This is a genomic window from Pseudomonas sp. 9Ag (assembly GCF_902506445.1).
In the GTDB taxonomy this organism is placed as follows: Bacteria; Pseudomonadota; Gammaproteobacteria; order Pseudomonadales; family Pseudomonadaceae; genus Stutzerimonas; species Stutzerimonas stutzeri_AB.
In genome coordinates, this window is the sequence record NZ_LR733836.1 from 2,733,975 (window position 1) to 2,791,645 (window position 57,671).

Consider the following 57,671-nt stretch of genomic DNA (forward strand, 5'->3'; position numbering starts at 1 on the left):
CGGCGCTACTGTTGTACTCGGCGCCCGCCGCGTGGAGCGGCTCGAACAGCTTGCCGCCAGCATCACCAGAGCCGGTGGCAGCGCAGCCTTTCGTGCATTGGATGTCACCAGCCGCGAAGACACCCAGGCCTTCGTCGATTTTGCCGAGCAGCGCTTTGGCCGGGTCGACGTGATCATCAACAATGCCGGGGTAATGCCGCTGTCACGCCTCGATGCCATGAAAGTCGATGAGTGGGACCGGATGATCGACGTGAACATCCGCGGCGTGCTGCACGGCATCGCCGCCGCACTACCGCTGATGCAGCGTCAGCGCTCAGGCCAGTTCATCAACATCGCCTCGATAGGTGCCTACGCCGTCAGCCCCACTGCAGCGGTCTACTGCGCGACCAAGTACGCGGTTCGCGCCATCACCGAAGGGCTGCGTCAGGAGGTCGGCGGCGACATTCGCGTCACCCTGGTTTCACCCGGTGTCACCGAATCGGAACTGGCCGAGAGCATCTCCGATGAGGGTGCACGGGCGGCCATGAACGATTTCCGTCGCATTGCCATACCAGCCGAAGCCATCGCGCGCGCCATCGCCTATGCCGTCGAGCAGCCAGCCGGTGTGGATGTGAGCGAACTGGTGGTCCGCCCGACTGCTAGCCCCTACTAGCGACACCATCATGGCTCTACTTACCGGCAGCCCGCATTGGGCTGCTCGGCTCGCGGTCCTCGATGTTGCCCGATGCGAGCCGGTCTGAGCCTGGATCATCAAAAGCGCCTTCTTCGCCCGCCCCACCCCGGTGCACCCAGGGGCGGCAATGCCCTTCCTGGCACCAATTCGAAGCACTGATAAGGCTCGCTGTTATCCTGTGCCGACAGCCAGCCACCCTGTTGTTGGCCCCGCTGCGGAATCCTGACTGCCTGGCCAGCTTTTTGCTATTCACTCGGTCATGACTTCCAGCGGACGTTCCCATGCCCGATACATCCCAACCCCGCCTGCAGCTGAACGGCATCACCAAGCAATATCCAGGCTGTCTGGCCAATGACCGCATCGATCTCATCATTCATGCTGGCGAAATACACGCGCTGCTCGGCGAGAACGGTGCTGGCAAAAGCACGCTGATGAAGATCATCTACGGCGTCACGCAACCCGACGCCGGGGAGATCCGCTGGGAAGGCCAACCGGTCGTCATGCGCGACCCCGCGCAGGCGCGTGAGCGCGGCATCGGCATGGTGTTCCAGCACTTCTCGCTGTTCGAAACCCTGAGCGTCGCCGAGAACGTGGCGCTGGCCCTCGGTGCAGCCGCCGGAACGCCCAAACAGCTGGAATCGAAGATCCGTGAAGTGTCCCAGCGTTATGGCATGCCACTGGAGCCGAATCGCCTGGTTCATAGCCTCTCCATCGGTGAGCGTCAGCGGGTGGAAATCGTTCGCTGCCTGATGCAGGACATCAAACTGCTGATTCTCGACGAACCGACCTCCGTACTCACCCCACAGGAGGCCGACGACCTGTTTGCCGTGTTGCGCCGGCTGGCGGCGGAAGGCTGCAGCGTCCTGTTCATCAGCCACAAACTGAACGAGGTGCGAGCGCTATGCGAGGCCGCAACAGTGCTGCGCGGCGGGCGTGTCTCCGGCGATTGCATACCCGCAGAATGCAGCGATCTGGACCTTGCACGGCTGATGGTCGGCGACGCCGAGGGGCTTGAAGCGGAATATCCGAAAGCCGTAGGCGGCATGCCTTTTTTGCAGGTCGAGTCGCTGTCCTGGCACAACGCCGATCCGTTCGGCGTGTCACTTGAACAGGTGATGCTCGAAGTCCGCGCCGGGGAGATCGTCGGTATCGCCGGTGTCGCCGGCAACGGCCAGGACGAGCTGCTCGCACTGCTCAGCGGTGAACAGCGCCTGGCACGGGACCAAAGCGCACGCATCTGCTTTCTCGACGCTTCCGTGGCGCACCTGGCGCCGGATGCTCGACGTCGCCTGGGGATGACCTTTGTCCCGGCCGAGCGCCTCGGTCATGGCGCGGTGCCGGCGATGAGCCTGGCTGACAATGGTCTGCTGACCGCGTTTCAACAGGAGGGAATGGTCAACCACGGACTGATTCGGCACAGCCGAGTCGAGGCATTCGCCCGGCGCATCATCGAGACCTTCGCGGTAAAGACCCCCGGCACCCATACCCCGGCGCGCAGCCTCTCCGGCGGCAACCTGCAGAAATTCATCCTCGGCCGCGAAATCCTCCAGCAACCGAAACTGCTGATCGCTGCGCACCCGACCTGGGGCGTGGATGTCGGCGCGGCCGCAGCGATTCACCGTGCGCTGATCGAGTTGCGCGACGCCGGCGCCGCCATTCTGGTGATTTCTGAAGACCTCGAAGAGCTGTTCCAGATCAGCGACCGCATCGGCGCGCTGAGCCATGGCCGCTTGTCGCCGCTGCAGCCCACCGCTGCTACCAGCGCCACGGACGTCGGCCGCTGGATGGCGGGACAGTTCGATCACCCCACGACCACAGCCGCCTGAGAATTCCATCATGTTGTTATCCCTTGAACCCCGCGGGTACGAATCGCGCCCGATGCTCTGGCTCTCGCCCGTGCTGGCGGCGCTGTTGACCTTGTCCAGCGGTGCCCTGTTGTTTGCATCACTCGGTCACCCGCCGCTGGAAACCCTGCGTGTGCTGCTGATCGACCCGGTCAGCGACCTCTACGGCGTCTCCGAACTGCTGGTCAAGGCACTGCCGATTCTGCTTTGTGCCCTGGGCCTGGCCGTGGTCTACAACGCGCGGATCTGGAACATCGGCGCGGAAGGCCAGCTGCTGATTGGCGCACTGGCAGGCAGCGCGGTGGCGGTGCATGTCATCGAGTGGGATTCGCGCTGGGCGCTGGTGCTCAGCCTGCTCGTAGGCACGCTCGGCGGTGCCGCCTGGGCGGGACTCTGTGCCTGGCTGCGCACGCAGTTCAACGCCAACGAGATCCTGACCAGCATCATGCTCAATTACATCGCGCTGAACCTGTTGCTCTTCGCCGTGCACGGCCCGCTTAAAGATCCGGAGGGTTTCAATTTTCCCGAATCGGCCATGTTCGGCGACGCCACGCGACTGCCGCAGCTGTTCGAGGACCTGCGCGTGCACGGTGGCTTCTATTTCGCATTGCTGGCGCTGGTGGTGGTGTGGGTGCTGCTGCAGAAGAGCTTTCTCGGGTTTCAGATCAAGGTGCTCGGGCTCGACAAACGCGCTGCCAGCTTTGTCGGCTTCCGCGAGAAGCGGCTGATCTGGATCGCGCTGCTGATCAGTGGCGGTCTGGCCGGCCTGGCGGGTGTATCGGAAGTCGTCGGCCCCATAGGCCAGCTGGTGCCGCAGGTGTCGCCTGGCTACGGCTACGCCGCGATAACCGTGGCCTTTCTCGGTCGACTCAATCCCATCGGGATTGTCTTTGCCAGCCTGCTGATGGCGCTGCTTTATCTCGGCGGCGAGAACGCCCAGATGGCCGCCAACCTGCCGCAATCGATCACTCAGCTGTTTCAGGGCATGGTGCTGTTCTTTCTGCTGGCGTGCGATGTGCTGATTCTCTATCGCCCGCGCCTGAAGGGCTGGAGCCGCAAGGTGCAGCCAGCAGCGCTCGAACCGGAGCCCGCCGCATGATCTGCCTTCCCCACTCTTCCGATGGTTTGCCGCTCGCAGCTCGAGGCTTGATTTGATGGATATCGATCTACTCACCAACATTTTCTACGCCATGATCCGGACTGGCACGCCGCTGCTGCTGGTGGCGCTCGGCGAGCTGGTCTGTGAAAAGTCCGGCGTTCTCAATCTCGGCCAGGAAGGCATGATGCTGTTCGGCGCAGTGGCCGGATTCATCGCCGCTTTCGCCACCGGCAATCTCTGGCTCGGCGTGGTGTTTGCCTGCCTTGGCGGCATGCTGTTGTCGCAGCTGTTCGCACTGGTGGCGCTGGGCTTCAATGCCAACCAGGTAGCCACCGGACTGGCGCTGACCATCTTTGGCGTCGGCCTGTCCTCATTCATTGGCGCGGGCTGGGTCGGTAAACCACTGGCCGGTTTCGAGCCGATCGCGATCCCGCTGCTCAGCGATATCCCGCTGATCGGACGCATGCTGTTCGCTCAGGACTTGCTGGTCTATCTGTCATTCGCGCTGTTCGCACTGGTCGCCTGGGTGCTGCTGAAAAGCCGCGTCGGGCTGATCATCCAGGCGGTTGGCGAGAATCCCGATGCCGCCAGCGCCATGGGCCTGCCGGTGCTGCGGGTGCGTTCGCTGGCCGTGCTGTTCGGCGGTGCCATGGCAGGGCTGGCGGGAGGTTACCTGTCGCTCGCCTACACGCCGATGTGGGCGGAAAACATGACCGCAGGCCGTGGCTGGATCGCCCTGGCGCTGGTGGTCTTCGCCAGCTGGCGGGTGGGTCGCGTGCTGCTCGGCGCCTATCTGTTCGGCCTTGCCAGCATCCTGCATCTGGTCGCGCAGGGTATCGGTTTGTCGATTCCCGGCAACCTGTTGGCAATGCTGCCCTACGTGGCGACCATCATCGTACTGGTGCTGCTGTCGCGTGACGCCATCCGCACCCGCCTCTACGCGCCGGTGTCGCTGGGGCAACCGTGGAAAGCCGGTCATTGACCCGCGTGGAGAGCGGGTCCTACGGGCCCGCTCTCCATCTATTGCTAATACGTGGCACCAGCCCCTGCACCACAGCTCTCCCTATAGGCCGAGGCCCAGACGCCGCAGCAAGGCCTTTTCGATTTCCAGGATGACCAGTACCACCACCCCGGCCAGTACCACCACCATCCCCGTGGACAGCGATAACGCCTCGGAGGCGAACAGCGACTGCATGAACGGCGCATAGGTGAACAGCAGCTGCAAGGCGAATACGCCAAACACCGCGACCAGCACCCGCGGCGTGCCCTTCACGCCCTGCACTGTGAACGAAGGCGCCTTCAGGTAGCGCACGCTGAACAGATAGAACACTTCCATGCAGACCAGCGTGTTGACCGCCACAGTGCGCGCCGCCTCGACCGTCGCGCCCTGCGAGAGCATCCACTGGTACATGCCGAAGATGCCGGCCAGGAACAGCGCGGAAACGAAGAAGATTCGCCAGATGACGAATCGCGACAGCATCGGTTCGTCCGGCCGTCGCGGCGGACGCTGCATCACATCCGCCTCGGTCGGCTCAAAGGCCAGCACCATCGCCAGTGCCACCGAGCTGACCATGTTGACCCACAACACCTGCACAGGCGTGATCGGCAGGGCGATGCCGAGCAGCACAGCCAACAGCAACGAAAGCGACTCGCCGCCATTGATCGGCAGCAGGAAGGTCACGGTCTTGCGCAGATTGTCGTAAACGGTACGGCCTTCTTCCACGGCATGCGCAATCGAAGCGAAGTTGTCGTCCGCCAGTACGATGGCACCGGCCTGCTTGGCCGCCTCGGTGCCCTTCAACCCCATCGCCACACCGACATCGGCTTGCTTCAGCGCCGGCGCATCGTTGACGCCATCGCCGGTCATCGAGACCACTTCGCCGTTGGCCTGCAGTGCACGCACCAGCCGCAGCTTGTGTTCCGGGCTGGCGCGGGCGAACACGCGGGCTTCGGCCACAGCTTGGCGCATGGCCGCTTCGTCCATATGCTCCAATTCAGGTCCGGTAATCGCGTTGATGTCATCACCCATGCCGAGCTGTCTGGCAATGGCGCTGGCCGTCACGCCGTGATCGCCGGTGATCATCACCACCCGGATGCCGGCAGCGCGGCACTGCGCAACTGCGCGTATCGCCTCCTCGCGAGGTGGATCAATGATGGCGACCAGCCCCAGCAGGGTCAGCGCGTTGGCGACATCAGCGTGTTCAAGCATGTCCTTTCCGGCGGGCAGTTGCCGACGAGCGAGCGCCAGAACGCGGCGACCGGCTTGCGCCTGCGCCTCGACCTTCGCATGCCACAGGTCCAGTTCCAGCGGCCGCTCCTCGCCATCGGCCATCATCTGGTTGGCGCACATGGCCAGAATGCGCTCCGGTGCGCCCTTGACCAGCACCTCGCTGCCGCCATCAGTCGCGTGTAGCGTCGCCATGAAGCGGTGCTCGGACTCGAAGGGGATCACATCCAATCGCGGCCGATCGACATGCAGATTGGTCGGCGACAGCCCTGCTTTCATCGCCAGGGTCAGCAAGGCGCCCTCGGTGGGATCACCGGCCAGGGTCCACAGCTGGTCTTTCTCGTGCAGGCTGGCGTCGTTGCACAAAGCAGCTGCTTGCACCAGTGCGCTGACCGCCGGAGAACGCGCCAGCAACGCGGCCGGTTCGACTGCCGCGCCGTCGAGCAGGAGCGCACCTTCAGGCGCGTAACCGGCACCTTCGACTTCTAGTGACTGGCCGGCGCAGATCACCTCCTGCACCGTCATCTCGTTACGAGTGAGGGTGCCGGTCTTGTCGGAGCAGATCACCGTCACCGAACCCAGCGTTTCCACTGCGGGCAGTCGCCGAATCACCGCATTGCGGGTCGCCATCCGCTGCACGCCAATGGCAAGGGTGATGGTCATGATCGCCGGCAGCCCTTCCGGGATTGCCGCCACTGCGAGCCCCACCGCCGCAATGAACATTTCGCCGGCGCCCATGCCGCGTACCAGCGTCCCGAACAGGAACAGCAGCGCGCTGGTCGCAAGAATTACCATCGTCAGGATGCGGCCGAATTCCTCCATCTTGCGCAGCAGCGGCGTGGTGCCCTGCTCGACCGACTCCAGCATGCGACCGATGCGACCGATCTCCGTGGCCGCGCCGGTGGCGACGACCACGGCGCGGGCCTGCCCCTGCGTCACCAGCGTACCGGCGTAACCCATGCAGAGACGATCACCAATGGGCGCGTCATCGGCCACCGCATCGATCTGTTTGTCCACCGGAACGGACTCACCGGTGAGCGCTGCCTCGTCGATGCGCAGGTTGCGCGCCTGCAGCAACCGCACGTCCGCCGGCAGGCTGTCGCCCGAGGCCAGCAGCACTACGTCACCCGGCACCAGCTCGGCGGCATCGACGTCCTGTTGACGACCATCGCGCAGCACCACCGCATGTGGCGCCAGCAGGTGACGGATTGCCTGAAGGGCTTTTTCCGCCTTGCCCTCCTGCACGAAACCGATGGCGACGTTGAGCACCACCACCACCAGGATCACGAAGGTATCGACCCAGTGCCCCATCAGCCCGGTGACCAGCGCGGCGGCAATCAATACATAGAGCAGCACGTTGTTCAGATGGCGCAGCAGCCGTTGCAAGACGCTCGCGGGCTTGGCTTCATCGAGACGGTTCGGCCCGTAGCTGGCGAGCCGTTCCTTCACCTGATCGTGAGTCAGCCCTGCGGGCGACGCTTCAAGCTCACGCAACGCCTCATCAGCCTGACAGGCGTGCCAGCAGTTGGTTCGGGTTTGCTGTTCGGGCATGGGATCCCCCTTTGTCTTGATTCGCTGGTGCCGAATGCAGCAACGCAGGTGCTTCATGAGAGCCGAATAAGGATGACCATAGCTATCGCAGGGACATGCGTTGCAACACAGAGGCAGCGGTCAAATGTCGCAGCAGCGCCCCTCGGCGCAACCGCGCCACGCTATGCTTTCTTGCCCTACCCCCTACTTTAGGAGCTCTCATGCAGAAAACCGTGCTTATCGTTGGCGCATCCCGCGGTCTGGGCCTCGGACTGGCCAAACAATTTTCCAGCGAAGGCTGGCAGGTAATTGCCACGGTTCGCAATTCGCAACAGGCCGACGCGCTCAGCCAGATTCCGCAGGTGCGTGTTGAAACCCTGGAGATGACCGATACGGCCAGCATCGAAGCGTTGGCCGAGCGGTTGGAGGGTGCACGGCTGGATGTGCTGTTCGTCAACGCTGGCGTCGCCGGCCCGCAGAACAAGCCGGCCACCCAGGCGAGCGAAGCGGAAGTCGGTCAGCTGTTTTTCACCAATGCCGTCGCCCCGCTGCGCCTGGCCGAGCATCTGCTGCCACGGGTGGATGACAAACAAGGCGTTGTGGTGTTCATGAGCTCGATCCTCGGCAGCGTCGAGACCGGTCCAGGCATGGGCATGTCGCTCTACGGTGCAAGCAAGGCCGCGCTCAATCACATGACTCGCACGTTCGTGGCGGAGTTGGGCGAGACCGGGTTGACCGTGCTGTCGATGCACCCTGGTTGGGTAAAGACCGACATGGGCGGTGAGCAGGCGCCGCTGGACGTCGAGACCAGTGCGCGCGGCATGGTCGAGCAGGTCACCAAGGCGCTGGGCAGTGGCGGCCATCGGTATCTGGACTATCAGGGAACTCCGCTGCCCTGGTAAGGCCTGCAGACGCGACGCGGCCCTCTGCACCGGCACGCCTGGCAGCGGGCTCGGCGTCGCTTGAGCTCTGCCCTGGGCGCACTGACCTGGGGCACCGCATTCCATTCACGCACCACTTGCGCTCCTGCCTTACCCGCCGTCTGCCGCACTTGATCCCCTAGCGCCCGCTGTTTCGCCGATCTGTCCATCTGGTCAGCTTTTTGCAATTGGAGTGGCAGCCGCTACGGCTCTCGTCAGCACACACAGGAGCGTCATCCCTATGCATAAGAAATCACGGAGCACCCTGCTGCGCGGCCTTGCCGCCGCCATCGGCTTTACCACCGCACTGGCCGCCGGGGCAGCGATCGCGGCCGATCCGCTGAAGGTCGGTTTCGTGTACGTCGGCCCGATCGGCGACCATGGCTGGACCTACCAGCACGAGATGGGCCGCCAGCATCTGGAAAAGGAGCTTGGCGAGCAGGTCGAGACCACCTTCGTGGAAAACGTGGCCGAGGGCGCCGACGCCGAGCGGGTGATCCGCAACATGGCCAAGGGTGGCTATGACCTGATCTTCACCACGTCCTTCGGCTACATGAACCCGACGCTCAAGGTCGCCAAGCAATTCCCCAAGGTGACCTTCGAACACGCCACCGGCTATAAGCAGGCCAAGAACCTCGGTACTTACCTGTCGCGCTCTTATGAAGGCCGTTACGTCGGGGGCTTCCTCGCGGCAAAGATGACCAAGAGCAAGAAGATCGGCTACATCGCCTCGTTCCCGATTCCTGAAGTCATCCGCGACATCAACGCCATCCAACTGGCGCTGGACAAGTACAACCCCGGCACCGAAATCAAGGTGGTGTGGGTGAACTCCTGGTTCGATCCGGGCAAGGAAGCCGATGCCGCCAACGCACTGATCGACCAGGGCGTGGATGTGGTCTTGCAGCACACCGACAGCCCGGCACCGATCCAGGCGGCCGAGCGCCGAGGCGTCTATTCGGTCGGATACGCTTCGGACATGGCGCACTTCGGTCCGAAGGCGGTGCTGACGTCCATCGTCAACGACTGGGGCCCGCACTACAGCAAGTCGGCTAAAGCGGTTATCGACGGTAGCTGGAAGCCGCAGGATTTCTGGGGCGGGTTGGCTGAAGAAACCATCAGCCTGCCGATCAGCGACCTGGTGCCGGCTGAAGTGAAAACCGAGGCGGAACAGATCATCGCCAGTATCCGCAGCGGGGCGTTCCACCCGTTCACCGGCCCGATCAAGGATCAGTCTGGCACCGTGCGCATTGCCGAAGGCGCCACCGCCAGCAACGGTGATCTGGCATCGATGGATTACTACGTAAACGGCATCAGCGCCGAGCTGCCGAAGTAACACGATAGGCCACAGCATCAGCCGCGCCCTCAGAGGCGCGGCACCCGGAAATTGCCGTGCCGTCCCTCCTCCCGGAGAACCGCTGGCAGAGGGCTGAGCCCTACACGGCTGCCGGTACGAGAAGACCGCAGCGATCATTCCCGGAGTCACCCATGAGCACACCACTCCCCATTATCGACATCGCGCCGCTCTATGCCTCGGACGAGGACGGTTGGCACGAGGTCGCCCGACAGATCGACTCGGCCTGCCGTGACTGGGGCTTTTTCTATATCCGCAATCATCCGATCAGCGCTGAGCGTATCGGCCAGCTGAAGGATGCGGCCGAACAGTTCTTTGCGTTGCCGGTCGAGCAAAAGCTGCAGATCGACATCACAAAAAGCAAACACCACCGCGGTTACGGAGCGATCGCGACCGAACAACTCGATCCCGGCAAGCCCAGCGATCTGAAGGAGACCTTCGACATGGGTTTCCACATGCCGGCCGATCATCCGGACGTCCTGGCAGGCAAGCCGCTGCGCGGGCCAAATCGCCATCCCGATCTGGAAGGCTGGGAAGCGCTGTTCGAGCAGCACTATCGAGACATGCATGCGCTGGCTTGCACCCTCCTGCGCGCAGTGGCTAATGCGCTTGGCGTCGAGTCGGGCTTTTTCGATGAGCGCTTTGTCGAGCCGATCAGCGTGTTCCGCATGATCCACTATCCTCCACGCCAGACCGCAACGGCACCCGAGCAACAAGGGGCCGGCGCGCATACCGATTACGGCTGCATCACCCTGCTCTATCAGGACCAGGCTGGCGGCCTGCAAGTGCAGAATGTGCGCGGCGAATGGCTAGATGCGCCGCCGATTGAAGGCACCTTCGTGGTCAATATCGGCGACATGATGGCGCGCTGGAGCAACGACCGGTACAAGTCCACACCGCACCGGGTGATCAGCCCACTGGGCGTCGGCCGCTACTCCATGCCGTTCTTCGCCGAGCCGAATCCCGACACGATCATCAGTTGCCTGCCCGGTTGCCAGAGCGAAGGCCATCCGCCCAAGTACCCGGCCACGACCTGCAGCACCTACATGCTTTCGCGTTTTGCCGAGACCTATGCCTATCGGCGGGAGGCCTCAGCCGCAGCGACGTGAACTGCTCACACGCCCGAGGCGGAAAGCCCCTGTCCGTGTCAGCATCGCTGTACTAGAGGCGCACCAGGGAGAACGGGGGCGAATCGCTCGCCCCCCGCTCAACCCAACCTGACCATACTCAGCCGCGCAGAGGCGCCTTGCGAACCGGCGCGCCATTGGCCACGTAATAGGCGGCCGTGCTGCGCTGCAAAGGTTCACGTCCACGAATCCGGTCGGCGATCTTCTCGGCGATCATGATGGTGGTGGCGTTGAGGTTGCCGGTGATGATCTGCGGCATGATCGACGCATCCACCACGCGCAGGCCTTCCACGCCGTGGACACGCCCCTGACCGTCGACCACTGCCATCTCGTCCGTGCCCATCTTGCAGGAACAGGATGGGTGATAGGCGGTCTCGGCATGCTCGCGGACGAAAGCGTCCAGATCCGCATCACTCTGGGCTTCCACGCCCGGGCTCAATTCCTTGCCACGGAAGGGGTCGAGCGCTGGCTGATTGATGATCTCGCGCGTCAGGCGGATGCCATCGCGGAACTCCTGCCAGTCCTGATCATGTGCCATGTAGTTGAAGAGGATGCTTGGATCGACGTGAGGATCGGTCGAACGGATCTGAATCCGCCCGCGACTCGGTGAGCGCATCGAACCCACATGAGCCTGAAAGCTATGGCCGTCGTGGGCATTACTGCCGTTATAGCTGACCGCCACCGGCAGGAAGTGGAACTGGATGTTCGGCCATTCGAACGCCTCGCGACTACGAATGAAACCCCCGGCTTCGAACTGGTTGCTGGCACCGATACCGGAGCCGAGAAAAAGCCACTCGGCGCCAATGGCCGGCTGGTTCCACCATTTGAGGGCGGGATACAGCGAAACCGGCTGCTTGCACTCGTACTGCAGGTACATTTCCAGGTGATCCTGCAGATTCTGGCCGACGCCAGGCAAGTCGTGAACCACCTCGATACCGAGCCCCTTGAGCAACGACGCCGGACCAACGCCGGATCGCTGCAGCACTTGAGGTGAAGCAATAGCCCCGCCGCACAGCAACACTTCACGACGAGCCTGAGCGACGGTGGCTTGTTCGCCGCCACGCAGGTACTTCACACCTACAGCGCGCTTGTTCTCGAAGAGCACACGGTCGGTGACGGCATGGGTGACGATGGTCAGGTTCGGGCGGTCCTTGGCTTGGTCAAGGTAACCACGCGCCGTACTGGCGCGACGGCCATTAGGCGTGACAGTGCGGTCCATGGGCCCGAAGCCTTCCTGCTGGTAACCGTTGAGGTCCTCGGTCTGCGGATAGCCAGCCTGCACGCCCGCCTCGACCATCGCCTGGAACAGGACGTTGTTGCCGGCCTTGGGCGTCGTGACACTGACCGGGCCGTCTCCGCCGTGGTAGTCGTTGGCGCCAATGTCGCGGGTTTCAGCCTTGCGGAAGTACGGCAGGCAATCGAGATAGGACCAGTCCTCCAGACCCGGCATGGTCGCCCAGTTGTCGTAGTCCAGGGCGTTGCCACGGATGTAGCACATGCCGTTGATCAATGATGATCCGCCCAGGCCCTTGCCGCGTCCGCAATCCATGCGCCGATTGTTCATGTGGGGTTCTGGGTCGGTCTTGTAGGCCCAGTTGTAACGAGTGCCTTGCAGCGGATAAGCGAGTGCTGCCGGCATCTGAGTGCGGAAATCGAGGCGGTAGTCAGGCCCGCCCGCCTCCAGCAGCAGAACGCTGACATCCGCGTCCTCCGTCAGCCGTGCAGCCAGGGTATTACCCGCAGAGCCGGCACCAATGATGATGTAGTCGTATTCCATGAATCCTCCTGCCGCGTTGGCGAGCACCGCCCTACGCTCGCCTCGGCCTGCTCGCTTAGAAAACCGACGCGAAGTCGCCCAGTTCAACCTGTACCGATTTCAATCGCGTGTAATGCGACAAAGAGGAGATACCGTTTTCGCGGCCGATCCCGGACTGCTTGTAACCGCCGACGGGCATCTGTGCGGCTGACTCACCCCAGGTATTGATCCAGCAGATTCCGGCTTCCATCTGATGGATGATCCGATGCGCGCGCACCAGATCCCGCGTGACCACACCGGCGGCCAGACCGTAGTCGCTGTCGTTGGCACGACGCACGGCTTCGTCTTCGCCGTCGTAGGCCAGCAGGCTCAACACCGGGCCGAAGATCTCTTCACGGGCGATGATCATGTCATCGGTGCAGTCGCTGAAGATGGTCGGCTCGATGTAGGCGCCACGGCCGAAATCGCCGCTGGTGGCGCGTTCACCACCACAGAGCAGGCGCGCACCTTGCGACTTGCCCTTGGCGATATAGCCGAGCACGTTCTGCATGTGGGCGAAGCTGACCATGGGGCCGAATGTGGTCTGCTCGTCCTGCGGGTCGCCCATGCGGATGCGCTTGACCCGCTCGAGCAGCTTCGCTTCGAACTCGCTCAACAGCGAGCGCGGCACGAAAACGCGGGTGCCGTTAGTGCAGACCTGACCAGAGCTGAAGAAGTTGGCCATGACGGCGATATCCGCGGCGCGATCCAGATCGGCGTCATCGCAGACAATCAACGGCGACTTGCCGCCCAGCTCCATGGTCACGTCCTTGAGTGAAGAGCTGGCGGCGCTGGCCATGACCTTCTTGCCAGTCGCGACACCGCCGGTAAAGGACACCTTGGCTATGCGCGGATGCTCGGTGAGCAAGGCGCCGATTTCGGCACCGGTGCCGGTCAGCACGTTGAACACACCCGCAGGCAAGCCGGCTTCGGTAAAGATTTCGGCGAGCTTCAACGCGCTCAGCGAAGTGACTTCGCTCGGCTTGAAGATCATCGCATTGCCCGCGGCCAGTGCCGGGGCGGCCTTCCAAAGGGCGATCTGGATCGGGTAGTTCCACGCGCCGATCCCCGCGACCACGCCCAGCGGCTCACGGCGGGTATAGACGAAGCTGGTGTCGCGCAACGGGATCTGCTCGCCTTCGATGGCCGGCGCCAGGCCTGCGTAGTACTCGAGCACATCGGCGCCGGTGACGATATCGACGCTGCGGGTTTCCATCAGTGGCTTGCCGGTGTCGAGGGTTTCCAGCAACGCCAGCTCATCATTGCGCTCGCGAAGAATGTCGACCGCTTTGCGCAGCACCCGCGAGCGCTCCATGCCTGTCAGTGCGGCCCAGACCTTCTGGCCTTTCTCCGCGCTGACAACCGCTCGCTCAAGGTCAGCACGCGATGCCTGGGCCACTTCGGCAAGGACTTCGCCGTTGGCCGGATTGATGCTCTCGAACACCTGTCCACCGCTGGCCTCGACATAGGTGCCATCGATATAGAGTTGTTGCCGTGGATAACGGGCCATGATTTACCTCTTCGAATGTCCGAGTGGCAACGGCCGGATAAGCCGCTGCCACGTTTCAGATGTCCAGGACGAACCTGTAGGTTCGCCGTGATCGCGGTCAGGTGGCGCTTGTGGTACCGGGTTCGGACGAGCCGTCCGCCAGGCTGCCTTTCTCGCGCTGCAGATGCAGGAACTGCATGTGGTGCTCGTAGTGATCGAGGATGTCTTCGATCAGCTGACGCTTCGAGTAGCCCATCAGGTCGTAACCCAGGCTGCCCTGACGCAGGTGTACCTCAAGCCGGTAATAGTGCGCACTGCTGCTGGAGGTGCGCACCGCAAACGACGGCATGGAGCTGCGAACGGGCCAGATCTGGTAGGTGAAGTCCATTTCGCTGCCGAGATTCACGTTGAGGATCAGGTGCTCGTTGCCGGGCTCGCCTTCGACGATCTCCACCGGCACGCCCTTCTCGCCGAGTGCCTTCTGGATTTCTTCCATCGCCGGCCGGCATGTCTCCTTGAGGTAGCGGCGAATTTGCGACTGGCTCGGGAAGCTCATCGCCCGCGAGAGTCGCTGACTCCAGTTCATGTGGGCATGCTCGAGCGTCGCGCGGCCGGACAGCTGGCCGGAGAGGCTCTTCTGGTAACTGTCCGCCATCACGCCTTCAACGTGCAGCGCCTTGAACAGGCCGACCATCATGAACAGAAGCACAATGGAGAACGGCAGGCCCATGATCACCACGGTGCCTTGCAGTGCGCTCAGCCCGCCGGCAATCAGCAGCGCCAGGGTCAGCACGCCGATGATCGCGGCCCAGAGTATGCGCATCCAGACCGGCGCATCGCTGTTCGCGTCCCGGAGAATCGAGGTGAAGTTGGACAGCACCAGCGAACCCGAGTCCCCCGAGGTCACAAAGAACACAATCGCGAGCACGGTGGCGACCGATGTCGTCAGGCCAGCCCAGGGCAAGCTCTGCAGAAACAGGTAGATCGAGGAGCCAGGATTGCTGACAGCCTGCGCGCCAAACTCGACGGCACCGTTCATGACCAGGTCGATGGCGCTGTTACCCATGATCGACATCCACGCCATCATGAAGGCCAGCGGCAGCAGCAACGTGCCAACCACGAATTCACGGATGGTACGGCCTCGCGAGATGCGCGCCAGGAACAGGCCTACGAACGGCCCCCACGCGATCCACCAGGCCCAGAAGAATACCGTCCAGGCATTCAGCCAGTCGGTCGGCTGGTCGTAGGCATAGGTGTCGAACGACAGGCTGATGAAGTTGGAAAAGTAGTCGCCGATGTTCATCACCAGCGCGTTGAGCAGGAAGGTGGTCTTGCCGGCGAACAACACGAACAGCAGCAGCAATACCGCGAGCAGCATGTTGAATTCGGAGAGTCGGCGGATGCCCCGCTCCACCCCGGTCGCCGCCGATATCGCTGAAAACACGACAATCAGCACGACCAGCACTGACTGGGTCAGCGTGCTTTCAGGCACCCCGAAAATGTAGTTCAGGCCGAAATTGAGCTGAATGATGCCAATGCCCAGGCTCGTGGCGATACCAAACACCGTGCCCAACACGGCGGCCGTGTCGACTGTATGCCCGATGGGTCCGTAAATGCCTTTGCCAAAGATGGGGTACAGCGACGAGCGGATCGAAAGAGGAAGCCCTTGGCGGAAGCTGAAGTAGGCCAGCGACATGCCCACAAGGGTATAGACGCCCCAACCAGACAGCCCCCAGTGCAGGAAGGTCAGCTCCATCGCGTGCCGGGCCGCCTGCGCGGTGCCGCCTACGCCTACCGGCGGCTCCAGATATTGGGTGATGGGTTCAGCGATACAGAAGAACAGCAAGTCGATGCCGATACCGGCGGAGAACAACATCGCCGCCCAGGTCACGACATTGAATTCCGGTTTCGAATGGTCAGGCCCGAGCCTGATCTTGCCGTAACGCGAGGTCGCAATGACGATTACGAACAGCAAGTACACCAGCACGGCCAGGAAGTAGAACCAGCCAAAGGTGTTCGAAATCCAGCCTAAAACGGTATTAATGACCGTCAGGGAAGGCTCCGTGAAGAACATCGTCCAGATCGCAAACACTACGATGGCTACCGCCGAACTGTAGAAAACGACCGGGTTGATGCGATCCCGTGTTGAGTCGGTGTGATTGGGTGAGAGCTCAGCCTCGTTCATCAGTTCTATCTCCGGAACTTGTTCTGGCTTTTAGGACATCGCGAAGCGACGAATGCGGCTGCCACGTTTCGCGACTGCCAAAGCGGCTGCACTGCTGCTGCCTTATGCGGGCGACGTCAGGGGCGACGCGCCAAAACCGCCGTATAGCTCTGGCGAGCACGGCGCTGGAAAGGGGTAAAGCGTAGAGCCGTAAAACAAACCTAGCCTATGTTCGAAAAAGGGCGCGCATCCTACACGATTTCTCCAAACGCCGCATGACTCGGCCGCCTCCGCGCGAGGGAAGTTCGACTCTTAAAGGACGCATCTGCGGGGTCTAGCGCTGATTGGATCGATGTTGAATTCCGGGTGCATGACGCGAGCCGTTACCGCAACGAGTAAGATGGCAGGCTCCGCGCCTGGATGGTCAGCATGTCCTACTCCGTTTCCCCAATCGGCTTCGTGCACTCCTGTTTCAAAGAGAAGTTCGCAATTCCGCGCCAGCCGCAGTTGGCACCGGCTGCTCGCGGCGTGCTGGAGCTGGTCGCACCGTTCGACCAGTCCCACGCGCTGGAGGGGCTGGAACAGGTGAGCCATGTCTGGCTACTGTTTCTTTTTCATCAGGCGCTGGAGGCTGAACCCCGGCTACGGGTGCGACCGCCACGTCTGGGCGGCAATCGGATGGTTGGCGTTTTCGCCACGCGCGCGACGCACCGGCCCAACGGCATAGGGCAGTCGGTGGTAAAGCTCGACCGGATCGAGCCAGGACGCCTTCATCTATCAGGGATCGATCTGCTCGATGGGACGCCCGTACTGGACATAAAGCCTTACGTTCCCTACGCCGACGTGGTCAGCGATGCGCGCAACGGTCTGGCCGAGGACGCGCCCCACCTCATCGCCGTGCACTGGACCGAATCCAGCCTGCAGCAAGTACAGAGCGAAGCGGCAAGGCTGGGCGAACCTCTGCAAGCCCTGATCGAGCAATGCCTGGCGCAAGACCCGAGACCGGCCTACCAGACCCCGGCTCCGGACCGCCGTTACGGTACTCGTCTCTGGGACGTTGAAGTTCGCTGGCATTACCCCGACCCGTCGAACATAACTGTATTGGAAGTGACACAAGCGGCCAGCTAGGCTGAGTGAACCCGCGCAGAACCGCTCAGGGACGCCCTGCGTAGCGGCTCGAGCAGCTGCCCCTCCAGCCCGGCGCACACGACAGGTGACCGTCATGCCCACATTCGTCGGTATTTACATTTATCCCGACGTCGAGGTGCTCGACTTTACCGGGCCCTACGAGGTGTTCAGCACCGCGACGCGATTGGCGTTGCGCGACGGTCAGCCACCGCCCTTCTCGACCTCGACCATCGCTGCACGCAAGGGCCTGGTTCGCGCCAGGGCTGGGCTGGTGGTGCAACCCAACTACAACTTTGCCAACCATCCACCCATCGATCTGTTGATCATTCCGGGTGGCGTGGTTACGAGCGAACTGGAAAACCCCGAAGTGGTGCGGTGGATCGAGAAAGCTGCCGCGCAGGCCGGACTCACCGCGTCGGTATGCACCGGCGCCTTCCTGCTGGCGAAAGCCAACGTGCTGTACGCGCACAAGGTGACCACGCACTGGGAAGACATCGGTGAGCTGAAAACGATGTTTCCGTTGCTGAAGGTGGTAGAAGGCTGCCGCTGGGTGGACACCGGCCGCTACGTGACGTCGGCCGGCATCTCTGCCGGTATCGACATGAGCCTGCATCTGGTCGAGCGAATCGCTGGCCGAGAGCTGGCCGAAGCCACCGCCCGGGAGATGGATTTCGATTGGCGTCAAAACAACTGACCCGCAGCGACGCCCCATCGTCCGCGGGTCTTTACACTACTTGGGCGCCGGCGTGAGCAGCAGCCGCTGGGTGCCGTAGACCTTGTCCAGGTTTTCGGATTTGAACGGGAAGCTCATGTAGCCGCCCTTCAACCAGGCATCGATGCCGTCTGCGTAGTGAGGGCTGGCCGGGTTGCCGGACTGACCCGTACTGTTGAGGCCGATCATGGGCTCGTCACGACCGAAGTCGACAATGATCCGCATCGCCGGAATCAGCCAGGTATCGAAATCGTCGCCCCAGCGATAGGCCGACACGTTCAATGTGCTGTGATCACCGCCGGCCGGGACCGGGCCACGATCCAGATAGCCGCTGATCGCGTTGATGCCGGCGCGCTGGCTGGTCGACATGTAGGGCGCCAGCTGCGTAGTGCCGGTCTTCCAGGTGTAGGTATGCAGCTGCCCCCATTGCCATGCATTCCGGTCAGTACCCAGGGCAGCTTCAATACGAACGACCGAAGCGGCAAGCGAGCGCGCCAGAATGGCAGGCTTGTCTTCTTTGCCCGGGGTACCGATGTCGTCCCAGAAAGGGCTGTCGTCGCGGCCGAGCAGATGATCCGCCTGCGCCGAATAGGAGGCGTTTGCGGTTTCGACCAGCGCCTTCCATGCAGCACTGCTGTCCGGCCCTAGCTCGTCGAGAAAGGTCAGGCGCGCCGTTTCCATCAGGAACGTTTCATACAGCGCGGCGTCCGCCGAGCCGGCGGCCAGCTTGCCATCGAAGCGCAAAAGTGTCGAAAGCGCCTCACGTGCTCGGCGCCGATCCGGCTCGCCCAGTGCGTCGATGGAGGCTTTCAGCGGCTCTGCCATTCCCGGTGCCTGCAGCATGGTCTGCAGCTTGGCAGCAAAGGTCGTGGTCTGATCGTATTGCATCGCGATCACGCTGCGAGTGTCCTGCTTGCCTTGCCCAAGCAGCGCGGCCATGCGCTCGGCACGATCCGGGTAGTACCAGGAATTGGAGAGCTGCATGCCGTAGCCCTTGGGCACGGTGCGCTGATTGGCAGTACCCAGCCAGCCCTGCACCGGGTCCTGGTCGTAGGGATGCAACATCGGATCAGCATAACCATCCCAGTCATAACGCCCTTCCCAACCGGGCGACGGGACCAGGCCCAAGCCCTCGCGACGGTTGGGATAGCGCCCGGTGACCTGCCAGCCGGTACTTTGCTGGTCAGCAAACACAATGTTCAGCGCCATGGCACGGATGTCACGAGTCGCCTCGAACGCCTGATCAACGGATTGCGCACGGGTCAGGTCGAAAAATGCGTCCAGCGACTGATCCGCTTCGAACTGGTTGGTTTTCAGGGCCAGCCCGTAGCCACTGCTCAACTGCAGCGGCTGCAACGGGTGCTTGCGCTCGCCTAGAGCGCTGTTGAGCAGCGGGCCGTTGCGTGTCTCATAGATCGTTTCACGGACTGGGCGTGCGCCCTTGATAAAGAAGGTCTCGTTTCGCTCGCGCGCCGGCACCCACTTGCCATCGGCCAGGTAAAGCAAGCGGCCGCCCTCACGCCGCACCTGCTCGAGAAACAGATCCTGGGTATCGCCCATGACCATGGTCATGCCCCAACCCAGCTTGCCGTTGAAGCCTGCGACAACCGCAGGCACGCCGGCGATCGTCACGCCTGCAGCCTGGAATTTCGGCGAGCGAATCTGCACGAAGTTCCAGTACGACGGCATCGACAGCGGCAGGTGAGTGTCGTTGGCCAGGATCGGTTTGCCACTGCGCGTATTGCTGCCGGAAACGGCCCAGTTATTCGAAGCGGCAACGCCCAGCATGTTGAGCGATGCCACTTGAGTGGCAGCGCTATCGAGCGCTGCAAGCCCAGCGATAGCGCCACTGAGCTTCAAGCCTTTGAGCTTGTCGACTTCCTCGAATGGCAACGCCTCATCCGGATAGGTGGGCAGCAGCCAGGCGACCTTATCCGCACCGACTTTCTGCGCCATGACCAGCGATGCGATTTCTTCCTGAAGATTAACCGCCAGGCCGAAGTTCAACAGACAGAACACCAGCGCCGAATCTTCAGCCTTCCAGTATTCGGGGGTATAGCCCGTGGCGGCCAGATCCATCGGCAACTTGTCGCGATGGCGGAACAAGTAGGCGTTAACGCCCCTGGCATACACCTCGAAGAAGCGTTTCATCCGAGGCGAGCTGTCCCGGTACAGCCCCGCTGCGCTCTGCCGAAGATTCACGGCACGCATGAAGCGGTCTACTTCAAGCACGCCGGGGCCGGCCATTTCAGCCAGGCGCCCTTCGGCCATAAGCCGCATGTTGACCATCTGGCTCAGGCGGTCGGTGGCATGCACATAACCCAACCCGAACAGCGCGTCGTGAAAGTTCGCCGTTTCGATCAACGGCATTCCCAACGTATTGCGACGGATGCTCACACTCTTGTCCAGACCGGTAATCGCCTGGACGCCACTAGCAGGCGGCAAGCTGTCGCTATAGCGACTGTCCAGATAGGCCTGGCAGCCGCTGAGGGCTCCACCTACAAGTGCGGCGCCCAAGAACAGGCGAACCAGAGAAAACGGCAGACGCAATGGCATCAACGGCTCCTTGCAGGCAGGGCAGTACGAGTATGAAAAGGATGTGATCAGCCGTCGCGGTCAGGCGGCTTGGTGATTCTTCGGCAGTGCTTCATCGAGCAACCAGCGGGCGGAGCGGCGCGCCTCGGCCTTGTGCTGCAGTTCGAGCGCGCTGAAGCGGGCTTCATGATGACGACGCTCGGAGCGATCCAGCGCTTTCCAGGCGTCATGCGTCGGCACCTGCGCGGTCTCAGCGAAGAGCACCTGGAAAACCTGGCAGCGCGGATCCTGGCCTAGCGTGGAGTCGTAGTTGTCCAGCAGCACCTTGATCCGGATCGCGCCTTCGATTAACGGCACCTGCTCGTCGAGCAAGCTACCCGCCAGTACACGCAGATCCGCCGCAAGCGATGCATGCTGCTGCGCCTGCATTTCCGCCAGCTGCTGCTCCCTACGCCACACCTTGCGCCATAGATGCAGGGCGTATCCCGCCAGGGCCGCAATCAGCAGCAGGCCAGCTATGAGCAACAGTGTGGTGATGGGTGTCATGCGCGGATCAGGCTCCGTGGCACTTCTTGAACTTCTTTTCGCTACCGCAGGGGCAAGGATCGTTCCGACCAACATCCTTCAGCGGATTGCGCACCGGGTCGTGGCTGTGATTGCAATGCGGGCCGTGAACATGACCATGATCGTGGTGTGAGTGGTCGTGGTCGTGGTCGTGGTCGTGATTGCAATCGGGACCGTGCACGTGGGTTTCGTGGTTCATCGGTACTACTACTCCGGGATAAAGTTGCCAGGGATTATCTCGCCATTGGTGGAGATGTGCACGCGCCGCCCGAGCATCAGGCCCGTTTTCAACTCACCATCCAGACGATAGGCAATGGGACGGTCCGGCTTTTCCAGCAAGCGAACAATGTATTTCATGTGCCGCCAGAGATTGGTATGGATCGGCACCTCGTAATACTCGAAGCCATTTCCAGGCACGGTTGTCCAACCACTGGACTCACCGCTCGCCAGCTCGATGTCGTTGAGATGCACTGTATAGACCAGGCCGCGAACAGGAAGGCTTTGGTCGTTGGGATTGTCGATGCGAAAGCGCAGCATGAACTCCTGCTCGAGCAGCCTGGCCTTGATGATTTCAACGTTTTTGAGTTGAACGCGAGGATCCCGGAAATCACTGCTGAACCAAGTTGAACAGCCTGCAAGGCCGGCCAGCAGACTCAACAACATCACCGTTCTGGATATTCTTCTTATGGGTGCGTGGCAAAGCATTCCGGTACTCCAAAGGACGGCCAAGTGTAGCAAGCAGCGGATCGCCCGCAATGGGTGTTGGACGAAATTAGCAGCGATACGCTACGTCTTTACTACCGTTCTTTTTGGGTCCGCCAGCCGATCGCGCCAGTTCAGCCTACGCACCACTCGCTCCCAAGGCAGCACGCCCATCCTTGTACTCAACCCACCAGCGCGCGTGCCAGTACCGTACGTACCTTGACGATCCCTTCAGCCAGCGCGGCCTCGATATCGGTCATGGTGATTATCCCACTGGCCTTTCCAGCAGCAGGATTAACCACCAGTGCCAGACAGGCATATGGAAGCTCCAGCTCACGCGCCAATACTGCTTCCGGCATACCGGTCATCCCGACGATATCGCAACCATCGCGCTCCATCCTGGCGATTTCGGCAACTGTCTCTAATCGCGGCCCCTGAGTGCAGCCATACACGCCATGGCTGCTGAATAGATAACTCTCAGCTGCCAGACCGCCTATCAGGCGCTGACGCAGGCGTTCATCATAGGGATAGCTGAAATCGACATGGGTGACATGCTCGATGTCGCCCTCGAAGAATGTGTGCTCACGGCCATAGGTGTAATCGATGAGCTGGTGAGGCACACAGAGATGGCCGGCACCCATGGCTGGATGAATGCCACCAACAGCGTTCACTGCGATGATCGACTCTGCGCCCGCGCGCTTCAGAGCCCACAGATTGGCGCGATAGTTCACCTGATGTGGCGGAACCCGGTGAGGGTGCCCGTGCCGGGCGAGAAATAGCACTTCATGACCGGCATAGTCGCCACGCAGAATATCGGCCGACGGCGGACCGTACGGCGTCTCGGCGGGAACAGCTTCACGCAGGGTCAGCCCCGGCAGCTCTGTAAGCCCGGTGCCGCCAATAATGGCATGGACAGTCATCTATGTTCCTTGGTCAAGCAATCAGCTCAGCGGTTCTGAGCGCAGCAATGGCGGCCTGCCAGCGTGGGTCCTGTTTATACTCCGACGAGTCGGCCGCGCGGCTGCGCATCTTGCCTAAGGCCGCGGATGGCCGCACTCCAAGCCGCTGCAGCGCCGACAGCGCCAACTCCGCGGCGCCTCGATCGTTGCATACCAGCCCCATGTCGCAACCCGCTGAAAGAGCTGCTTCGATCCGGCTCGCGGCATCACCGGCCACGTGCGCCCCGGCCATCGACAGGTCATCACTGAAGATCACGCCGCGAAAACCCAACTCGCCGCGCAGGACATCCTGTAACCAGCGCCGAGAAAACCCAGCGGGCCTGTCGTCGACCTGCGGATAGATCACATGGGCTGGCATTACAGCGTCAAGCTTGTCCGCCAACCCGTAAAACGGAACAAGATCCTGACCGCGAAGCTCATCCAGTCTGCGTTCGTCGACCGGTATCGCCACATGAGAATCTGCTTCGGCCCAGCCATGACCGGGAAAGTGCTTGCCAGTGGCGGCCATCCCGGCACTGTGCATGCCGTTGATGAAAGCATCTGCAAGCTCACTGGCGCGTAGCGGATCTCCCTCGAAAGCACGCGAGCCCACCACTGCGCTGCGCTGATAATCAAGGTCCAGCACAGGCGCGAAACTGAAATCGAGTCCAACGGCGAGCACCTCGGTCGCCATGATCCAGCCGCAGGCTTCTGCCAATTCAACGGCATTGGCATGCGAGGCAAACTCTCGCATCGCCGGCAGCCGGACGAAATCACGCCGCAGCCGCTGGACACGCCCGCCCTCCTGATCGACTGCGAGTAAGAGGTCAGGCCGCACCGCTCGAATGGCGCGGCAAAGGGCCTCGACCTGACGCGGATTTTCGATGTTGCGGGCAAATAAAATTAGCCCACCGACTTCCGGCTGGCGTAATAACTGGCGATCCTCGGCAGTGAGCCAGGTACCAGCGACGTCCAGCATCAAAGAGCCTTGCATGTTAGTCAGCGAATCCTTAATTGATCGTTGCGCTCGACCATTCCGGACATGCCGCTTCGCCGATGTGCACGGCACAACCAGCGGGCACACGAGGAAACAGATCGAGCAGGTCGGCATTGCGCATTCTGATACAGCCATGCGAACGCGGTATGCCCATTGGCTCAGAGTCAGGCGTGCCATGCAGATAGATATAGCGACGGAAGGTATCCACCGAGCCCATCCGGTTATAGCCAGGCTCGCAGCCGCTTAGCCAGAGAATTCGGGTCAGAATCCAGTCACGGCAAGGAAACTGGTCATGCATGTCGGCATTCCAAACCTCCCCGGTCCAGCGTCGTCCACGCAACACGGCGCCCAAAGGCAGGCCCTCACCAATCCGCGCACGCACCCGGTGGCGACCCCGCGGTGTACAACCAGAGCCATTACGCTCGCCTACCCCATTAAGCGCAGTCGAAACTGGCAACCGGAGCCGCAGGCGGGAACCGGTAAAACCGTAAAGCATCTGGTCAGCGATCGAGACGTGAAGAAAATCGAGGTCAGTCATGGGCGGCTAGCTTAGCTGATCGCGCCCCGAGGATGCACCCTAGCCCTTGGCTGGCATCGCCAGCGCGTTACGCCGGGCAATCGGATGGGCCTGAGCCAGCCCAGGATCAGCCACACCGGAATCGGCCCGCATGCCGGCCGCGAGGAACGGCACCATCATGCGCATGACCTGCTCGATTGAGGTTCTAGCGCCAAAGTCGTTCTCGGCAATCGCCCGTAGAGCCTTGATGCCGGACATGCTGAATGCCGCAGCGCCAAGCATGAAGTGCACACGCCAGAACAACTCAATGGGTGGGATCGACGGAGCGGCCTCGTGGACTCGATGCATATAGCGGCGGAACACCTTGCCGTACATGTCTTCGAGATAACGACGCAGATGGCCCTGGCTCTGACTGAACGAAAGCCCCAGCAGGCGCATGAAAATGGACAGGTCGTCGCCACTGCGTGGCGTCACCGCCAGTGCCTGCTCAACTAGAATCTCAAGCAGCTCCTCGAGACTTTCTTTTCTGTCGGACTGGGCCTCACGCCTGTCGAGCTCACGTTCGAGGCTCAAGCAGAACGGACCCAGAAAACGTGAAAAAACCGCTTGAATAAGGGCTTTTTTCGAGCCGAAGTGATAATTCACCGCGGCCAGGTTGACGCCGGCTTTGCTGGTGATCAGACGCAGCGACGTCTCGGCGAACCCCTTCTCAGCGAATAGCTGCTCCGCCGCATCCAGAATACGCTCGACTGTTTCAGACTGCGCCATGCTTCTCCCCCGACAAACATCTGTTTGAAACTTACGTTTCAACCTACCTCAAGTCAACCGACATAGCGCCAAATAACTCTGGCGACCGGTTCAAAGCGCATTCAAAGATAGCCTGCGGCTGCTTCAAACAACCATTGCCAAGCATCCAGCACTGTATATAATCCCAGTCACTGTATAAAAGAACAGAGACCCTTTGATGATCAAGCTGACCCCACGCCAGTCGGAAATTCTCGCCTTCATCAAGCGCTGCCTTGAGGACAACGGCTATCCGCCGACGCGTGCCGAGATCGCTCAGGAGCTGGGTTTCAAGTCGCCCAATGCCGCAGAGGAGCACCTTAAGGCCTTGGCTCGCAAAGGAGCCATTGAGATGACGCCCGGCGCCTCCCGCGGGATACGTATTCCAGGGTTCGAACCGGTTACCGAGGAAAACGGACTGCCCGTAATCGGCCGGGTGGCCGCTGGGGCGCCAATTCTCGCACAGCAGCATGTCGAAGAATCTTGCCAGATCAATCCTTCATTTTTCCAGCCGAAGGCTGATTACCTGCTGCGTGTACACGGTATGAGCATGAAGGATGTCGGCATCTTCGATGGTGATCTGTTGGCGGTCCATACCACGCGTGAAGCGCGTAACGGACAGATTGTCGTGGCCAGAATCGAGGACGAAGTAACCGTTAAGCGTTTCAAGCGCGAAGGCAGCAAGGTCTGGCTGCTCGCTGAAAACCCCGAGTTTGCGCCTATTGAAGTTGATCTCGAGCAGCAAGAGCTTGTTATCGAAGGTTTGAGCGTCGGCGTAATACGCCGCTAAGGAGAGGTTCATGCAGTACCATCCCCAACCCACCGCAGGCAAACCACCGCAGCTTTCCTTGTTCGAAGGGCTGATCGCGCATCGCCTGACGCCCTTCGGCGAGGTAGCGCGCGCCCCGCAGCCCGCGGATGACTGCCTTAGCGAAATGACCCTTACCGGTAGCGGGGATCACTGCCGCCAGTTGCTGGCTCCAATGCTGCGCGAGCTCAGTGAGGCGGCTGATACGCGCTGGCTCACACTGATTGCTCCACCGGTATCACTTTCACAGAATTGGCTGCGAGAAAACGGCCTGAATCGTGACCGTATCCTGTTGCTGCAGGCGCGTGAAAGTCAGACTGCGCTTGAGCTGGCGTGCAAGGCATTGGTGTCAGGCTGCAGCCACACGGTGATTACCTGGTTCCCACGCCTCGACAAGGCGTCCCGGCTGAAACTTCGGGTGGCGGCCGCTCAGGGTAATGCGCAAAGTTTGAACATACGTCTGGGTAGCTGATACGTCCCAGCCATTCGGCATAAGGATGTGCCGAAGCCCGCCCGCAGCCGTAAAGCAGTCCAAGCATTCCACCTCTCAATGCAATACCCGCGAGCCCTCTTCCTCCCGCTCGAAATCACCCTCTGACACCCGCCCCGCCATTTGCACGCCAATGTTGAACATTGCCTTGGCGATTTCGACGTGCTGCCCCTGCAGGAACGCCTTGGCATCGTCAGAAAAATCCAGCGTGACCAGTACGCCTTCGTCCTCGGCGCGACGCAGCACAATGCTGCCGTCGGGTAGCTCGACGATTTCCAGAAAAGACGTTGGCATGATCATGCTCCCGTTCAAACGGCGCATTGTAACAGCCACCCGGCCTGCGGGCAGCTTTTGGGTTTCGCTGCCGAGACACATTGCTGAATTTTCAGACACTCTCGCCCAGACAGAAAGCAGATGCGCAGCAACGCGGCCAGCCGTTAGGATGGCGGTCTACCGTGGACCGGACCGCTGGATGACCATCAAAACCTTGCTATTGACGGCCCTGGCCATGCTTGCATTCGCTGGCAACTCACTGCTTTGTCGCGCGGCACTTCGCGACAGCCAGATCGATCCGGCCAGTTTTACTGCACTGCGTTTATTTGCCGGAGCAGTGGTGTTGTGGCTTTTGCTGTGCCTGAGAAGACGATCTTCGTCGACCTCCGGTAGCTGGCGAGGCGCCTTGGCACTCTTCGCCTATGCAGCCTCCTTTTCCTATGCCTACCTCAACCTTGACGCAGGCGCCGGCGCGCTGCTGCTGTTCGGGGCTGTGCAGTTGAGCATGATCGCCTGGGGGATGCTTCACGGTGAGCGATTGCATTGGGGGCAGAGTGCCGGAATGCTTATGGCAGGCGCTGGCCTACTCACGCTTCTGCTGCCTGGCACGAGTACACCGCCGCTATCGGCTTCTCTGCTGATGGTGCTGGCGGGCGCTGCGTGGGGCGCCTATTCGATATTAGGCAAAGGTACGCCTGATGCACTGGCTGCTACTGCGGGTAACTTCGTTCGGACCCTGCCAATTGCCATCCTGTTATGCCTGCTGGCGCTGAACAGCCTGAAATGGGACAGCACAGGAGTGATCTATGCGCTGCTGTCTGGCGGCTTGACCTCCGGCATCGGCTACGCCATCTGGTACGCAGCGCTCCCGGGCCTGGCGGCCATCCAGGCGGCCACCGTACAGCTGAGCGTGCCACTTCTTACAGCCCTGGCGGGAAGCCTGTTGCTAGGGGAGCCCTTGACCGGAAAGTTGCTGGTCGCCGGCTTTGCGATTCTAGGCGGCATTGCTCTAGTCCTAAGGTTCAAGCAGCGCACCTGATGCAACGGCAGCCCCCTGCCGTTGCGCGCTTATTCGCTTACCACTCGGTCAGTGACTCGCGAAAGCGTAAGGCCAGCTCTTTCAAGCTGCGCCGCCAAGCCTCCAGCTCTTCCCGTGCCAACGCCGGCACCTGTTCATCGACACTGACTGCCTCGATCAACGGCATGGTGGGATCGGTCTTGGCTTTGGCTGGCGTACGAGGCGGCTCGAAGAGTACCGAGTAAGCTTTCAGCAGCTTTGCTAACCAGGTTTCGGAATGCTCGGCCAGCTCAATTAGCTCAGCCAGCTCCGGGCTTGATGAAGCGCCTTGCACTGAGGGCACCAGCAACAGCTCCGGACGCGGCGCACTGGCTTCGGGCAGGCGATAGTAGCCGGCGATCTCATGACACAGGCCCAACAACGCGCCGTACAGATGAAAAAGGCTAGCCTCGCGCTCGGCCTGAATCAGACCTGGCGCATTCATCGCGCCTTTCTCTTCAGCCCGCCGCCAGTTTTCGAGGGCCAGTCCGGCGAAGTAGATTTTCTGATTGGTGCGGGTGTACAGCTCATGAGCCATGGCGACGGTCTCCCGAGAGTTGAAACGCAATGAGTCGAAGCCCGCAGGAAGACGGCTTCGACTCGCGGCTGTCAGTTACTTGCCGGTGCTCTTGTCTTCTACCTTCCACTTGCCGCCATCAAAGAATGCCTTCCAGCCGGTCGGCTTTCCATTGACCTCGGTTTGAACGTATTGCTCCTTGGTCTTGCGGCTGAAGCGGATCACGGCCGCGCGCCCTTCCGAGTCCTTCTGAGGCGCACTCAGCAGAAAGTGATACTTAGGGTCGATCTCATCCTTGTGGGGGAGCAGCTCCTGCACCAGCGGTGCACGGGTCTCACGGTTCTTCGGGAACTGGCTGGCGGCCAGGAACAAACCGGAGGCGCCGTCACGCAACACATAGGTGTCGTCGACCTTTTCACATTTAAGCTCAGGCATCTTCACGGCATCCATCTTCGGTGGAGCCGCCTCACCGCTTCTGAGCAATTTACGCGTGTTCTTGCAGTCGGCATTGGTGCAGCCGAAGAACTTGCCGAAGCGGCCCGTCTTGAGCTGCATTTCACTGCCGCACTTGTCGCATTCCAGGCTCGGTCCCTCATAGCCCTTGATGCGGTACTGGCCCTCTTCGATTTCGTAACCGGTGCAGTCGGGGTTGTTGCCACAGATATGCAGCTTATGGGTTTCGTCGAGCAGATAGGCATCCATCGCCGTGCTGCAGATCGGGCAACGATGTTTGCCCAACAGCACTCGGGATTCGGACTCACCTTCGTCATCAGCGGCAATCTCATCGCCAGGGATGAGGTTGACCGTGGACTTGCAACGCTCTTTTGGTGGCAGGCTGTAGCCGGAGCAACCTAGGAAGACGCCGGTGGACGCGGTGCGGATCATCATCGGCCGACCGCAAACCTTGCACGGAATGTCGGTCAGCGTAGGCTGATTGGCACGCATGCCGTTCTCGCTGGCCTCGGCCACCTCGAGCTTTTTCTTGAAATCTCCGTAGAACTCGTCGAGTACGTGCTTCCACTCGCGCTCGCCCTGAGCAACGTCGTCGAGGTTTTCCTCCATGCCGGCGGTAAAACCGTAGTCCATCAGATTATTGAAGCTTTCTGACAGGCGCTCGGTAACGATGTCGCCCATCTTCTCGGAGTAGAAGCGGCGGTTGTGCAGCGAGACGTAGCCACGATCCTGGATCGTCGAGATGATCGCCGCATAGGTCGATGGACGGCCGATGCCTCGTTTTTCCATCTCCTTGACCAGGCTCGCTTCCGAATAGCGCGCAGGGGGCTTGGTGAAGTGCTGGCTCGGATCAAGCTTGATCAGCTTCATCCCATCGCCCTTGCTCATGTCCGGCAGGACGTCGTCTTCACCGCTCTTGCTCTGCTGCGGCATCACTTTGGTGTAGCCGTCGAACTTAAGGATGCGGCCCTTGGCGCGCAGCTCGAAATTGCCGGCAGTGACCGTCACGCTCGTCGACAGATACTGTGCAGGCGGCATCTGGCACGCCACGAATTGACGCCAGATAAGGTCATAGAGGCGTTCGGCGTCTCGTTCCATTCCCGTCAGCTGCGCCGGGCGCAGATTGACGTCCGACGGACGAATCGCCTCGTGAGCCTCCTGGGCGCCCTCCTTGCTGGAGTAGAAGTTGGGCTTTTCAAGCAGATACTTGCCGCCAAACTCGTCTTCGATGAACCCCCGAACCATCGTCAGCGCATCTGCCGACAGATTGGTCGAATCGGTACGCATGTAGGTGATGTAACCAGCCTCATAGAGGCGCTGCGCCATCATCATGGTTTTCTTCACGCCGAACCCTAAACGGTTGCTCGCCGCCTGCTGCAACGTCGAGGTGATGAACGGCGCGGACGGCTTGCTGCTGGTCGGCTTGTCCTCACGCTTGGTGACGCTGTAGCTGGAATCCTTGAGCTGCTCGAGCGCCGCCATGGCATGCGCTTCGTTGAGGGGTTTGAAGGCTTCGCCGTTCTCGCGAGAGACCTCGAAGCGAACCTTGGCATTGCCGCTCGTACCGAGGTCCGCGTGTACTTCCCAATATTCTTCCGGCACGAATGCCCGGATCTCGCGCTCACGCTCCACCACCAGCTTCACGGCAACCGATTGAACACGGCCAGCGGAGAGGCCACGGGCGATCTTGGACCAAAGCAGCGGTGAAACCATGTAACCCACGACTCGGTCGAGGAACCGTCGCGCTTGCTGTGCATTGACACGATTGATATCGAGGTCGCCCGGCTTGGAGAACGCCTCTTGAATCGCCTTCTTGGTGATCTCGTTGAACACCACGCGCTTGTAGCGGCCATCATCGCCGCCTATGGATTCGCGCAGATGCCAGGCGATGGCCTCCCCCTCTCTATCCAAGTCGGTCGCGAGATAGATGGTGTCGGCTTCCTTGGCCAGGCGACGAAGCTCATCGATGACCTTCTCTTTGCCGGGCAGGATTTCGTACTTCGCCTTCCAGCCGTGCTCGGGATCGATGCCCATGCGGGTAAACAGCTGACGCTTGGCCTTCTCCTTCGGCGAAAGCGCTGGAGCTTCGGCCGCTGCAGCCTTGCCGCGCTTGACCGGCTCCTTGTTGGCAGAGCCGCTGGTGGGAAGGTCGCGGATGTGGCCGATACTCGACTTCACCACGTATTGGTTGCCCAAATACTTGTTGATTGTCTTGGCCTTGGCCGGTGATTCCACGATGACCAGCGATTTACCCATGGAGAGGAGAGTTCCTGAATCGAGAGGTGAACTGAGATTGTTGAACCGGCAGCAGCCCGACGTCGAAACGTCACCTGGTTTGCCAGCCTAGAAGCGAAGCAGCGTAACCAGCCTGCGAGAGCAATCATTTGCTCCGGAAAACGTCCGCACCCATGGCCTAAATCCATTGGCAGCCTGGCTGCCCGGCTGGGTCTTATCGTCCTAAACCGAGGGAGAATGATCTTCACCCGGTCTGAAAGCACCGCTATATATAGTGGCGATGGAGCCGAGGTCAAGCGCAGGGGTTAAGCCAGCTCGTGCAAACAGTGCCTAAAATCGAGTGGGCTCGACTTCGATCAGGGCGAAACGGGGAAGCGTTTCGCCGTCGACCTCTACCGTTTCGGTAAACATCGAGAGCGGACGAACCCACAGCCCGAAATCGCCGTATAGCGCCTGATAGAAGACCACTGACTCTTCCGTTTCGGAATGCCGAGCAACTGCGTATACGCGATACTCGGGGCCTTTGTAATGACGGTAACGGCCTGGCGTGACTTGCATCTCGACTGCCTCTGAAAAAAACACTCATCAAAAATGAAAACCGGGGCACAAGGCCCCGGTTTCCGTACCGCCAAATAGCTTAGACGCGTTCGAACACCGTGGTGATGCCCTGACCGAGGCCAATGCACATTGTGGACACGCCAAGCGTACCGCTGTTCTGCTTCATCACGTTCAACAGAGTGCCGGAAATACGCGCACCTGAGCAACCGAACGGGTGACCCAAGGCAATGGCTCCACCGTGAAGGTTGACCTTCTGCTCCATCTTGTCGAGTAGCTTGAGGTCCTTCAGAACTGGCAATGCCTGGGCGGCAAAGGCTTCGTTGAGCTCGACGAAGTCGATGTCGTCCATCGTCAGACCAGCACGCTTGAGCGCTTTCTGAGTCGCCGGCACCGGACCGTAGCCCATGATTGCCGGGTCGACGCCGGCCAGCGCCATCGAGCGAATCACCGCCATCGGCTGGATACCAAGATCCTGAGCACGCTGCGCCGACATGACGATCATGCAGGAAGCACCGTCAGTGATCTGCGATGAGGTACCTGCAGTCACGGTGCCGCCCTTCGGGTTGAAAGCAGGCTTCAGCGCCGCCAGGCTTTCCAGGGTGGTTTCCGGACGAATGGTCTCGTCGTAGTCGAAGACCTTGAGGAAACCGTTCTCGTCGTAGCCTTCCATCGGGATGATTTCATCCTTGAACAGGCCTTCGACGGTCGCTTTGTGCGCCAGACGATGCGAACGCTCACCAAAGGCGTCCTGCTGCTCGCGGGTGATGCCATGCATCTTGCCCAGCATTTCGGCTGTCAGGCCCATCATGCCGGACGCCTTGGCAGCGTGCAGCGACAGCTGCGGGTTCGGGTCGACGCCATGCATCATGCCAACGTGGCCCATGTGCTCGACACCACCCACGACGAAGACATCACCGTTACCGGTCATGATCGCCTGAGCGGCGGTGTGCAAAGCGCTCATGGACGAACCGCATAAGCGGCTGACAGTCTGCGCGGCGCTGGTATGCGGGATACGGGTCAGCAACGAAGCCATACGGGCGATGTTCCAGCCCTGCTCCAGGGTCTGGTTGACGCAGCCCCAGATCACGTCCTCGACTTCTGCCGGGTCGACTTTGGAGTTGCGTGCCAACAAGCCATCGATCAGCTGCGCGGACATGGTCTCGGCGCGGGTGTTGCGGTGCATGCCGCCCTTGGAACGACCCATCGGGGTACGGCCGAAGTCGACAATGACGACGTCTCTCGGATTAAGGCTCATATCTCTCTATTCCTCGATTAACCGTAGAAGCTCTGGCCGTTAGCGGCCATCTCACGCAGCTTCGCAGTCGGGTGATACAGCGGGCCCAGGTCGGCGTACTTGTCGGCCAGTGCCACGAACTCGGCAACACCGATCGAATCGATGTAGCGCAGTGCACCACCACGGAAAGGTGGGAAGCCGATGCCGTAGATCAAGCCCATATCGGCCTCGGCAGCGGTTTCGACGATGTTGTCTTCCAGGCAGCGGACAGTCTCCAGGCACAGCGGAATCATCATGTAGTTGATGATGTCTTCGTCGGAGAGCTCGCGCGTCTCGCTGACCACCGGCTTGAGCAGCTCGTAGGACTGCGGGTCGACCACTTTCTTCGGTTTGCCCTTCTTGTCCATCTCGTAGGCATAGAAGCCTTTGCCATTCTTCTGGCCGAGACGGTTGGCGTCATACATCACATCGACGGCCGTACGAGTGTCGTCCTTCATGCGATCCGGGAAGCCTTCAGCCATCACGTCACGGCCGTGGTGGCCAGTGTCCATGCCGACGACGTCCATCAGATACGCCGGGCCCATCGGCCAGCCGAACTTTTCCATCACCTTGTCAGCGCGGACGAAGTCCACACCATGAGCGATGGCGCGGGCAAAGCCGCCGAAGTACGGGAACAGCACGCGGTTGACCAGGAAGCCCGGGCAATCGTTGACCACGACCGGGCTCTTGCCCATTTTCTTCGCGTAGGCGACGGTGGTGGCGATTGCGGTTTCGCTGGTCTTCTCACCACGGATGACTTCCACCAGCGGCATCATGTGCACCGGGTTGAAGAAGTGCATGCCGCAGAAGTTTTCCGGACGCTTGAGCGCCTGGGCCAGCAGGCTGATGGAAATGGTCGAGGTGTTCGAAGCGATGATGGCATCGTCACGCACCAGGCCTTCCACTTCGGCCAGCACCGACTGCTTGATCTTCGGGTTTTCGACAACGGCTTCAACCACGATGTCGACGTGACCGAAGTCGCCGTAGGACATGGTTGGACGAATGGCGTTGAGCGCTTCAGCCATCTTGGCTGGCGTCAGGCGACCTTTCTCGACACGCTTGCCGAGTAGCTTGGAAGCCTCGTTCAAGCCCATCTGGATGCCTTCTTCGCGGATATCCTTCATCAGGATCGGCGTGCCTTTGACAGCCGACTGATAGGCGATACCGCCACCCATGATGCCGGCGCCGAGAACGGCAGCCAGTTTCACGTCACGGGCCTGTTTGTCATACGCCTTGGCCTTCTTCTTCAGCTCCTGATCGCTAAGGAACAGGCCAACCAGGCTCTGTGCAACAGAAGTCTTGGCCAGTTTGACGAAGCCAGCGGCCTCAACTTCGATCGCTTTGTCGCGGCCGAAATTGGCGGCTTTCTGAATGGTCTTGATCGCTTCGACCGGCGCCGGATAGTTCGGGCCAGCCTGACCAGCCACAAAACCCTTGGAGGTTTCGAAAGCCATCATTTGCTCAATAGCGTTGAGCTTGAGCTTGTCCAGCTTTGGTTGACGCTTGGCTTTGTAGTCCAGCTCACCAGAAATGGCGCGCTTGATCAGATCCAGCGCGGCGGCCTGAAGCTGCTGGGGAGCAACCACGGCATCGACGGCGCGCACCTTGAGCGCATCTTCAGCACGGTTTTCCTTGCCGGACGCAATCCACTCGACGGCGTTGTCCACGCCAATCAAACGCGGCAGTCGAACGGTACCGCCGAAACCTGGGTAGATGCCCAGCTTCACTTCTGGCAGGCCGACCTTGGCAACAGTAGACATGACGCGGTAGTCAGCGGCCATGCACATCTCGAAACCACCGCCCAACGCGATGCCATTGATGGCCGCGACGGTCGGGACACCGAGGTCTTCGAAATCGCTGAAGATCTTGTTCGCTTCGAGGTTACCGGCGACCAGCTCCTCATCGGACATCTTGAAGTTGTCGACGAACTCGGTGATGTCCGCACCGACAATGAAAACATCCTTGCCGCTGGTAACGATGACGCCCTTGACCGAAGCGTCCGCCTTGATGGCGTCGACTGCCTGGCGCAGGTCGTTGAGGGTGAGGCGATTGAACTTGTTGACGGACTCACCCTTGAGGTCGAAATTCAATTCGACGATGCCGCTCTCAAGAGCCTTAACCGTGATGGCTTTACCTTCGTAAATCATCAACTGATCTCCACGGTATGGAAGCTGAACGTTACGTGTCGCACGTCATCGGCCCGAAGACCGTCACTGCTACACAGTGAAACGACACCCACCGACACGATAAACCGGGCTGACGGCATTTGCGTGGCAAACGCTCGATTCATACGCCCGTTTGATTTGGGTGAGCACACCTTCTTTGAAAAGCATCCGAATGTCAATCGACTGGCCAAACCGCAAGAGCACTTCATCCGCTTCAAGACCATCAAGCCTAGCCAAGGCCAGCCAAACCCGCGACGAGCAGGCACATCTTTCCTCGCATGGGCGGGCATTCATGCAGCTGATCCCACCCGCCATCAGTGATGGACCACTTCTCACGCCCAGCGTCACAACCAGCCTGGCTTGCTTGTACACTCACCGCCTGCACCCAAAATCTCGTTCAGCTGCGCCAGTGCGCAGCCACGCTTCAGGAGTCATGCATGTCTGCACCCATTGCCCGCGTCGATACAGGCCAGGATCCATACAAGTGGCTGGAGAACCGCGACGCACCCGAGGTGCTCGATTACCTGAAAGCGGAAAATGCCTATCTGGAAGAACAGCTGGCTGACCAAGACCAACTGCGTGAATCGTTGTTTCTCGAGATCAAAGGCCGTATCCGGGAGACCGACCTTTCGCTGCCCTCCCCCTGGGGACCCTGGCTCTATTACCAGCGCACCACGGCTGGCGATGAATATCCGCGCCACTACCGCTGCACGCGCACGGCGGACGGCTCATTCGCCGTGGATGAAGCTAGCGAGCATCTCTTGCTCGACCCCAACGAGCTGGCAGCGGGAGGCTTCCTGTCGCTGGGCGCGTTCAGTGTCAGCCAGGACCACAGCAAGCTGGCTTACAGCCTCGACACGCAAGGCGACGAGATCTACCAGCTGTTCATCAAGGACCTGCAAACAGGCGAGGTGACCGCGCTCCCCTTCGAAGATTGCGACGGCAGCATGACCTGGGCCAACGATAATCAAACCCTGTTCTTCGGCGAACTCGACGACACCCACCGCCCCCACAAGATCTACCGTCACCGGCTGGGCGACAGCGAGCGTACCGAGGTCTATCACGACCCGGACGGGCGTTATTTCGTGCATTGCTACCGAGCCAGCTCAGAGCGCCAGCTGGTCATCCTCTCCAACAGCAAGACCACCAGCGAAGCCTGGGCGCTCTCAGCGGATGAACCCGAAGGAAACTGGGTTTGCCTGGCACCACGCCAGGATGATCACGAGTACTACCCTGACCACGGCCTGTTGGATGGGCAATGGAGCTGGCTGATCCGCAGCAACCAGGCCGGTATCAATTTCGCCCTGTATCAGGCACCGGAGCGCACCCCGCAACGCGAGCACTGGCATGAGTTGATCGGCCACAGCGACTCGGTGATGCTGGAAGACGTCAGCCTGAACGCCGGCGCAGTCACCCTGAGCCTGCGTGAGGCGGGGCTTCCCATCATCGAAGTTAGACCGTCGACTGCCGCGCCCTATCGCGTGCAACTGCCGGATGCCGCCTACAGCCTCCACGTACACAACACGCTCGAATTCGACAGCCCGGTTATCCGGCTGCGCTACGAAGCGCTGAACCGCCCGGCTCAGATCCGTCAACTGAACCTGGCCGACGGCCAGCAGCAGGTGCTCAAGGAGACGCCGGTAGAGGGTCCGTTCGATGCTGACGCCTATGAGAGCCGACGCATCTGGGCCATTGCGGCCGATGGCACTCAAGTGCCTATCAGCCTGGTTGGCCGCCGTGAGCATTTCGGTAAGCCAGCCCCTCTGTATCTCTATGGCTACGGTGCTTACGGTCACAGCCTGGACCCCTGGTTTTCCCATGCCCGGCTATCGCTGCTCGATCGCGGATTCGTCTTCGCCATTGCCCATGTACGCGGCGGCGGCGATCTTGGCGAGGCCTGGTATCGCGGGGGCAAACTGGAACATAAGCCAAACACATTCAGCGATTTCATTGCCTGCGCTGAAAAACTCGTTGCAGATGGTTATACCGAACCGGCTCGACTCGCCGTCAGCGGCGGCAGCGCCGGGGGCCTGCTGATTGGCGCCGTAGTCAATCTGCGGCCGGACCTGTTCGGTGCGGCCATCGCCGAGGTGCCCTTCGTCGACGTGTTGAACACCATGCTTAACGCCGACCTGCCGCTGACGGTGACCGAGTACGACGAGTGGGGCGACCCGAATCAGCCCGACGTGCATGCCCGCATCAAGGCCTACGCGCCCTACGAGAACGTGCGCAGCCAACCCTACCCGGCCATTCTCGCGGTAGCCGGGTATAACGACAGCCGCGTGCAATACTGGGAAGCGGCCAAGTGGGTCGCCAAGCTGCGCGCGCACAAGACCGACGACAACCTGCTGCTGCTGAAAACAGAGTTTGGCGCTGGGCATGGAGGCATGAGCGGGCGCTATCAGGCGCTGAAGGATGTCGCGCTGGAATACGCCTTCGTCCTCAAGGTATTCAACATGGCGCCTCGCTAGAAAATCGAGGCCCCAAGCGTGCCGCCGCCCCCCTTGCCTGTGGCGCCCAGGTTTGCCGACCCACGGTGGGAACAGTGTCGGAGCGACGGGGTCACTTATCACACCATCAATCCGGAGTGATTACCCATGTTCAGGACATCCTCAAACCACGCCTCACAGAACGTGCACGGCTGGGAGCGCGCAGCATCGATCATCGGCGGCCTGTACTTCCTCGGTAAAGGCCTTGGGCGTGGCGGCGTGGGCGGAGTTCTACAGCTGGCGGTCGGCGGAATGGCCTTGGCGCGAGGCATCTCCGGCCAGTGCGAAGCCAAGCGCATGCTCGACGACGTGAACGAACAGGCCAGAATGGCCGAGGGAAACTCGCGAAGCATGCCGCTCGAACGCAGTGAGGCCGATGACGTGCGCCTGAGAGCCAATGCCCAGGCGGCCACCGGCACCGCGACAGTGACCGGCAACGACTCGCTCGAGAACCCGCGAACGGGCGTCTGACCAGGCTACAACTGCGCGAGCGGTAATCGCTCCAAATCCGCTCGCGCGGAGGGGTTTGCCCGCAAAACAAAAGCACAATCGGCCCCGAGGCACTGTGTTGCTGCCGTAAACGCTCCAGCTTGCCTACGGCAACGCCTGTTTTTGGCGATGGCCTACCAGCAGTTCGAAACCGCTTACTGCTCAGTCACGGGGAACGACGATCAACCCGGCACGCCCGCCGATCGCGACGTCCGCAATCGGGAACAAGATCCGCGCATGTTGCTCTTCTACCACCCAGCGCGTGCCGTTCTCGTCCTCCGCCAGCAAAGTGCCAGGCACAAGCGGAGTGAAGTTCTGAATATCCTCTGGGAGGCGAAGAGCGAACTGATCGCTTTGTTTGATGATTTCGCGCGCCAGCCGAAATTTCAGTAAAGGCGGCCGCTGAGGATCATGAAGTGCTGGATCGACCGCTTCGATCCAGCTACGCGCAGCTTGCAAGAATTGGTGGAGACATTGTGGCCATATGCCTCCCGGAGCTTCGGCCATTTCCAGCGTAAAGGCCTCGGCCCCATGCCGAGTCGCCGTGTGAGCACTGAAGGTTCCGGAAGGCTTCTCCTGCAGTAGCACCGCATCAACCGCAGCGTGCTGAAGACGTGTCAGGCTTTGCGGGTCGACTTCGCGCCCTTCTACCCAGGGACAGACGGCGAACTGCGGCAATACCGATTCACGCATCGCCGAGTGCAGGTCGTAATGCCAGCGCTGCCGGCCAGGCTCCTGGAAAAACGCGGCAACCCACGCCTCCAGCTGCGCAGCGCGGCGCGTCTCGTCGCTTGGCTCGTTTTCCGCGTGCTTACCACAGAACAGCCGGTTGAGATCCTGCCCCAGACGACGCACGCCCTGCCGCATGGCGGGCGGATTGCAGAACAACAGCAACAGCCGCGCACGCGGGCGAATCTCGCTACAGGCGACCGCCTTGATCAAGCGGTCCAGCAGTTCAATCGGAATGACTTCACAGCCATGCACGCCCGCCGACAGCACCAGATCGAGCCCTGAGTCCAGGCCGTTCGCAGGGGTGACCTCCAAGGCTCCCTCGCCCAACCATCGCAGCCGAGCACCATCGGGGGTGAACTGCTCGCTTTCAGACCGCACCTCACCGGCAATCGTCAGCTCCAACAGCCGACCCAGCGTCGGCATTTCGGAACTGTCAGTGGTCGTGGTTACAGTCTGGACCATGAACGTGATCATCCTCGCTGGCTTCAACCGGCTCCATCTCAAGTTCAAGGCTAACCAGATTGGTCGCCAATGGACGTAGCAGCAGGTTGGCGTATTCAGTGTCGCCGTCTTCTACATCGACACCGATCATCAGCTGGTTGTTGCCGACTTGCTGAATCCAGACCTCCCGCCCCTGCCACATCACAGCAAAACGGGTGCAAGACGTCTCCAACTGGGTGCCGTCTACGTCTTCAAGGATCAATTGCAGGCTGTCGCTCATCGTCAGAATCTCGGTAGGGGAAAGAGGCAGGGCAGATGACTGCCCTGCTAGTTTTAAAGACGCTATGCCTCGCCTCAGGCCTGGCTCAGTTTTGCCGCAGCACGCTCAAGACGGGCAAGCCCTTCGGCGATATCGGCCTCTTCGATGATCAAGCTCGGAGCCAGGCGGATTACATCGGGGCCAGCCTGCAGAATCATCAGCGCTTCGTGCTCAGCCGCGTCGAAGATCTCGCGCGCGCGACCTTTCCAGGCGTCCTCAAGTACACAGCCGATCAACATGCCCATCCCCCGGACCTGGCTGAACAGGCCATGACGCTGCCCGATCTCCAGCAGGCCCCGCTTGAAGCGCTCGTGCCGTTCCTTCACGCCATTCAGCACCTCAGGCGTATTGACGATATCGACCACCGCCTCGGCCACAGCGCACGCCAGCGGGTTGCCGCCGTAGGTGGTGCCATGAGTACCCACGCTGAAATGCGCAGCGATCTCATCGGTGGTCAGCATCAAACCAATTGGAAAGCCGCCGCCAAGGCTCTTGGCATTGGTCAGGATGTCTGGTGTGACGCCATAGTTCATGTAGGCGTACAACTCGCCGGTACGGCCCATACCGGTCTGGACTTCATCGAAAATCAACAGCGCGTTGTGTTGATCACACAGCTTGCGAGCCCCTTCCAGATAAGCCTGATCAGCGGGCAGAACGCCACTTTCACCCTGGATCGGCTCGAGCACCACGGCACAGGTCTTGTCCGAAATCGCCGCGGCGAGCGCATCGAGATCGTTATACGGGACGTGGCTGATTCCCTGAATCTTCGGGCCGAATCCATCGGAATATTTCGGCTGGCCGCCTACCGTCACGGTAAACAGCGTCCGGCCGTGGAAGCTGTTAACGGCGGAGATGATCTCGCATTTCTCCGGCCCGTGGTTGTCATGCGCGTAGCGGCGCGCCAGCTTGAACGCCGCCTCGTTGGCCTCGGCGCCGGAGTTGGCGAAAAACGCCCGGTCGGCAAAGGTTGCTGCGGTGAGCTTTTTAGCCAGACGCAACGCCGGCTCATTGGTAAAGATGTTGGAAATGTGCCAGAGCTTGCCAGCCTGCTCGGTCAGCGCCGCCACCAGCGCCGGGTGGGCGTGGCCGAGCACGTTGACAGCAATGCCGCCAGTAAAGTCGATCAGCTCTCGCCCGCTCTGATCCCAGACTCGTGAACCCTCCCCGCGCACGGGAATGAAAGCGGCGGGTGCGAAAGTGGGAACAATGACCTGGTCGAAATCAGCGCGTTCTACCGGGGTGTGCGGGGCGGACATCAGGACTCTCCTGGGAGGCGACACGAATAGGAAATAAAACGCCCCGCCATGGCGGGGCGTTGCATGCGCAGTTTAAACGCAGCCCCGCCAGCAATGGGCGGACCGGCGAAAATTCTCTTCAGGACACGATCGAATGCTGCTGATCGAGCTCAATGGCCCGCTCTAAGGTTTCGAGCAAGGCTTTGCGTGCCTTGAGCTTGGTGTTCTTGTGCGCAGTCATGTTGATCTTCTTCAACTGGGCCGCCGCCGCTTTGGCCGCATCCATCAGCTCACTGGCCGGGACTATCTTGTCGAGGAATCCCGCCTCGACTGCAGCGTGTGGATTGAAGATCTCACCATTGATTACCGATCGCTGAAAAGCAGGCTTGGTCAATCGGTCCCGAGCCAGTTCGATACCCGAATGGTGCATGGTCATACCGATCTGCACTTCATTGAGCCCAATATTGAACGCGCCGTCGACACCGATGCGGTAATCGGACGAGAGCAGCAGGAAGGCGCCTTTGGCAATCGCATGGCCCGGACAGGCCGCGACGATCGGGAAAGGATGAGCAAGCATTCGCAGCGTGAACTTAGAGCCCGTGGTCACCAGCGAAATGGCGTTTTCCGGCCCCGAGGTCATGACCTTGAGATCATAGCCACCGGAGAGAATGCCCGGCTGCCCAGTAAGGATCACTACGGCGCGGTCCTGCTCGGCGCGGTCGAAAGCCGCGTTAAGTGCGTCGAACATGGCCGGAGACAGTGCATTAACCTTGCCGTTATTCAGCGTCAGCGTGGCGATGCCGTCTTCGATTTCGTAGGAAACCAGATCACTCATGACGAATATTCCTTGTTAAAAGTCCACAGACGTTACCCAGCAGAACCCGAGAGGTAAAGCATCGTGACTGACCGACAAGTCATGGTTTGCGACCGGTGCCCGGCTGGCGTCGGAAGGAAAAGAGAAGAGGCCTAACCTTCGACCGCCTCCGGCTCGAGCTCGAGGACTGCAAGCAGTTCGGGATGCAGAATGGTCTGCAATTGCGGATCAGCAATGAACAAGCCATAGGACCCATCCGGAATCCCGCTACTGATCCTGTAGGGCGTTCCATCTGCATCGACTGTCAGCTGAGACAAGTCCAGATAACGCGGCTCACAAGGCATTTTGTTAGCGCCGCGTAAAACGACTACCTTGGGTCTGAGGTGCAAGTGGGCGTGTTTCTCCAGCACCAACCCCACCTCGCCAGTGTGCAGTTCCACCAACGTACCGACTGGGAAAACGCCGAGCCAGCGAATGAATTCATGTACCAATGCTTCGTCGAACTGCTGGCCGGCACTGCTGCGCAACACGTCATAGGCCGCCTGGATCGGGCGCGCATTGTCATAAGCACGATGACTGGTAATCGCATCGAACGCGTCAACGATGGTGATTACCCGTGTCGTGAACGGGATCTGGTAATGATCGAGCCCTTGCGGATACCCCTTTCCATCCAGCCGCTCATGATGGCCGTGCGCTGCCTGAATCGCAGCGGCAGGAATGTCTTCCTGAGTGCACAGGGCCTGAAAACCAAACGTTGGGTGCAGCTTGATGTGCTTGAACTCTTCCTCGGTCAGCTTGCCAGGCTTATTCAGGATCGCCGGATCGATCTTCATCTTGCCCACGTCATGCAACAGACCGGCAATACCCAATAGCTCGATCTTATCGTCGGCTAACCCAAGGTGCGTTCCAAATCCCATTGCCAGGATGGAGACAGAAAGGCAGTGCAGGCTCGTGTAAAGATCCTGAGATTTCAGGCGCGTCAACCACAGCATGGCGCTTTCATTACGAAGCATGCTTTCGAGGTTTCGCTTTACCAAAGCCTGACAGGCCTTGGTATCGATCGCCCGGCCCTGCTGAACATCCAGTAGTACCTGATCCAGAACCAAGGTGCTGCTCAGATAGGCTTCTCGCGCCTCCTGCACCTCAAGGGAGAGCGGGATGCGCGTCATCTTGCGCGTCACGCGCAGGGGCGTCGCCGAAGGTACGATCATCTGCCCATGATCGACCGGCACATGGCGAGTGTCGTCTACGAACACATAATCGCAGCGCTCGCGCACCGCTTGAATATGCTCAAGCTTAAGCAGCGGGAAGCCTTGAAAGAGAAAGTCTGTCTGCCGCCACGGCCGATCCAACTCGCAGATATACATCCCGAGTTCCAGATAGCTGACGTGCAGACGACGTTTGGTGGCAATTTCCACCACCTCGGGCCGTTTACGCTTTGTTTTGAATAACTTCATCAAAGCCTTTCCTGGCTCTCAATATTCACTACGCTTGATTGCGCACAGGCACAGCAACTCTTTGAGCTTCGAACCCTAGAGCAACGATAGGTTCATTGCCACGCTCGCCTATCCGGATTCCCAACAACCCCTTAAGCGCATGAAAAAACTAAAAAACTTTTTGCCATCCGCAAGCTCTTCGGCTACATTAGCGCGCCTCGAAGGACAACGCGTCTTTTGAGACCCGGTGAGGTGTCCGAGCGGTTGAAGGAGCACGCCTGGAAAGTGTGTATACGAGAAATCGTATCGTGGGTTCGAATCCCACCCTCACCGCCAGATCAAACGACAAAGCCCCGTCTATCGGGGCTTTGTCGTTTCTGCGGTATGCAATTCTAAAAGGGTGTTGCTCGTTGCGCTCGTACGCTAAGGCGATACACCGCCAAGCATTCAGGCATTCAGGCATTCAGGCATTAGGGCAGCGCTGCATCGCCCCGCTACCTTGTTGTTTCGATTCCACCCGAATTGCCGCCAGCGAAAACTTAGACGTTTCCAAACGATCCATCAGGCCATTGGATCCGGCAATGCGGCACTCAGAAATGCCAAGTGGCTAGTGACAAGCCATAAAGCAAAGGCTCCATCCCTAGCAAACACATCTCTTGGGGCCTCCACCGAAGATAAGACCAGCCGCACCCCGGTTCGAAACCAAAGCGCTCTAGCGGAAGGCTTACCCGGCGATAAAATCAGATCGCCAGCACGCCTACAAGCGGAGCGACATTTGGTAGAGCAGGCCTCAGTGCATCGCCCCTTACATTTGCGTGGCCCACATATTGCTTTCCTTACGCCGAAGCTTGAATAAAAAACCTCCAAGCTCGAGATCGGTCTGGAACAGCGCTGCTGATCCGCCAGAACAACCAGAATAATTAAAAGGCCGCCATCATGTTCAAACACAAAAAGGTCAGACAGGCTACGATGATCCTGTTCGCCACCGCCGTGATTCTGATCTTGCCGAACCTCACTCGGCTGATTAGTTGACACCGCCTGAATGAGGCCTCCGATGAAAGTCCTGTCCCACCTGCTTACTTTAATCATTGCAACGGTTGCGACCGCTGCCGCCAGTGCCGCTCAAGTCGATCAGTCAGCCGCGCTGGACGCGTTGCAGCGCCCTAGCAGCGTCTTGATCGACGTGCGCACCGAACAAGAGTTCGCAGAAGGCGCGCTGCCTGGCGCTACGCGTATCGAGACGGAAGATCTTGCGGAGCGCATCGCCGCTGTAGCCCCTGACAAGGATGCTCCCGTGGTGCTCTACTGCCGCAGCGGCCGCCGGGCCTCAGCCGCGCAGGATCTGCTACAGGAGCTGGGTTATACCCAGGTTTTCAATGCTGGCGGTTACCAGGAGCTGAAAGAACTCGCACCGCTTCGCTGATCGCACACGCCCTCACCACCGGCCTTCCTCGCTTCACCGACCTCTCTAGTGGGAACTAATGCGCTGCAGTGGCTACTGAAACAGGAGCCACTGCTTAAGCGCTTGGTCGCGCATGTCGGGAGGAAATGACTTGATAAATTGGGATGTGATGTTGGACGAAGAGCTTTGGATCAACATCGCCATAATTGCTGGCATCACGATTGCCAGCTATCTCATCCTGCAGACCGTCCTGCGGATCATCACCAACCGTCTTCGCAAGCTGGCGAAGGGCTCCAGGAGCGGCTTCGTTGGCATCGCCGCGGAGATGCTGAGCCGCACCAGCCACCTGTTGCTGATCGCCCTGTCACTGCTGATTGCGCTGAAGGCCGTTCAACTGCCGGAGCGATGGGAAGCTGCGATGTCGCACGGCTGGTTTATCGCGCTGGCATTCCAGATAGCACTGTGGATGGACACCGCCGTCCGCCTCTGGATGGAGAGCCTGACTCACGACGGAAAGACGCGTAATCCGGTCACCACAACAATCATCGGGATCATGGTACGCATCGTTGTCTGGACGATGATGCTGCTGTCGATCCTCGCCAATCTCGGTGTGGATATCACAGCCATGGTGGCCAGCCTGGGGGTTGGCGGTATTGCCATCGCCCTGGCAGTGCAGACTCTGCTCAGCGATATCTTCGCTTCGCTTTCGATCGGGATCGACAAGCCGTTCGAGATCGGCGATTTCGTCGTGTTTGGTGAGGTGGCGGGCAATATCGAACATATCGGCCTGAAGACCACCCGCATTCGCAGCCTGAGCGGCGAGCAGGTGGTGTGCGCCAACGCAGATCTACTCAAGCAGATCCTGCACAACTACAAGCGCATGAACACGCGCCGTATCGTGTTCAAGTTTGGGATCACCTACAACACACCGTCAGACAAGGTGCGTGAAGTTTCGGCGCTAGTGAAGCGAATCGTTGATGGCGTGGAAAACGCCAATTTCGACCGAGCGCATTTTCTGGCCTTCGATGACAGCCAGCTGACATTCGAAGTCGTGTACATCATGCAGGTCTCGGACTACAACGCCTACATGGACGCCCAGCAAGAGATCAACCTGCAGCTGCTCGACGGCATCCGCGAGATGGGCCTGCAGTTCGCCTTCCCGACACGCAGTGTCGAGTTCGTCGGCGGAAAGTTTCCTGAGCTGACCGTAGCAGGTGTGCCGAAAGACAAACCAGCAGCCAACCATGAGACGCAAAACGCGATGACCAACGGGTGAGCTTAGGTTCGGGTGACCCCCGGCCCGATGCCGGGAGTCACTGCCTATCAACTCATAGCGCGCATCTGGTTGTGCGTTTCAATCAAGTGCGGCACCACGCCTGGATCAGCCAAGGTCGAGATATCACCCAATGCATCGTGCTCATCGGTCGCGATCTTGCGCAGGATGCGACGCATGATCTTGCCTGAACGCGTCTTAGGTAAGCCCGGCGCCCACTGGATGACATCAGGCACGGCAATTGGCCCGATTTCCTTGCGTACCCACTGCTGCAACTCCTGGCGCAACTGATCCGAGGGCTCCTCCCCCGCCACCAACGTCACGTACACGTAAATCCCCTGTCCCTTGAGCGGATGCGGCACGCCAACTACTGCCGCCTCGGCTACCTTGCGGTGGGCGACCATCGCGCTTTCGATTTCCGCGGTGCCCATGCGATGTCCGGAAACGTTCAACACATCATCGACCCGCCCGGTGATCCAGTAGTAGCCGTCCTCATCGCGGCGGGCGCCATCACCAGTGAAATACATGCCGCGAAAGGTCTTGAAATAGGTATCAACGAAGCGATCGTGGTCTCGATAGATGCTGCGCATCTGTCCAGGCCAGGAATCAAGGATAACCAGATTGCCCTCCGTTGCCCCTTCGAGCAGGTTGCCGAGGTTATCCACCAGCCCGGGCACCACACCGAAAAAAGGCCGCGTTGCGGAGCCCGGCTTCAGCGCGGTCGCGCCTGGCAATGGGCTGATCAGAATGCCGCCCGTCTCGGTTTGCCACCAGGTGTCGACAATCGGGCAACGTGATTTACCGACCGTCTCGTAATACCAATGCCAGGCCTCAGGGTTGATCGGTTCGCCCACGGTGCCAAGCAGGCGCAGACTCGAACCATCAGCGCCTTCCATCGCAGCAGGACCCTCGGCCATCATCGAACGAATCGCAGTCGGCGCGGTGTAGAGGATATTCACCTGATGCTTGTCGATGATCCTGGCGATCCGCGTGACATCCGGATAGTTGGGCACACCCTCATAGATCAGGGTGGTGGCGCCGTTGGCCAGTGGACCGTAGATGATGTAACTGTGCCCGGTGATCCAACCGACGTCGGCGGTACACCAATAGACCTCACCAGGGCGGTAATCGAATACCCGCTCGTGGGTCAGGGCCGCGTAGAGCAAATAACCACCGGAGGTATGCAGCACGCCCTTCGGCTTGCCTGTAGAACCCGAGGTGTAGAGGATGAACAGCGGTTCTTCCGCCCCCATCTCCTTCGGCGCGCAGACATCCCCAGCCACACGCATCAGGTCCTCGTACCAGATGTCGCGATGCGGGTGCCAGCGGATGTCGCCGCCAGTGCGCCGCACCACAATGATCTTCTGCACGCAGCGCGTCTGCGGATTAGTCAACGCCTCATCCACATTGGCCTTCAGCGGCACCTTTTTGCCGCCACGGAGCCCTTCATCGGCGGTGATCACCACCTTGGAATTGCCGTCGATGATCCTTCCGGCCAAGGCTTCCGGCGAGAAACCACCGAAGACCACCGAGTGAATGGCGCCGATCCGCGCGCATGCCAGCATCGCAACGGCCACTTCTGGAACCATCGGCATATAGATTGTGACCACGTCACCCCGATGCACATCCTGTCCGCGTAGCGCATTGGCGAACTTGCTCACCTGGTGATGCAGCTCGCGGTAGGTGATTTCACGGTGATCTGCCGGATCGTCGCCCTCCCAGATGATCGCAATCTCGTCGCCGCGAGTTTCGAGATGGCGGTCCAGGCAATTGGCCGAAACGTTCAGGGTGCCATCGGCGAACCATTTGATATCGACATGGTGGTCGTCAAAGGACGTCTGTTTGACTCGGGTAAACGGGTTGATCCAGTCGATGCGCTCGGCCTGCTCGCGCCAGAAGCCGTCAGGATTGACCACCGACTGTTGATACATGGCTTTGTAGGTGGCTTCATCGGTAAGCGACTGAGCCGCCACCTCTGGACTTACCGGATACAGGGACGCAGCACTCATGGCGAATACCTCATTCGTCGGTCTTGTTATCGTCTCGAATAACCCTGTCTTACAGGCGAACCATACGAATCAAACCAAGCGCCTGGCAGACATCATCTGGAGCTTTGGGGCAGCGTTCAGCCGATCACCGCACCAGCCTTGGAAAGCATAGACCGATAATAACCGGTGTACTTCATGGCTCAGCGCTGTCACAGCATTACAGGGCGGTACGCCCGCTACGCAAGATTAGTACCGACATGCCAGCGCCTTCCAACACGCTGTTCCGCCAGTTCAAGCGCGTTTCTGAAAGCATCGCGTTCTATCCCGCACTGATCACCGCTTTCTACGCCTTTCTCGCCGCCGCCATGCTCGCCTTTGAATCGACGTCCATGGCTACCTCCCTGCGTGCCCACCTACCCGCAGGACTGACCGACCCAGACAACGGCCGAGAAATCTTGGGCACCCTGATCACCAGCATCGTCTCGTTGACCGTCTTCAGCTTTTCGATGGTCATGGTCGTGCTGAACGGCGCGGCGGCGCGCCTGACACCCCGTGTACTTCCCGGGCTGATCAGCGACATGCGCAACCGAGTGATACTCGGCATCTACCTGGGCAGCACGCTTTATTACCTACTCCTGATCAGCACTATCAATAAAAACGAACCAGCCAATGTCCCCTCGACCGGCCTGTTGCTCGCCTTAGTGATGGGCATACTGAGCCTGGCGATGTTCGTGGTGTTCATACGCTCGGTATCGCAGTCGATTCAGGTCGACTGGGTACTCAGCCAGCTATATCGCGGGGCGTACGCCAATCTTGAAAAGCGCAAGCAGCGTGTCGCTAGGATCGACTCTGTGCCAGATAGCGGCCAATGGTGGTGCCTGTCGGCAAGCCGCCCAGGCTATCTACGTGCAGTGAATGAGCGCCGGCTGGGGAAGCTGCTGCACAAGCGCGGCTTGCTGGCCGTTATCCAGGTCGAACCTGGCTTCTTTCTAGTTGAAGGCCACCCCCTGATTCGCTTCAGCGAGCCGCTAAGCGACGAAGACCGAGCGGCAGCAACCGACTGCTTTGACTTCCACAGCAACGAGTTCGCCAGCGCCAACGTCTCGTACGGCATGCGCCAGATAGCCGAGATTGCAGTCAAAGCGATCAGCCCAGCGATCAACGATCCCGGTACCGCAATGCGCGCCATCAATTTGATAAGCGTGTTGCTGCAACGCATTGGGGGCGTGCCACCATTCGACGTTGGCTGTTTGGAACAGGGGCGGCCACGTCTCTTTTATCCACAGTTGCCCATGCAACGCCTGTTGGAAACGGTCATTGCACCCATCCGTGTTTATGCAAGTCATGACCCGCTGGTAATCATCACCCTGCTGCAGTGCATGAAAAACGCGCTGCATGACAGCCCGAGCGATGATCAGATCGAGGCGATACACAGCGAGATTCACGCACTGCGTGACCAAGCCGATTCGGATGTAAAAAGCTGGCGTGACCGTCAAGCGGTCAACGATGCAATCGATCGGCTGATGAAACTCGAAGGGCGCAAGCATCCCCAAGTGAAACGGCTCCCGGTCGAACGCAACCGACCCGATTGATCGGCCCCCTCAAGCGTGCTCGAACCGAACGCAGGCGTTTCACTTGGGGTGAGATCGGCGGCCAACATCGTCTTCTAAGCATCTGCCAGCGCTGCAATGCTGGTCAGCCTTAGCCGAGTCGGGCTAACAGCCCGCTCCGCCATTGGTAAAGACGAAGCCGTGCGGTCGGCGCGACAGCCTGCTCAGCACCACTGGGCAATCCAGCCACCCGCAATCAGGTACGCGCCTGCACAGCTCCGCTTTGCGTTTGCCGCTCAACTAACGCGGCAATTGTCCGTAGTGCGGCACTCCTTCATCCTGCGCAGATGAATCGGTCGCTACAGGTGTTGCGATGAACCAACAGAATGAGAACAGCTTGCCCCTTCATGGCCTTAAGGTCATAGAAATGGGCCAGCTGATTGCCGGCCCTTTCGCCAGCAAGATGCTCGGCGAATTCGGTGCCGAGGTGATCAAGATCGAGCCGCCGGGCGTTGGTGATCCGCTGCGCAAATGGCGCAAACTCAAGGACGGGACGTCACTCTGGTGGCACGTCCAATCGCGCAACAAACAGTCCCTGACGCTGGATCTGAAAGCCGCGGAAGGCCAGGAGATCGTCCGTCAGCTAGTCGCCGAAGCCGATGTGGTGGTGGAGAACTTCCGCCCAGGCACGCTAGAAGCCTGGGGTCTTGGCTGGGACGAGCTGTCGGCGCTCAACCCGCGCCTGATCATGTTGCACATCTCCGGCTACGGCCAGACCGGCCCCTATCGTGACCTGCCCGGCTTTGGTGTGATCGGTGAAGCCATGGGCGGCCTGCGGTACCTGACCGGCTATCCGGGCGAGCCCCCGGTGCGTGTGGGCGTGAGCATTGGCGATTCGCTGTCGTCGTTGTATGGCGTGATCGGCGTCTTGCTCGCCCTGCAGGAGCGCAACCGCAGCGGCAAAGGCCAGGAAATCGACGTGGCGCTCTACGAATCGGTATTCGCCATGATGGAAAGCCTGGTGCCCGAATACGACGCCTTTGGCTACATCCGCGAGCCCGCCGGCAGCGCCCTGCCGGGCATCACGCCATCCAACTCCTATTTGTGCAAGGACGACGCATACGTCCTGATTGCCGGCAATGGCGACAGCATCTACAAGCGCCTGATGACGCTAATGGACCGCCAGGACCTAGCCGACGACCCACGCTTCGCCCATAACGATGGTCGTGCCATGCACGCTGAGCTGATCGATGCGGCAATTGGCGAATGGACCGTTCAGCACAGTCGCGACGAGGTCATCGAGGCGCTGAAGGCAGCGCGCGTCCCGGCCGGCTATCCCTACACGGCCGCCGATATCGTAAAAGACCCACATTACCTGGCCAGGCAGATGATCGAGGAAATCCAGACCTTCACCGGCCCGCTGAAAGTCCCCGGCATCCTCCCCAAACTCAGCCGAACTCCGGGTCGCATCGGCACCGGCGGCCCACAGCTGGGCGAACATACCGAGGACGTCCTCTCGGGGCTCGGCCTTACCAACGACCAAGTCCGAGGGCTACGTGAGCGGGGGATCGTCTAAGCGGCGACCTCCGTAGGGTAGATGACGCTTTTTTCATCCACCGTGACAGCCTTATAACTGGTACGGCCACGCGTCAACCGCCAGCGCGTTCCCATGCTCTGATTGATAAGCCCATCGACGACGCAGTTGTAGCATATGTGGAAACACCGTCAGGTACACACGATGGATAATATTGATGCGCGCTGGCAACACCGCCTGCACAACTACAGTAGGGCTCTTTTACAGCTCGATGAAGCAATGGAGCTCATGCAGCAATGCGAGCTATCGAAACTGGAAAAGCAGGGCGTTATCCAAGGATTCGAATATTACTATGAGCTTGGCTGGAATACGCTGAAAGACTTCCTCGTCTGGCAAGGTATCGATGGGATTGTAGGCTCTCGCGACACCATTCGTGAGGCATTCAGCAAGGGTTTAATCAGCGACGGTCACGCCTGGATGCAAGTGCTCACCGACCGCAACCGCACCTCGCATGCATACAACGAGGAAACCGCCGAAGCAATCTTGAGCAATATCCGATTGAAGCACCACCTGCTGCTCAAGGAGCTTGAGCAAACCATGCAAAGCCGCGCCGAGCAAACCGCATGATGGTGGAGAACACGGGGCTGTCCCGAGAGGATGTTCACTCGATCCAGCAAACGCTTCGACGTTTCCCAAGAATCAGCGAAGCGATCCTCTACGGGTCCCGCGCTAAAGGAAACTACCGCCCCGGTTCCGATATCGATTTGACCTTGATAGGCAATGAGCTATCACACCAGGATCTACTCGATATAGAGCTGGCGTTGGACGACCTACTGCTGCCCTACAAGATCGATCTATCCCTACATCACCAAGTCGACAATCCGCAGCTCATCGATCACATCAACCGAGTCGGGAAGCTATTTTACAAAGCAGCAAGCTAGCGCATCGCGGGACGTAGGAGGATTGAATGCTTGTGGCTTGCCAAAGAAGGCCGCACCGCTTCAGCTAAACTGAGAGGCGCGCCTCGTAGCCGTAGCGAACGGCCGCAACCAAAGCCGCTATTCAGTCGCTCCCAACCGCCGCTGCTGATAGATCAGATCGACGATTTCCCCTTCTGGCACATAACCGCTCACCACTTCACGCAGCAAGACCCGCACCTGCGGATAATCATCCTGCTCCACGGCTTTTAGCAACCTGCCCAGCACGCCGCGCAGCACGTCCCAGGTGAAGTACTCCTCATCGGCGCGCATGATCATCGGGTGCTCGGTGGGGCGGACGTTGTCGCCGATCAGCAGCTCTTCGTACAGTTTTTCGCCCGGCCGCAACCCGGTGAATTCCACCGCGATATCCCCATGCGGGCACCTCTCCGAGCGCACGCTCAGGCCAGACAAATGAATCAGCTTCTCGGCCAGCTCGGCTATACGCACCGGTTGCCCCATATCCAGCACAAACACATCACCGCCCTGCCCCATGGAACCCGCCTGAATTACCAGCTGCGCCGCCTCGGGAATGGTCATGAAATAGCGGGTGATCTTCGGGTGGGTAACAGTAACTGGCCCACCGCTGCGTATCTGCTGGTAAAAGCGCGGAATGACCGAGCCCGAAGAGCCCAGCACATTGCCGAACCGGACCATGGTGAAGCGAGTCTTGTTGACGTGATGGACCGCCCCGTCCGCATTGAACAATACGGGCGCGGTTTCACGGCTCAACGCTTGCAGGATCATCTCGGCGACACGCTTGGTACTACCCATTACATTGGTGGGGCGTACAGCCTTGTCGGTGGAGATCAGTACAAAGTTGGCCACTCCCGCCTGCACCGCAGCCTGGGCAGTATTCATCGTTCCTAGAATATTGTTCAGCACGCCTTCAGCAACGTTGTGCTCCACCATCGGCACATGCTTGTACGCGGCCGCGTGATAGATCGTCTCCACCTGCCAGGTGCGCATTACATCCAATAGACGATCAGGATTGCGGATGGAGCCCAGAATCGGCACCAATTTGATCGGCAAGGAGGCTCGCTCAATCGTCCGCTCCAGCTCGATGTGAATGCTGTAGAGATTGAACTCGCTATGCTCGAACAGCAGCAACGCCTTGGGCTTGTTCGAGAGGATCTGCCGGCACAGCTCCGAGCCAATCGAGCCGCCCGCGCCAGTCACCATCACCACCTTGCCGCGAATGCACTTCTCAAACAGCGCCTGTTGCGGCGGTACGGCGTCGCGCCCGAGTAAGTCAGCAATGTCGACTTCCTGAATGTCCTCGACCTTTACGCGTCCGCTTGCCAAATCCATAAAGCCGGGCACGCTGCGAACGTGGAGGGGGAAATGCTCCAATGTCTCCAACACCTCACGCCGTCTGCCCCGTGACGCCGACGGAATCGCCATGAGGATTTCATCAGCGCCCGTTTCATCGATCATCTGCTGAATATGCTTGGGCGAATAAACCCGCAGCCCTGCGATGCTCCGATTGTAGAGGTTGGGGTCATCGTCGATGAACGCGACCGGGCGCATACCCCTGCCCAGACGCAACGCCGCAACAAGCTGATTACCCGCCGTGCCAGCGCCGTAAACCGCCACCTTCGGCAAGCTAGCATCCCGGCTTATGAACTTACTGAGCGAATCCGGGGAAAACCAATCGCCCATGAAGTACTGACGCATCACCAGGCGCAGACCGCCGATCAATACCAGGCTCAACCACCAATAGTTGAATACCATCGAACGCGGTATCAACTTGGGCGCATCACTGCGCCAATAAACAGCCAAGGCAAGCAACAAGGCGGAAAGCGTAACGGCCTTTGCGATAGCCATCAGGGCGTCGTTGCCGAAATAGCGCATCACTGCGCGATACATGCCGAAGCGGATAAAGAAGGGAATCGAGACCAGGGGTGCTACGCCGAACAGCCAGGCATGGCCACCGAGTGGCTCGACAAAATCGGACTCCCCTAGGCGAACGAAAAACGCCAGCCAAAGTGCCAGCCAGACCAGTAGGACATCCGTGGCCACCTGTATGACACGCTTCTGTCTGCGTGGCAGCTGTACCAGGCGGGACCGTAGTTTTTCAGCCAATCTCAACACAGGAAAACCTCAAACCAAGCAACCTTAACGCGCATTAATAACCCAAACGGCATAGCCCCCTATCCGCGAACTCTGGCAGATCGCTTCTCTAACCCACTGTAGGAGCCAGCTTGCTGGCCAAAACACACCATACCTCAAGGGACGCTTCAGCCCGATCGGAAACAGGCAAAGCAAGACAACAACGAGACCTCACCGAACCCTATCGCCTGCCCCTTTACCGGCCACCGTCATGAAGATGTATTTGAAATAATCCGTCACCGTAAGGCTCTGGATCATCTTCTGGTCCGTCTCCGCCAGTAATGCCGGTGTGGACATATCGATCTCATTGACCTGCGCCAACCCGGTAATACCAGGGCGCACATCGAAAACTCCGCGCTTAGCGCGCTCTTCGGTCAGCTCTTCCTGATTGAGCAAACCAGGCCTTGGCCCCACCAGACTCATCTCGCCCTTGAGTACGTTCCATAGCTGGGGTAATTCATCCAACTTGGTCTTGCGCAGGAAATGACCAAAACGGGTAATGGATGCACTGCTGGCCAGATGAGTGGCAACCGAGGCGGTATCCACTTTCATGGTGCGAAACTTCACCAGCGTGAAAGGCTTCTGGTGGCGGCCAACCCGCACCTGCCGAAAGATCGGCGAACCCGTATCAAACAGCCCGACAATCGTCAGAACCAGCAGTACCGGAAAACCCACCAAGAGCCCCAACAGCGAAAAAACAAAATCAAACACTCGAATCACAGATCCACCATCAAATGATCAATTGGAACGCTCGAAGCAGCGCCTCAGCCCCTCTTCCACCGTATAAGGTGGCTTCCAATCAAGCAGTTCGCATGTCTTGCTGATATCGACCTGCAACGAGCCAAGCAGCCGTTGAGCCATGGCCTTCCTACCCAGCAGCGTAGCGCCAAATTGCAACAGGCCAGCCGGTACGGGAATCAACCGAGCAGGCTTCCCCATGGCCCGCCCCACGCCACGTAGCAATTCGGTGGTGGAAAGATCTTCACCGTCCCCAGCAAGAAATACCTGATTAGCGGCGTCGGGATGATCAATGCAACGGATGATCAGATCAACCAGATTGTCGATGCCGACCAAAGAGCGTTTATTGTGTATCGCACCTAAAGGTAACGGTACCCCTTTGCAAACCCAACGTGACAAGCTACCGAAGTTACCCGGTGCATGAGCGCCATAAACCAACGGAGGCCGGATGATAACCAGCTCAATCCCTGTTTCCTCCTGAACCTGCCAAAGCCCCTGCTCTGCCTCCCATTTGGACAGCGCATAAGGCTCGGCAGGATTAGGTTGGTCGCTGGCTGTAAACGGACGAACATTGTTATTGCCATTGACGCCAATAGAGCTGATAAAAATGAAACGCTTCACGCCGGCCGCCACAGCCTGACGAACTAGCTCTAACGTTGCGTTGCAGTTAACTGCACGAAACTCAGCGAGCGGATCAGCCACATTGTCAGCTAGTTTGTGCGCACGGCCGGCCAAGTGAACTACACATTCAACGCCATTTAAAAAATTAGCCAACTGCGGGGTGTTTTCCAGAGGCACATTGATCGACTGCAATCCGGGAAGGCTCGACGTCTCAGAGCGCACCAGCCCTAGCACTTCATCACCACGCGCCAACACCGCTTTACACAGCGCGCGGCCGATAAAGCCTCCCGCCCCGGTTACCAGAACCTTCATTCAGCCTCCCTCCCGAGAATCTCGTCCAGCCACCCCTCAAGCCGATATCGCTGATAGATAACAGGATCAACATCCACATAAGGTGTCTGCAGAAAGGACGGAGGTATAGTCGGATCGCGCCTATCGATAACACAAATATTATGAGACGAATAAAAGTCATAATCCTGTATATTAGCGTTAGTTGTAATAAGCTTCTTACGTGCACCTAGCGTTTCCAATGTGCGCATAGTTAAACCCGTTTGCCGGGGGTGCTCGATATCCAGCACAGCACGTGACGCAAAGAATACCCGCTGCACCTCGGACTTGCTTAACGGCGAAAAACTAAAATCCTTTAACCTTGCCGCAGTGAACCCAGGATTGATCACACGGTACAACCAGTAAACCCAAGGGGCCTGCAAAAAAAGATACCAATAGGGTCGTATTCCTTTGTCTAGCTCTGCCGCCACCTTTGATACGATGGCATAGCGGTCAGTGTGCGCGGTACCAATGAAGCTGATATCCCATTGCGATAGCGTATTGCTAAGTGCTTCGAATCCTTTCGAAAAAAACAGCGGCCGAAAATGAATGCCGTAAGAAGATGCATCACTGCGATCAAAGGTAAACGCATGATCAAAGAAACGTAGATTGCTGATTACATCCTTACGATTTCCAAAGGAGTCCCACATGTATAGAAAGAACTTCGCCTGACCGAATTTACTACGCCACAGTTCCAGCACCCCAGCTGAAAGAGTCTGACCGTTGATGACGAATACATAGTCGTAATCAGCCTCCAAGTTAGTGTGCTTGTGATAGTACTGATCGGCAGATGCCATCACCCACTGTCGACGCCAACGGGTTACAGCCTTGAGAAAGGGCGATGTGAACGGGCGATCCAGTAGAAAGTCAACCCGTGCTCCCCGCCGTTCGATTTCACTACGAATCTCTTCCTCGTATCCAAAAAACTGCGGAGCAACAAGCAGTACTTTTTTATTTTCCAGTGAATACTTCACGTCACTTCATTCCGAGATTTCAGAATTTTGGCTGGAATTCCACCCACAACACAATGGTCAGGGACCGACATCAGCAATACGGCATTGGAGGCGACAGTAACGCCGTCGCCCAAAGTGATGCCTCCGAGCACCTTGGCCCCCGCTCCGAGCAACACATCGTTTCCAAGCACGGGGCGGTGTGTTTCATCATAGGTAAAGTCCAGATCACGTGCTCCGATAGTCACTCCCTGATAGATCACTGCGTTGCTTCCAATGCTATATGCACCTATTACAGTGCCATGAGTATGGGGAAAGAACAGGCCAGGACCGATCCGGCAAGCAATGGCGATCTCAATACCAAACAGTAAAAAGTTCAGTAAGGAGAACATTTTTGCAGCAGGAGATAATCGCAGTTGGTGACAAGCATAGGCGAAACGATACAGCAAAACCGGCAAAAAACGCGGCGACAGCATCCCCATATACAACCTGAGTAGCGAGACATCTACTTTACCGCCAAGCAGCTCCCGGTGACGTCTAGCGTCAAGTCTTAGCAAACCAAACAACCCGATCTCATCCGAACTCATGACGGACCTCAATTCATCAGTTTTCGCTCACGCAATTCCTGATTGGCTTTATCCAACTGATCTTCCGGTAGAGGCTGGCTGCTCACCCACCGAGCAAAACGCTGCAGCCCTTGCGCAAGAGTAACTTTTGGTGTCACACCAAGAATGGTTTTCAAACGTTCGATGTCCGCAAAATTGTGGCGAATATCACCTATGCGGAACTGGCCCGTAACTACCAAATTTGGCTTCTTACCAAAAGCATGTGATAGCTCTTCGGCAACTGTACGCACTGAAGTTGCAATACCACTGCCTACATTGATCACCGTGTTGGGATCCTGACTTGCAGTAACCGCGGCAAGCATGGCATCCGTGACGTCTTCGACATGAACAAAATCCCGGCTCTCTTCGCCGTCCTCAAATAGTGGCAATTCACCATCTCGGCGGATTTTCGTAGAGAAAATAGAAAGGATACCAGTGTACGGGTTATTCAACGATTGCCGCTCACCGTATACATTCTGCAGTCGGAGAATGGCGTAACCAATCCCCATGGATTGGCAGGAGATGCGCACCAAGTCTTCCTGCGCATACTTGGTGGCAGCATATATGGAAGCCGGTGAAACGAGGTCTGTTTCATGCGTGGCTACCAGCTGCAGCGCATCGCCGGTTTGAGAGCACGTCGGATCCCAACGGCCGTGCTGAAGCTGCTCAGCCCCACGACTTGCTGGAAAGACACGTACGCCGCTTACAGGGTGTA

At 59.6% G+C, this 57,671-nt stretch carries 50 protein-coding genes and 1 tRNA gene (2 of these 51 cut by a window edge); 21 read left to right on the forward strand and 30 right to left on the reverse strand.

Annotated elements, in window-relative coordinates; all coding sequences use genetic code 11:
- The 4 genes from ALTERO38_RS12210 to ALTERO38_RS12225 all read left to right on the forward strand — a co-directional run.
- Positions 1-652: the 3' portion of an SDR family oxidoreductase gene (locus ALTERO38_RS12210; protein ID WP_159968555.1), read on the forward strand. The gene continues 86 nt to the left of window position 1, outside the view; the window shows 652 of its 738 coding nt (coding positions 87-738); the start codon falls outside the window, past its left edge; it ends in the stop codon at positions 650-652.
- 302 nt (positions 653-954) lie between these two features.
- On the forward strand, positions 955-2,499 hold the full coding sequence (locus ALTERO38_RS12215) for an ABC transporter ATP-binding protein (RefSeq protein WP_159968556.1): 1,545 nt from the start codon (positions 955-957) through the stop codon (positions 2,497-2,499).
- 10 nt (positions 2,500-2,509) lie between these two features.
- Positions 2,510-3,616: an ABC transporter permease gene (locus ALTERO38_RS12220; protein WP_159968557.1), complete on the forward strand. Its 1,107-nt coding sequence runs from the start codon at positions 2,510-2,512 to the stop codon at positions 3,614-3,616.
- 55 nt (positions 3,617-3,671) lie between these two features.
- Positions 3,672-4,598 carry an ABC transporter permease gene (locus tag ALTERO38_RS12225; RefSeq protein ID WP_159968558.1) on the forward strand — a complete coding sequence of 309 codons (927 nt, stop codon included), beginning with the start codon at positions 3,672-3,674 and terminating at the stop codon, positions 4,596-4,598.
- A gap of 81 nt (positions 4,599-4,679) precedes the next feature.
- Here the strand turns inward: ALTERO38_RS12225 and ALTERO38_RS12230 are convergent, their stop codons facing one another.
- Positions 4,680-7,394, reverse strand: a complete 2,715-nt coding sequence (locus ALTERO38_RS12230; RefSeq protein WP_159968559.1) for a cation-transporting P-type ATPase — start codon at positions 7,392-7,394, stop codon at positions 4,680-4,682.
- Positions 7,395-7,594: 200 nt separating this feature from the next.
- On the opposite strand from ALTERO38_RS12230, the gene ALTERO38_RS12235 reads away from it, so the two are divergent.
- The 3 genes from ALTERO38_RS12235 (at position 7,595) to ALTERO38_RS12245 (ending at position 10,753) form a co-directional block, all read left to right on the forward strand.
- Positions 7,595-8,275 (forward strand): SDR family oxidoreductase, encoded by a 681-nt coding sequence (locus tag ALTERO38_RS12235; RefSeq protein ID WP_159968560.1) that lies wholly within the window; start codon positions 7,595-7,597, stop codon positions 8,273-8,275.
- 259 nt (positions 8,276-8,534) lie between these two features.
- The gene (locus ALTERO38_RS12240) at positions 8,535-9,626 is read left to right on the forward strand and encodes a BMP family ABC transporter substrate-binding protein (RefSeq protein WP_159968561.1); all 1,092 of its coding nucleotides are present in this window, start codon (positions 8,535-8,537) and stop codon (positions 9,624-9,626) included.
- A gap of 152 nt (positions 9,627-9,778) precedes the next feature.
- Positions 9,779-10,753, forward strand: coding sequence for a 2-oxoglutarate and iron-dependent oxygenase domain-containing protein (locus ALTERO38_RS12245; RefSeq protein ID WP_159968562.1), 975 nt, complete (start codon positions 9,779-9,781; stop codon positions 10,751-10,753).
- Positions 10,754-10,871: 118 nt separating this feature from the next.
- Here ALTERO38_RS12245 and betA read toward each other — a convergent pair whose 3' ends face one another.
- The 3 genes from betA to betT all read right to left on the reverse strand — a co-directional run bounded on the left by betA (position 10,872) and on the right by betT (position 16,240).
- A complete protein-coding gene (betA, locus tag ALTERO38_RS12250) occupies positions 10,872-12,548 on the reverse strand; it encodes a choline dehydrogenase (protein WP_159968563.1) in 1,677 nt (558 codons plus the stop codon).
- 55 nt (positions 12,549-12,603) lie between these two features.
- On the reverse strand, positions 12,604-14,076 hold the full coding sequence (gene betB / locus ALTERO38_RS12255) for a betaine-aldehyde dehydrogenase (protein ID WP_159968564.1): 1,473 nt from the start codon (positions 14,074-14,076) through the stop codon (positions 12,604-12,606).
- A 97-nt stretch (positions 14,077-14,173) separates the two neighbouring features.
- Positions 14,174-16,240, reverse strand: coding sequence for a choline BCCT transporter BetT (betT, locus tag ALTERO38_RS12260; RefSeq protein ID WP_159968565.1), 2,067 nt, complete (start codon positions 16,238-16,240; stop codon positions 14,174-14,176).
- 408 nt (positions 16,241-16,648) lie between these two features.
- Between betT and tsaA the strand changes: the two genes are divergently transcribed.
- Both tsaA and ALTERO38_RS12270 read left to right on the forward strand, forming a co-directional pair.
- On the forward strand, positions 16,649-17,347 hold the full coding sequence (gene tsaA / locus ALTERO38_RS12265; protein ID WP_159968566.1) for a tRNA (N6-threonylcarbamoyladenosine(37)-N6)-methyltransferase TrmO: 699 nt from the start codon (positions 16,649-16,651) through the stop codon (positions 17,345-17,347).
- A gap of 94 nt (positions 17,348-17,441) precedes the next feature.
- The gene (locus ALTERO38_RS12270; RefSeq protein WP_159968567.1) at positions 17,442-18,041 is read left to right on the forward strand and encodes a DJ-1/PfpI family protein; all 600 of its coding nucleotides are present in this window, start codon (positions 17,442-17,444) and stop codon (positions 18,039-18,041) included.
- 36 nt (positions 18,042-18,077) lie between these two features.
- On the opposite strand, the gene ALTERO38_RS12275 is transcribed toward ALTERO38_RS12270, so the two are convergent.
- The 8 genes from ALTERO38_RS12275 to ALTERO38_RS12310 all read right to left on the reverse strand — a co-directional run bounded on the left by ALTERO38_RS12275 (position 18,078) and on the right by ALTERO38_RS12310 (position 25,080).
- Positions 18,078-20,615, reverse strand: a complete 2,538-nt coding sequence (locus ALTERO38_RS12275) for a penicillin acylase family protein (RefSeq protein ID WP_159968568.1) — start codon at positions 20,613-20,615, stop codon at positions 18,078-18,080.
- A 60-nt stretch (positions 20,616-20,675) separates the two neighbouring features.
- Positions 20,676-21,140, reverse strand: a complete 465-nt coding sequence (locus tag ALTERO38_RS12280) for a DUF2489 domain-containing protein (RefSeq protein ID WP_148924865.1) — start codon at positions 21,138-21,140, stop codon at positions 20,676-20,678.
- A gap of 7 nt (positions 21,141-21,147) precedes the next feature.
- On the reverse strand, positions 21,148-21,357 hold the full coding sequence (locus ALTERO38_RS12285) for an SEC-C metal-binding domain-containing protein (RefSeq protein WP_159968569.1): 210 nt from the start codon (positions 21,355-21,357) through the stop codon (positions 21,148-21,150).
- Between the two features lie 8 nt (positions 21,358-21,365).
- A complete protein-coding gene (locus ALTERO38_RS12290) occupies positions 21,366-21,821 on the reverse strand; it encodes an LEA type 2 family protein (RefSeq protein ID WP_102834642.1) in 456 nt (151 codons plus the stop codon).
- A gap of 221 nt (positions 21,822-22,042) precedes the next feature.
- Positions 22,043-22,780 (reverse strand): S-methyl-5'-thioinosine phosphorylase, encoded by a 738-nt coding sequence (locus ALTERO38_RS12295; RefSeq protein ID WP_148924863.1) that lies wholly within the window; start codon positions 22,778-22,780, stop codon positions 22,043-22,045.
- Positions 22,781-22,793: 13 nt separating this feature from the next.
- Complete coding sequence (gene nagZ / locus ALTERO38_RS12300) at positions 22,794-23,792, reverse strand: beta-N-acetylhexosaminidase (protein ID WP_148924862.1); 999 nt, start codon at positions 23,790-23,792, stop codon at positions 22,794-22,796.
- A 16-nt stretch (positions 23,793-23,808) separates the two neighbouring features.
- Positions 23,809-24,333 (reverse strand): L,D-transpeptidase, encoded by a 525-nt coding sequence (locus ALTERO38_RS12305; protein WP_148924861.1) that lies wholly within the window; start codon positions 24,331-24,333, stop codon positions 23,809-23,811.
- A gap of 39 nt (positions 24,334-24,372) precedes the next feature.
- Entirely contained in the window at positions 24,373-25,080 is a 708-nt protein-coding gene (locus ALTERO38_RS12310; protein ID WP_102834646.1) for a TetR/AcrR family transcriptional regulator, read from the reverse strand.
- A 196-nt stretch (positions 25,081-25,276) separates the two neighbouring features.
- Here ALTERO38_RS12310 and lexA point away from each other — a divergent pair, with 196 nt between their 5' ends.
- Both lexA and sulA read left to right on the forward strand, forming a co-directional pair.
- Positions 25,277-25,885 carry a transcriptional repressor LexA gene (lexA, locus tag ALTERO38_RS12315; protein WP_102834647.1) on the forward strand — a complete coding sequence of 203 codons (609 nt, stop codon included), beginning with the start codon at positions 25,277-25,279 and terminating at the stop codon, positions 25,883-25,885.
- Between the two features lie 10 nt (positions 25,886-25,895).
- Positions 25,896-26,375: an SOS-induced cell division inhibitor SulA gene (gene sulA, locus ALTERO38_RS12320; protein WP_102834648.1), complete on the forward strand. Its 480-nt coding sequence runs from the start codon at positions 25,896-25,898 to the stop codon at positions 26,373-26,375.
- Between the two features lie 75 nt (positions 26,376-26,450).
- Here sulA and ALTERO38_RS12325 read toward each other — a convergent pair whose 3' ends face one another.
- Positions 26,451-26,687, reverse strand: a complete 237-nt coding sequence (locus ALTERO38_RS12325) for a hypothetical protein (protein ID WP_102835015.1) — start codon at positions 26,685-26,687, stop codon at positions 26,451-26,453.
- A gap of 178 nt (positions 26,688-26,865) precedes the next feature.
- Between ALTERO38_RS12325 and ALTERO38_RS12330 the strand changes: the two genes are divergently transcribed.
- Positions 26,866-27,705 carry a DMT family transporter gene (locus tag ALTERO38_RS12330; RefSeq protein WP_159968570.1) on the forward strand — a complete coding sequence of 280 codons (840 nt, stop codon included), beginning with the start codon at positions 26,866-26,868 and terminating at the stop codon, positions 27,703-27,705.
- 37 nt (positions 27,706-27,742) lie between these two features.
- Here the strand turns inward: ALTERO38_RS12330 and ALTERO38_RS12335 are convergent, their stop codons facing one another.
- The 5 genes from ALTERO38_RS12335 to fadB all read right to left on the reverse strand — a co-directional run bounded on the left by ALTERO38_RS12335 (position 27,743) and on the right by fadB (position 34,906).
- A complete protein-coding gene (locus ALTERO38_RS12335) occupies positions 27,743-28,261 on the reverse strand; it encodes a DUF6586 family protein (protein WP_159968571.1) in 519 nt (172 codons plus the stop codon).
- Positions 28,262-28,336: 75 nt separating this feature from the next.
- Positions 28,337-30,949: a type I DNA topoisomerase gene (topA, locus tag ALTERO38_RS12340; protein WP_159968572.1), complete on the reverse strand. Its 2,613-nt coding sequence runs from the start codon at positions 30,947-30,949 to the stop codon at positions 28,337-28,339.
- 309 nt (positions 30,950-31,258) lie between these two features.
- Positions 31,259-31,486 carry a DUF1653 domain-containing protein gene (locus ALTERO38_RS12345; protein WP_159968573.1) on the reverse strand — a complete coding sequence of 76 codons (228 nt, stop codon included), beginning with the start codon at positions 31,484-31,486 and terminating at the stop codon, positions 31,259-31,261.
- A gap of 79 nt (positions 31,487-31,565) precedes the next feature.
- Positions 31,566-32,741 (reverse strand): acetyl-CoA C-acyltransferase FadA, encoded by a 1,176-nt coding sequence (gene fadA / locus ALTERO38_RS12350; RefSeq protein ID WP_159968574.1) that lies wholly within the window; start codon positions 32,739-32,741, stop codon positions 31,566-31,568.
- Between the two features lie 17 nt (positions 32,742-32,758).
- Positions 32,759-34,906 carry a fatty acid oxidation complex subunit alpha FadB gene (gene fadB / locus ALTERO38_RS12355; RefSeq protein WP_102834652.1) on the reverse strand — a complete coding sequence of 716 codons (2,148 nt, stop codon included), beginning with the start codon at positions 34,904-34,906 and terminating at the stop codon, positions 32,759-32,761.
- 455 nt (positions 34,907-35,361) lie between these two features.
- Here fadB and ALTERO38_RS12360 point away from each other — a divergent pair, with 455 nt between their 5' ends.
- Complete coding sequence (locus ALTERO38_RS12360) at positions 35,362-37,395, forward strand: S9 family peptidase (protein ID WP_159968575.1); 2,034 nt, start codon at positions 35,362-35,364, stop codon at positions 37,393-37,395.
- A gap of 126 nt (positions 37,396-37,521) precedes the next feature.
- Positions 37,522-37,884, forward strand: coding sequence for a YgaP-like transmembrane domain (locus ALTERO38_RS12365; protein WP_159968576.1), 363 nt, complete (start codon positions 37,522-37,524; stop codon positions 37,882-37,884).
- Between the two features lie 180 nt (positions 37,885-38,064).
- Here ALTERO38_RS12365 and ALTERO38_RS12370 read toward each other — a convergent pair whose 3' ends face one another.
- The 5 genes from ALTERO38_RS12370 to ALTERO38_RS12390 form a co-directional block, all read right to left on the reverse strand.
- Positions 38,065-39,057, reverse strand: a complete 993-nt coding sequence (locus ALTERO38_RS12370; RefSeq protein ID WP_159969699.1) for a succinylglutamate desuccinylase — start codon at positions 39,055-39,057, stop codon at positions 38,065-38,067.
- 10 nt (positions 39,058-39,067) lie between these two features.
- Positions 39,068-39,355 carry a topoisomerase II gene (locus tag ALTERO38_RS12375; protein WP_102834656.1) on the reverse strand — a complete coding sequence of 96 codons (288 nt, stop codon included), beginning with the start codon at positions 39,353-39,355 and terminating at the stop codon, positions 39,068-39,070.
- 74 nt (positions 39,356-39,429) lie between these two features.
- A complete protein-coding gene (locus ALTERO38_RS12380) occupies positions 39,430-40,650 on the reverse strand; it encodes an aspartate aminotransferase family protein (protein WP_159968577.1) in 1,221 nt (406 codons plus the stop codon).
- Between the two features lie 118 nt (positions 40,651-40,768).
- Positions 40,769-41,464, reverse strand: coding sequence for a crotonase/enoyl-CoA hydratase family protein (locus ALTERO38_RS12385; RefSeq protein WP_159968578.1), 696 nt, complete (start codon positions 41,462-41,464; stop codon positions 40,769-40,771).
- 131 nt (positions 41,465-41,595) lie between these two features.
- Positions 41,596-42,900, reverse strand: a complete 1,305-nt coding sequence (locus tag ALTERO38_RS12390) for an HD-GYP domain-containing protein (protein WP_159968579.1) — start codon at positions 42,898-42,900, stop codon at positions 41,596-41,598.
- 225 nt (positions 42,901-43,125) lie between these two features.
- On the opposite strand from ALTERO38_RS12390, the gene ALTERO38_RS12395 reads away from it, so the two are divergent.
- The 3 genes from ALTERO38_RS12395 (at position 43,126) to ALTERO38_RS12405 (ending at position 45,557) form a co-directional block, all read left to right on the forward strand.
- A tRNA-Ser gene (locus tag ALTERO38_RS12395) sits at positions 43,126-43,215 on the forward strand.
- Between the two features lie 718 nt (positions 43,216-43,933).
- Positions 43,934-44,302 carry a rhodanese-like domain-containing protein gene (locus tag ALTERO38_RS12400; protein WP_234484459.1) on the forward strand — a complete coding sequence of 123 codons (369 nt, stop codon included), beginning with the start codon at positions 43,934-43,936 and terminating at the stop codon, positions 44,300-44,302.
- A 133-nt stretch (positions 44,303-44,435) separates the two neighbouring features.
- The gene (locus ALTERO38_RS12405) at positions 44,436-45,557 is read left to right on the forward strand and encodes a mechanosensitive ion channel family protein (RefSeq protein ID WP_102835017.1); all 1,122 of its coding nucleotides are present in this window, start codon (positions 44,436-44,438) and stop codon (positions 45,555-45,557) included.
- Positions 45,558-45,604: 47 nt separating this feature from the next.
- Here ALTERO38_RS12405 and acs read toward each other — a convergent pair whose 3' ends face one another.
- Positions 45,605-47,563, reverse strand: a complete 1,959-nt coding sequence (gene acs, locus ALTERO38_RS12410) for an acetate--CoA ligase (protein ID WP_159968581.1) — start codon at positions 47,561-47,563, stop codon at positions 45,605-45,607.
- A 236-nt stretch (positions 47,564-47,799) separates the two neighbouring features.
- On the opposite strand from acs, the gene ALTERO38_RS12415 reads away from it, so the two are divergent.
- From ALTERO38_RS12415 to ALTERO38_RS12430, 4 genes are all read left to right on the forward strand, one after another.
- Positions 47,800-49,134, forward strand: a complete 1,335-nt coding sequence (locus tag ALTERO38_RS12415) for a DUF2254 domain-containing protein (protein ID WP_159968582.1) — start codon at positions 47,800-47,802, stop codon at positions 49,132-49,134.
- A 331-nt stretch (positions 49,135-49,465) separates the two neighbouring features.
- Positions 49,466-50,668 carry a CaiB/BaiF CoA-transferase family protein gene (locus ALTERO38_RS12420; RefSeq protein WP_159968583.1) on the forward strand — a complete coding sequence of 401 codons (1,203 nt, stop codon included), beginning with the start codon at positions 49,466-49,468 and terminating at the stop codon, positions 50,666-50,668.
- Between the two features lie 162 nt (positions 50,669-50,830).
- Positions 50,831-51,253, forward strand: coding sequence for a nucleotidyltransferase substrate binding protein (locus ALTERO38_RS12425; protein ID WP_159968584.1), 423 nt, complete (start codon positions 50,831-50,833; stop codon positions 51,251-51,253).
- On the forward strand, positions 51,250-51,567 hold the full coding sequence (locus ALTERO38_RS12430) for a nucleotidyltransferase domain-containing protein (protein WP_159968585.1): 318 nt from the start codon (positions 51,250-51,252) through the stop codon (positions 51,565-51,567). The genes ALTERO38_RS12425 and ALTERO38_RS12430 overlap by 4 nt, the downstream gene beginning before the upstream one ends.
- A 117-nt stretch (positions 51,568-51,684) precedes the next feature.
- On the opposite strand, the gene ALTERO38_RS12435 is transcribed toward ALTERO38_RS12430, so the two are convergent.
- The 6 genes from ALTERO38_RS12435 to ALTERO38_RS12455 form a co-directional block, all read right to left on the reverse strand.
- A complete protein-coding gene (locus ALTERO38_RS12435) occupies positions 51,685-53,688 on the reverse strand; it encodes a nucleoside-diphosphate sugar epimerase/dehydratase (RefSeq protein WP_159968586.1) in 2,004 nt (667 codons plus the stop codon).
- 198 nt (positions 53,689-53,886) lie between these two features.
- Complete coding sequence (locus ALTERO38_RS21535) at positions 53,887-54,435, reverse strand: sugar transferase (protein WP_159968587.1); 549 nt, start codon at positions 54,433-54,435, stop codon at positions 53,887-53,889.
- A gap of 18 nt (positions 54,436-54,453) precedes the next feature.
- A complete protein-coding gene (locus ALTERO38_RS21540; protein ID WP_159968588.1) occupies positions 54,454-55,386 on the reverse strand; it encodes an SDR family oxidoreductase in 933 nt (310 codons plus the stop codon).
- On the reverse strand, positions 55,383-56,375 hold the full coding sequence (locus ALTERO38_RS12445) for a lipopolysaccharide biosynthesis protein (protein ID WP_159968589.1): 993 nt from the start codon (positions 56,373-56,375) through the stop codon (positions 55,383-55,385). The genes ALTERO38_RS21540 and ALTERO38_RS12445 overlap by 4 nt, the downstream gene beginning before the upstream one ends.
- Positions 56,372-56,938: a serine O-acetyltransferase gene (locus ALTERO38_RS12450; RefSeq protein ID WP_218581728.1), complete on the reverse strand. Its 567-nt coding sequence runs from the start codon at positions 56,936-56,938 to the stop codon at positions 56,372-56,374. The genes ALTERO38_RS12445 and ALTERO38_RS12450 overlap by 4 nt, the downstream gene beginning before the upstream one ends.
- An 8-nt stretch (positions 56,939-56,946) precedes the next feature.
- A protein-coding gene (locus tag ALTERO38_RS12455; protein ID WP_159968590.1) for an NAD(P)-dependent oxidoreductase crosses the window boundary here: on the reverse strand, positions 56,947-57,671 show its 3' portion. It continues 412 nt past the right edge of the window; only the last 725 of its 1,137 coding nucleotides appear in the window; the start codon falls outside the window, past its right edge; its stop codon occupies positions 56,947-56,949.

Coding starts and splice junctions, on each gene's coding strand:
- ALTERO38_RS12215 (WP_159968556.1), top strand. CDS start 955: ATGCCCGATACATCCCAACCCCGCCTGCAGCTGAACGGCATCACCAAG.
- ALTERO38_RS12220 (WP_159968557.1), top strand. CDS start 2,510: ATGTTGTTATCCCTTGAACCCCGCGGGTACGAATCGCGCCCGATGCTC.
- ALTERO38_RS12225 (WP_159968558.1), top strand. CDS start 3,672: ATGGATATCGATCTACTCACCAACATTTTCTACGCCATGATCCGGACT.
- ALTERO38_RS12230 (WP_159968559.1), bottom strand. CDS start 7,394: ATGCCCGAACAGCAAACCCGAACCAACTGCTGGCACGCCTGTCAGGCT.
- ALTERO38_RS12235 (WP_159968560.1), top strand. CDS start 7,595: ATGCAGAAAACCGTGCTTATCGTTGGCGCATCCCGCGGTCTGGGCCTC.
- ALTERO38_RS12240 (WP_159968561.1), top strand. CDS start 8,535: ATGCATAAGAAATCACGGAGCACCCTGCTGCGCGGCCTTGCCGCCGCC.
- ALTERO38_RS12245 (WP_159968562.1), top strand. CDS start 9,779: ATGAGCACACCACTCCCCATTATCGACATCGCGCCGCTCTATGCCTCG.
- betA (WP_159968563.1), bottom strand. CDS start 12,548: ATGGAATACGACTACATCATCATTGGTGCCGGCTCTGCGGGTAATACC.
- betB (WP_159968564.1), bottom strand. CDS start 14,076: ATGGCCCGTTATCCACGGCAACAACTCTATATCGATGGCACCTATGTC.
- betT (WP_159968565.1), bottom strand. CDS start 16,240: ATGAACGAGGCTGAGCTCTCACCCAATCACACCGACTCAACACGGGAT.
- tsaA (WP_159968566.1), top strand. CDS start 16,649: ATGTCCTACTCCGTTTCCCCAATCGGCTTCGTGCACTCCTGTTTCAAA.
- ALTERO38_RS12270 (WP_159968567.1), top strand. CDS start 17,442: ATGCCCACATTCGTCGGTATTTACATTTATCCCGACGTCGAGGTGCTC.
- ALTERO38_RS12275 (WP_159968568.1), bottom strand. CDS start 20,615: ATGCCATTGCGTCTGCCGTTTTCTCTGGTTCGCCTGTTCTTGGGCGCC.
- ALTERO38_RS12280 (WP_148924865.1), bottom strand. CDS start 21,140: ATGACACCCATCACCACACTGTTGCTCATAGCTGGCCTGCTGCTGATT.
- ALTERO38_RS12285 (WP_159968569.1), bottom strand. CDS start 21,357: ATGAACCACGAAACCCACGTGCACGGTCCCGATTGCAATCACGACCAC.
- ALTERO38_RS12290 (WP_102834642.1), bottom strand. CDS start 21,821: ATGTTGTTGAGTCTGCTGGCCGGCCTTGCAGGCTGTTCAACTTGGTTC.
- ALTERO38_RS12295 (WP_148924863.1), bottom strand. CDS start 22,780: ATGACTGTCCATGCCATTATTGGCGGCACCGGGCTTACAGAGCTGCCG.
- nagZ (WP_148924862.1), bottom strand. CDS start 23,792: ATGCAAGGCTCTTTGATGCTGGACGTCGCTGGTACCTGGCTCACTGCC.
- ALTERO38_RS12305 (WP_148924861.1), bottom strand. CDS start 24,333: ATGACTGACCTCGATTTTCTTCACGTCTCGATCGCTGACCAGATGCTT.
- ALTERO38_RS12310 (WP_102834646.1), bottom strand. CDS start 25,080: ATGGCGCAGTCTGAAACAGTCGAGCGTATTCTGGATGCGGCGGAGCAG.
- lexA (WP_102834647.1), top strand. CDS start 25,277: ATGATCAAGCTGACCCCACGCCAGTCGGAAATTCTCGCCTTCATCAAG.
- sulA (WP_102834648.1), top strand. CDS start 25,896: ATGCAGTACCATCCCCAACCCACCGCAGGCAAACCACCGCAGCTTTCC.
- ALTERO38_RS12325 (WP_102835015.1), bottom strand. CDS start 26,687: ATGCCAACGTCTTTTCTGGAAATCGTCGAGCTACCCGACGGCAGCATT.
- ALTERO38_RS12330 (WP_159968570.1), top strand. CDS start 26,866: ATGACCATCAAAACCTTGCTATTGACGGCCCTGGCCATGCTTGCATTC.
- ALTERO38_RS12335 (WP_159968571.1), bottom strand. CDS start 28,261: ATGGCTCATGAGCTGTACACCCGCACCAATCAGAAAATCTACTTCGCC.
- topA (WP_159968572.1), bottom strand. CDS start 30,949: ATGGGTAAATCGCTGGTCATCGTGGAATCACCGGCCAAGGCCAAGACA.
- ALTERO38_RS12345 (WP_159968573.1), bottom strand. CDS start 31,486: ATGCAAGTCACGCCAGGCCGTTACCGTCATTACAAAGGCCCCGAGTAT.
- fadA (WP_159968574.1), bottom strand. CDS start 32,741: ATGAGCCTTAATCCGAGAGACGTCGTCATTGTCGACTTCGGCCGTACC.
- fadB (WP_102834652.1), bottom strand. CDS start 34,906: ATGATTTACGAAGGTAAAGCCATCACGGTTAAGGCTCTTGAGAGCGGC.
- ALTERO38_RS12360 (WP_159968575.1), top strand. CDS start 35,362: ATGTCTGCACCCATTGCCCGCGTCGATACAGGCCAGGATCCATACAAG.
- ALTERO38_RS12365 (WP_159968576.1), top strand. CDS start 37,522: ATGTTCAGGACATCCTCAAACCACGCCTCACAGAACGTGCACGGCTGG.
- ALTERO38_RS12370 (WP_159969699.1), bottom strand. CDS start 39,057: ATGCCGACGCTGGGTCGGCTGTTGGAGCTGACGATTGCCGGTGAGGTG.
- ALTERO38_RS12375 (WP_102834656.1), bottom strand. CDS start 39,355: ATGAGCGACAGCCTGCAATTGATCCTTGAAGACGTAGACGGCACCCAG.
- ALTERO38_RS12380 (WP_159968577.1), bottom strand. CDS start 40,650: ATGTCCGCCCCGCACACCCCGGTAGAACGCGCTGATTTCGACCAGGTC.
- ALTERO38_RS12385 (WP_159968578.1), bottom strand. CDS start 41,464: ATGAGTGATCTGGTTTCCTACGAAATCGAAGACGGCATCGCCACGCTG.
- ALTERO38_RS12390 (WP_159968579.1), bottom strand. CDS start 42,900: ATGAAGTTATTCAAAACAAAGCGTAAACGGCCCGAGGTGGTGGAAATT.
- ALTERO38_RS12400 (WP_234484459.1), top strand. CDS start 43,934: ATGAAAGTCCTGTCCCACCTGCTTACTTTAATCATTGCAACGGTTGCG.
- acs (WP_159968581.1), bottom strand. CDS start 47,563: ATGAGTGCTGCGTCCCTGTATCCGGTAAGTCCAGAGGTGGCGGCTCAG.
- ALTERO38_RS12415 (WP_159968582.1), top strand. CDS start 47,800: ATGCCAGCGCCTTCCAACACGCTGTTCCGCCAGTTCAAGCGCGTTTCT.
- ALTERO38_RS12420 (WP_159968583.1), top strand. CDS start 49,466: ATGAACCAACAGAATGAGAACAGCTTGCCCCTTCATGGCCTTAAGGTC.
- ALTERO38_RS12425 (WP_159968584.1), top strand. CDS start 50,831: ATGGATAATATTGATGCGCGCTGGCAACACCGCCTGCACAACTACAGT.
- ALTERO38_RS12430 (WP_159968585.1), top strand. CDS start 51,250: ATGATGGTGGAGAACACGGGGCTGTCCCGAGAGGATGTTCACTCGATC.
- ALTERO38_RS21540 (WP_159968588.1), bottom strand. CDS start 55,386: ATGAAGGTTCTGGTAACCGGGGCGGGAGGCTTTATCGGCCGCGCGCTG.
- ALTERO38_RS12450 (WP_218581728.1), bottom strand. CDS start 56,938: ATGAGTTCGGATGAGATCGGGTTGTTTGGTTTGCTAAGACTTGACGCT.